This is a genomic window from Streptomyces sp. KL116D, from assembly GCF_030766975.1.
GTDB lineage: Bacteria > Actinomycetota > Actinomycetes > Streptomycetales > Streptomycetaceae > Streptomyces > Streptomyces longispororuber_A.
Genome location: NZ_JASERH010000026.1, coordinates 1 through 57176 on the forward strand (window position 1 = coordinate 1; position 57176 = coordinate 57176).

Sequence of the window (57176 nt, forward strand, 5' to 3'; positions counted from 1 at the left end):
CAGGACCTCGCGCAGGACGTGCCGACGGAGGCCGTTGCGGACGCGGGTGAGACGTCGCAGCACGAGGGCGCCGAGCGGCACCCGGCGGACGACCACACGCCGCCGCAGCCGCACCCGGCCCAGAGCACGCCTCCGCAGGGCACCCCGGCCGGGGGCACCCGCGCCGTGCTGCCGCCGGAGAGCGCGCCGCGACCGGCGGCGGCCGCCCAGCCGCTGCCCGCCGAAGCGCCGCAGAACCCGTCCGGTGACACGCATTCGACCCAGGGCCGCGCCTTCAGCGTGCGGACACTGGGGCAGGGCGTGCCGTTCGGGCGGCAGATCGCCGAGCAACAGCGGTCGCCCGGGCAGCCCGCGGCGCAGCCGCCCGCCCGGCCCGGGGCCACGCCGCCGCAGGGTGTGCCGCAGGCGCCCGAGGGCCAGACGAACGGCGGTTCGGGGCGGCGGCGCAAGCTGTCGACCCGGCAGGAGCCGTCGGAGGCCGCGGCCACGGACACCCCGGCGCAGGGCAGCACCCCGGCCCGCGGCACGACCCCCGCCCGGGGCACCACCCCGGCTCGCGGCACCACCCCGGCCCGCGGCACCACCCCGGCTCGCGGCACCACCCCCTCGCAGGGAACCGCCCGGCCGCATCCGCAGCAGCAGGCCGCGCCGCAGCCGCCGTTGCTGGCGTCGAACGCGTCGGAGGGCAGCGGCCGCTCCTACGCGATCGGGGCACCCGACCAGAACGCCGACGAGGGCCCCGAGCCGCTCGACGGTCCGGGCGGAGCGGTCGAGGTCGCCAACCGGCCCCAGCCGCAGCCGATGGACGACGAACTGCCGCCCGAGCCGCTCGACAACCCGCGCCGGCTGCTCGTCTGGCCCGCGCCGGACGTGACGACGCAGCAGGCGCTGAGCGACCGTGGCTACCGTCCGGTGACCGTGCACTCCCGCGAGGAGGTCGACGCGCAGATCGCGGCGTTCCCGGCCGCGCTGTTCGTGGACCCGCTGACCGGGCCGATCACCCGGACCGCACTGCAGTCCCTGCGGACCGCCGCGGTCGCCGCCGAGGTGCCGGTCCTGGTGACCGCGGGCCTGGGACAGGCGACGCGCGAGGCCGCGTACGGGGCCGACCCGGCCGTGCTGCTGAAGGCGCTCGCCCCGCGGGACAGCGAGCAGCACCCGCCGCGCGTGCTGCTCATCGAGGAGCACGAGGAGATCGCGCTCGCGCTGACCGCGACCCTGGAGCGGCGCGGGATGCAGGTCGCACGGGCCGCGAGCGACGCGGACGCGGTGACCCTCGCGGCGCAGATGCGGCCGAACCTGGTCGTGATGGATCTGCTCCAGGTGCGCCGCCGCCGCGCGGGCATCATCGACTGGCTGCGTGCCAACGGCCAGTTGAACCGCACGCCGCTCGTCGTCTACACCGCCGCCGTCGAGCACGCCGACCTGCCGCGGCTCGCGGCGGGGGAGACGGTGCTGTTCCTGGCGGAGCGCTCGACGAGCGCGGAGGTGCAGGGCCGGATCGTGGATCTGCTCGCGAAGATCGGTACGAACTGATCGGTACGAACTGATCGGTACGAACTGAACGAAGGGGGCGGCCTGTTGAGGCCGCCCCCTGTTTCACGTGAAACCGCCCCGTGGGGCGCCGTGCTCAGAGCTGGGTGACGTCCAGGTCACCGTCCGCGTACTGCTTGCGCAGCACCTTCTTGTCGAACTTGCCGACGCTGGTCTTCGGGACCGCGGGGACGATCGTCCAGCGCTCGGGCAGCTGCCACTTGGCGACCTTCTCGGCGAGGAAGTCGCGCAGCGTCTCGAAGTCGGCGCTCGAACCCTCCTTCAGCACGACGGTGGCGAGCGGGCGCTCGCCCCACTTGTCGTCGGGGACGGCGACGACGGCGGCCTCGGCGACGTCCGGGTGCGACATCAGCGCGTTCTCCAGGTCGACGCTGGAGATCCACTCGCCGCCGGACTTGATGACGTCCTTGGCGCGGTCGGTGAGGGTGAGGAAGCCGTCGGGGCTGATCGTGCCGACGTCGCCGGTCTTCAGCCAGCCGTCCTCGCTGAACTTGTCCTCGGGGCGCAGCGGTTCACCGTCCGCGTCGGCGCCTCCGTAGTACGCGCCCGCGATCCAGTTGCCCCGCACCTCCAGCTCGCCCGCGGACTTGCCGTCCCAGGGCAACTGCTCGCCGCCGGGGCCGGTCAGGCGCGCCTCGACGCCCGCCGGGAAACGGCCCTGCGTGAGCCGGTACGCGAACTCCTCGTCGCTGCCCGGCTCGACGTGGGCCGGCGGGCGGGCGACGGTGCCGAGCGGGGACGTCTCGGTCATGCCCCAGGCGTGGCAGACCCGCATCCCGAGGTCGTCGAACGCCTTCATGAGCGACGGCGGGCAGGCCGAGCCGCCGATGGTGACCTGGGTGAGGGTGGAGACGTCGCGCGGCCTCGCGGTGAGCTCGGCGAGCAGGCCCTGCCAGATGGTGGGGACCGCGGCGGCGTGCGTGGGGCGCTCGGACTCGATCATCGCGGCGAGCGGAGCGGGCTGCAGGAAGCGGTCCGGCATCAGCATGTTCACGCCGGTCATGAACGTGGCGTGCGGCAGGCCCCACGCGTTGACGTGGAACTGCGGCACGACGACGAGCGAGGTGTCGGCGTCCGTCAGACCCATCGACTGCGTCATGTTGACCTGCATGGAGTGCAGGTAGATGGAACGGTGCGAGTAGACGACGCCCTTGGGGTCACCGGTGGTGCCGGAGGTGTAGCACATGGCGGCGGCCTGGCGTTCGTCCAGCTCGGGCCAGTCGTACGTGGTCGGCTTCCCCGCGATGAGGTCCTCGTACTCGTGGACCTGCGGCCGCGCCCCGTCGAGCAGGGAACGGTCGCCGGGCCCGGACACCACGAGGTGCTCGACCGTCTCCAGGCCGGGCAGCAGCGGCGCGAGCAGCGGGAGCAGGGAGCCGTTGACGATGATCACGCGGTCGGCGGCGTGGCGCACGATCCACGTCAGCTGCTCCGCGGGAAGGCGGAGGTTGAGCGTGTGCAGCACGGCGCCCATGGCGGGCGCGGCGAAGTAGGCCTCGACGTGCTCCGCGTTGTTCCACATGAGCGTCGCCACGCGGTCGTCGCCCCGGATGCCGAGGTCGTCGTGGAGCGCGTGCGCGAGCTGGGCCACGCGGGCCCCCGTCTCGGCGAACGTACGGCGGTGCGGATCGCCCTCGCCCGTCCACGTGGTGATCTGCGAAGTGCCGTGCACACGCACCCCGTGATCGAGGATGCGGGTCACGGTCAGCGGTACGTCCTGCATCGTGCTCAGCACGGCGTCCTCCCGGTGGGCGCTACGGAGCAGTAAGGTTCCGCCGATTCTCACCGCATACCGCGTGGTATGTCACTACTCCCGGGAATGATCGATCAACCGGTTCACCCACTTCGTCCCTGGCCGGAGGCCGATCGGCCGCTTGACGGGACGGGTGTGGGGCCCGGCTCAGTCGTGCACGGGCCGCAGTTCCGGGTCCTCGCGCAGCTTGCCGAGCGCCCGCGACACGGCGCTCTTCACGGTGCCGATGGACACCCCCAGCACCTCGGCCGTCTGGGCCTCGCTGAGATCCTCGTAGTACCGCAGCACGACCATCGCCCGCTGCCGCGCGGGCAGCTTCATGATGGCGCGCCACATGGCGTCGTGCAGCGCCTGCTGCTCGGCCGGGTCCCCGGCGGGCAGGGCGGGCGGCTCCGGCAGCTCGTCGCAGACGAACTCGTCGACCTTGCGCTTGCGCCACTGCGAGGTCCGCGTGTTCAGCAGGGCCCTGCGCACATAGCCGTCGAGCGCCCGGTGGTCCTCGATCCGGTCCCACGCGACATACGTCTTCGTGAGCGCGGTCTGCAGCAGGTCCTCCGCATCGCACGGGTTCGCGGTCAGCGACCGGGCGGTACGCAGCAGCACGGGCTGGCGCGCCCGGACGTACGACGCGAAGGACGGGTACGTCCTCGTGGCCGTCCGCGTCGCGGCCTCGGATGCGCCGGTGCAGACAGGCGCCAGGGTTGCGGTCATGACTCCACGCTATGAGCGACCCCCGTCACTACGGATCGGCCGGAGGTCCCGAAGCGGCGTCCGCCTCAGGTTGTAGGCGGGGTGGTAACCCCACCTCCTGAAGGTGGAGGGCGGGATGAGGACCCCTGAGGGTTCATCCCTGAGAGCCGTCCCACGGAGGTGCGCCCGGGGGAGTGCCGCCGGGGTCCCGCCGCCTCCCCACGGCGCCCCCACGGCGTCCCCGGTGTCCCCGCCGGGTGCCTGCCCGATGCCCGCCGGGTCCCCGCCCGATGCCCGCCGCCGGATACCCGGCCGCACACCGCCGGATACCCGGCGCACGCCGCCGGGTATCCGCCGGAAGCCGCACATCGTCAGGTGCCGCACACCGCCGGGTGCCGCACGCACGCCTGCCGTACCCCCACCCCACCAGCCGCTCAGCCGATCCGGGCCACCGGCGCGTGCACCAGGTTCCGGTCGATCACCAGCGTGCGGCCGCCGTGCCGCTCCTTCACGTTCCCCGCGTACTGGTGGATCCGCCGCTCCGGGCGCCAGGCGACCCGTCTCAGCGCGGGCTCCCGGTACAGATGGGGCCGCGTGTGCCAGCGCGCGAACCAGATCACCGCCGGCAGGTCCCGCACCCCCGCCCGCCGGGCCTCCTCCATGTGCCGCACCCCCGACTCCGCACTGCTGTAGAAACCGGGGACGTACCCCCGCCTGTGCACCTCTCTGTCCCATCCCCGCACGAACGCCAACGTCGTCCGCGCACACCCTCCCTTCCGATAGCGGTACGCCTCCATGTCGAGGTAGAGCGGACTGTGCGACCGGATGCCGAGGCGCGCGGCCCGGCGCACCGCGTCCTTCCCCTCCCGCACCCCCTGGCGCCACGGATGGCGTCCGATCCGCACCTCCTTCTTCTGCCGCGCGACGACACAGGGCGACTGCGATCCCACGTACACGGGCAGCACCCGCCAGCCCATCCGGTTCACCGCCCGCGTCCAGGCCCGGTTCAGCCCCTTCTGGTGCGGGCAGGCCCGACCGCGGCCGCCGTAGTAGACGCCGACCGCCTGGTAGGCCGACTTCCGCCAGCGCCGCATGGTGTCCCGGGGCGGCACCATGCAGGTGTCGAACGCCCAGCCACGGAAAGTCCGCACGCTCGCGCCCCACGGCGCGGACCCCGCCCCGGGCGGGGTCCTCGGAGTGACGACGGGCGCGGCCTCGGGAGTCGCGACGGAACCGGACGAGACGGGATCGGCAGCGGCGGGATCGGCAGCGACGGGATCGGCAGCGACGGCCGACGGACGCGCCGCAGCGTCCATCGCCGACGACGGCAGCGCGCCCGCCCCCAGCAGGAGCAGCACAAGTCCCATGATCAGCTTTTGCCGGTGCATGGGCCGAGTGAAGGGTCCTGCGTCGCCCACGGACCGCGGACACGCGCCCCGTTCAGCCGTCCGACCCCAGAATCAGACCCGATGTGGGGACCCCGGTGCCCGCGGTGACCAACGCCGTGGCCGCCCCGGGCATCTGGTTCACCGCGGTGCCCCGCAACTGCCGGACAGCCTCCGCTATCCCGTTCATCCCGTGCAGATACGCCTCCCCCAGCTGTCCCCCGTGGGTGTTGAGCGGCAGCCGCTCCTCGGCGACGAACCCGGCGGCCTCGCCGGGCGCGCAGAACCCGAACTCCTCCAGCTGCATCAGCACGAACGGCGTGAAGTGGTCGTAGAGGATCCCGACGTCTATCTCCTCCGGCCCGATCCCGGCTGTCCGCCACAACTGCCGTGCCACGACGCTCATTTCGGGCAGCCCCGTCAGATCGTCCCGGTAGAAGCTGGTCATCTGCTCCTGCGCCCGGCCCGCCCCCTGGGCCGCCGCCGCGATCACGGCGGGCGGGTGCCGCAGGTCGCGAGCCCGCTCGACGCTCGTGACGACGATCGCCTGCCCGCCGTCCGTCTCCTGGCAGCAGTCGAGCAGCCGCAGCGGCTCGACGATCCAGCGCGACGCCGCGTGGTCGGCGAGAGTGATCGGCTTGCCGTGGAAGTACGCGGCCGGGTTCGTCGCCGCGTACTTGCGGTCCAGCACGGCGACGTGACCGAACGCCTCGGGCGTCAGCCCGTACGCGTGCAGGTACCGCTGCGCGGCCATCGCCACCCAGGATGCGGGGGTGAGCAGTCCGAACGGCAGGTTCCAGCCGAGGGCCGCGCCCTCCGCCGAGGCTTCCCTGTGCTGCACCCCGGAGCCGAACCGCCTGCCCGACCGCTCGTTGAACGCGCGGTAGCAGACCACCACGTCGGCCACCCCGGCGGCCACCGCGAGGGCCGCCTGCTGCACGGTGCCGCAGGCCGCGCCGCCGCCGTAGTGCACCCGGGAGAAGAAGGAGAGCTCCCCCATCCCGGCGGCCTGCGCGACGGTGATCTCCGGGTTGGTGTCCATGGTGAAGGTGACCATGCCGTCGACGTCGGCGGGGGACAGGCCCGCGTCGTCGAGCGCCGCGTGCACCGCCTCCACCGCCAGCTTCAGCTCGCTGCGGCCGGAGTCCTTGGAGAACTCGGTGGCGCCGATGCCGGCGATCGCCGCCCTGCCCCCCAGCCGGTCCTTCGTCCGCACACTCATGACGGGCTCCCCTCCTCGGAGACGGCGGGAACGGCGGGGGCAGCGGCGACGGCGGCGTCTGCGGCGACGGCGGGGACGGCCAAGACAGCCGGGACGGTGACGGTCACCGTGCCGGTGACATGGCTCCCGATCCCGTTCTTCCCGATCACCCTGACCTGCGCCGTGTCACCGTCGTCCCCGGACTCCACCTCGGTCACCTCGCCGGTCAACACCATGGTGTCCCCCGGGTAGTTGGGCGCACCGAGTCGTATCGCGACCCTGCGCAGCACCGCCGTCGGGCCGAAGTGGTCGGTGATGTAGCGGCCCACCAGTCCGTTCGTCGTCAGGATGTTCATGAAGATGTCGGGGGAGCCCTTCTCCCGGGCCAACTCCGCGTCGTGGTGCACGTCCTGGTAGTCGCGGGACGCGATCGCCCCGGCGACGATCAGGGTCCGGGTCACCGGTACCTCCAACGGTGGCAGCACCTCACCCACCTTCATGCCGACTCGCCTCCCTCGTCCGTGCCGACGGCGAGCAACTCGCCCAGTTCTTCGAGGACTTCGCTGCCGCAGCCCAGGTATCCGTCGAGCTGCCGGCCCCACAGGAAGTGCCGGTGCACCGGATGGTCCAGGTCGGCGCCCATGCCGCCGTGCAGGTGCTGACCGGCATGGACGACGCGCTTGCCGCCCTCCGACGCCCACCAGGCCGCAGTCAGCGCATGGCTGCGGTGGCCGAGCCCCGCGTCGCGGCGCCAGGCCGCCTCGTACGCGGTGACCCGGATGGCCTCCACGTCCATATGGGCTTCCGCGGCGCGCAGTTGCACTCCTTGCTTGGCCGCGAGCGGGCGGCCGAACTGCTCCCGCTGGTTCGTGTACTCCACGGCCCTGGCGAGCGATCCCGCGCAGACCCCGGCCTGCAGTCCGGCGAACGCGGTCCTGGCCGCCGCCAGCACCTCGTCGTACGCCTCCGGCCCGCCGATCCGCTCGGCCGGCGTCCCGTCGAGCACGAGGCGCCCCGCGGACCAGGGCGCCGTCAGCTCGACCGGCTCGCACCGGGCGTCGTCCGCCGAAACAATCCACAGGCTGTGGGTAACTTTTCCGGTCCGGCACGTCCCCGCGTCGCCGACCCCGGCGGCGTCGCCCGGCCCCGCGGGCTCCCGCACCGCCACCAGCACGTGGGTCGCGTCCCGCAGCCACGGCACCCACGGCACGGCCCCGCTCAGCCGCGCCCGGCCGGCCCCCGCGTCGGCGGGCGTGATCACGATGCCACCACGCCCCGGGAACGCCCCCGTCGCCACGGCGGAGCCGTCCCGCAACCCGGGGAGCAGTCGCTCCCGCTGCTCGTCCGTGCCGTGCGCCGCCACCGCGAGGAGCCCGAAGACACAGCTCGCCGCGAACGGCACCTGGGCCGTCGTCCTGCCCTGCTCCTCCAGCATCAGCACGAGCCCGAGCAACCCGGTCTCCTCCACGGCCCCGGCGAGCCCCGCGCCACCGAGCGCCTTCCACAACTCGCCGTCCGTGCCGCCGCCGAGAGCGGCCAGCCGCTCCGGCGTGGAGAGGTCGCCGAAGATCCGCGCGGCCAGCTCCCGTGCCGCCTCCTGCTCCGGGGTGGGGGTGAAGTCCATGTCACACCTCACCTCCCTCGACGGCCCGGAACACGGGCAGCTCCAACTCCTCGTCCACCCGCAGGAATTCGAGCCGCACCGGCATCCCGATCCGCACCTTGTCGCAGGGCACCCCCACGACGTTGCTCACGATGCGCACGCCCTCCGCGAGCTCGACCAGACCCACCGCGTACGGCGGATCGAAGGCCGGGAACGGCGGATGGTGCATGACCACGTACGAGAACACGGTGCCCTCGCCGCTCGCCTCGACCGTGTCCCACTCCTGCCCCCCGCACCCGTTGCACCCCGGCAGCCAGGGGAAGCGCAGGGTCCGGCAGCCGCCGCAGCGCTGGAGGAGCAGCCGGTGCTCGGCGACTCCGGCCCAGAATCCGGCGTTGTCCCGGTTCACGACGGGGCGTGGGCGGAGCTTCTTCTTCGCGTCGTCGGGCCGGGCCGGACCACGTGCGGCCGGCGTGTACTTGAGGATCCGGAACCGGTGCGTACCGGCGAGCTCGCCGCCCGCCCGCACGTCCATCCGCGTCGTGACGAAGTGCCCGGTCCCCAGCTTCGTCGTCTTCAGCGGGGACACCGATTCGATGACCGCGTCGAACGTGACGGCGTCCCCCGGCCGCAGCGGGCGCAGGTACTCCTGCTCGCAGTCGGTGGCGACGACCGACGTGTATCCGGCGGCGTCCAGCAGGCCGAGCAGGTCGTCGAAGGCCGCCGAGCGCCCCTCGTTCCCCGACAGGCCCCCCATCGTCCAGGCCTGCAGCATCGTCGGCGGCGCGATGGCGTCCGGGCCCTCGTACGCCGGGTTCGTGTCGCCCATGGCCTCGCACCAGTGCCGGATCATCGCCTCGTTGACCCGGTCCTTGCCCTCGGCCGCGGTGGCCGCCACCCGGCCCTCGAAGGTCCGCAGGTCTTCGTGATCCAGCGCCCCCCGACCGACAGCCTCCGCCGCCTGCCCGCGCTCCCGCCCGGTCGTCCCCACGCTCATCGCCTCCCCCGCTTCATCCCGAGCCGCATCGTGGCCACGATCTCCCGCTGCACCTCGCTGACCCCGCCGCCGAACGTGTTGATCTGCGCCGCCCGGTTCATCCGCTCCAACTCCCCGTCCCCCACGGCGATCTCGCCGTCCCCGGCTCCGAACGCCCCGGGCGATCCGGCCCGCACCCACCCGGCCTCGCCCGCGATCTGCTGACACATTCGATACACCTCGACCGCCGATTCGGTTCCCACGAACTTCACGCCGCTGGCGTCGCCCGGGGCCAGCCGGCCCGCCCCCACATCCCCCACCAAACGCCAGTTGAGCAGGCGCGTAGCCGCCAGCCGGGCATGCGCCTCGGCCAGTCCGGAACGGACCCACGGAGCGTCAATCCGCCGCTCGCCCGTCACCTGATCGGGTGTACGCGCCGCGGCGAGGACCCGGGCGTAGAAGTCCTCGGCCTGCATCCCGATCGCGGCGAGGGCGACCCGCTCGTGGTTGAGCTGGTTGGTGATCAGGCCCCAGCCGCCGTTCTCCTCGCCGACGAGGTTCGAGGCGGGGACGCGGATCCCGTCGTAGTACGTGGCCGTCGTCGTCAGGCCGCCGACGGTCTCGATGGGCGTCCACGAGAAACCGGGGGCGTCGGTCGGCACGAGCACGATCGAGATGCCCTGGTGCTTGGGGGCCTCGGCGTCCGTGCGGCAGGCGAGCCAGATCCAGTCGGCGTTCTGCGCGTTCGACGTGAAGACCTTCTGGCCGTCGATCAGCCAGTCGCCGCCCGCCCCGTCCCGCACGGCCCGCGTCCGCAGCGAGGCCAGGTCGGTGCCCGCCGACGGTTCGCTGTAGCCGATCGCGAAGACCAGGTCGCCGCTGAGGATCCGCGGCAGGAAGTAGGCCTTCTGCTCCTCGGTGCCGTACTTCATCAGCGTCGGGCCGACCGTGTTGAGCGTGACCATGGAGACCGGGGCGCCCGCTCGGTACGCCTCGTCGAAGAACACGAACTGCTCGTCGGGGCCGCGCCCCTGTCCGCCGTACTCCTCGGGCCAGCCGAGCCCGAGCAGCCCCTCGGCCCCGATGCGACGCAGCACCCTGCGCTGGCCGGCGAGGTCGTCGGCGGCGGGCGGGCCGTCCGGCATCAACGTACGGAAGCGTTCGCGCAGTTGGGCACGGAGCGCACGCTGGCGCTCGGTGGGGGCGAGGTGCACGGCGGCGGCCCTCCCGGGGACCTCGTACGAACAAGGGTTTCTGACTGTCCGTCAGATACCGTGCGGAGTCAAGGGATCGGCCGTACCGCGCGGAACGCGAAAACGCCTGCGCGGCGGTGCCGAAGCACCGCCGCGCAGACGGTCACTCACCCCAGGTGGAACCCCCGTCGAACAGGAGCCGGAGGGCTACCAGAGCTCGGTGAAGTTCACCGCGATGTTCTCGTTGGACTGGTCGATCGCCGTGAAGGCGGAGCCGTTCACCTGCGCGGTGTTGCTCTGGTTCGAGGCGCCGTTGCCGACGGCCTGCTGCTGCGTGGTGGACGAGTTGCCGTTGTTGTCGTGGCCGACACCACTGCCGCTGACGGTCGCCACCCCCGCGTTCGATCCGTTGTCCGCGAATGCGCCGTTGTCGGCCATCGCCACCCCGGAGAACAGGGCCGCGGCGAGCGGCAGGGCGGCGACAGCGGCGATGACGCGGGCAGTACGGATGGAAGCCATGTCTATTCCTCCAGAACAGGAAGTACGCACCGGGCACGGACGGAGTCCTCGGCCCGGGAAGTACGGGTTGCTCCAAGGCAGTTGGCCGACCGCCTCGGCGATGTTCACGACGTCGCGAGATCAGAGTTGCCCACCGAATCCCCGGCGAACCACCCCGGAAGCCGCCTTTCCCTCGCAAGCGTGAGGACATGTCGATAAACATGCTTCAGGTCCACAAAACCGCAGCTCAGCCCCGAATGGGGGTCTTCGGGTGATCACGGCCCAGTCCTCCCAAACGATGAAGCGTTTCGGCACATTTTTGGTAAATAGGCGCCCCGTTCGGCCCATCCCCCTTCCCTCTTTCGAACACTCGTACGAAAATGAAGGCATGGCCACCACCGACCGGCACCCAGCACGCCGCACCCCCGCCGTACCCGCCTCCTCCCTCGGGACCCTGGCCCTCGCGCACGCCTTGTCCGCTGCCGAGCGCGGGCTCGCCGTCATCCCGCTGTCCCGCACCAAGCTCCCCGCGCTGCCCTCCCCGCACCGCGACGACCCCCCGTCGGCCCCGCGCTGCCATGGCGAATGCGGACTCCCCGGCCACGGCGTGTACGACGCGACGACCGATCCGCGCCGCATCCGCGCGCTGTTCGCCGCCGCACCCAGGGCGACCGGGTACGGGATCGCGTGCGGCCTGCCGCCGCACCACCTCATCGGCATCGACCTCGACACCAAGTCCGGTACGGACTCCTCCGCCTCGCTGCGCGAGCTGGCCTTACGGCATCTCTTCACGATCCCGGACACGGTGGTCGTGGCCACGCCGAGCGGCGGCCGGCACGTGTGGCTGTCCGGACCGCCGGACGTCGTGGTGCCCAACTCCGCGGGCCGGCTCGCCCCCGGCATCGACATCCGCGGCGCGGGCGGCTACCTGGTGGGACCCGGGTCCCGCACCGAGCACGGCGTCTACAGCACCGTGCCCGGCACCGCGGGCCTCGCGCCCGCCCCCTGCCCCCCGGCGCTCCTGCGGCTGCTCACGCCCCCGCCGCGCGCGCACCACCCCGCCTCCGACCGGCCCGGCCAACACGGCTCGGGGCTCGTGCAGTTCGTCCTCGGCGCCCACGAGGGGCAGCGCAACACCCGCCTCTTCTGGGCGGCCTGCCGCGCCTACGAGAGCGGCATCGGCGAGAGCCTCGCCGACGAGCTGACGGACGCCGCGATCCGCACCGGCCTGACCGAGCGCGAGGCCCGGTCGACGATCGCGTCGGCGGCCCGCATGACGTCGCAGACGTAGCGGACCGCGCCGACCGCGCCTCCTCCGTAGGCAGCCGCTCCCGAGTGGCCACCTACGGAGACGCGGACGCGCGGACGCGACGCACAGACACGCAGACACGCAGACACGCAGACACGCGAACGGCCCCGACCAGAAGGCTGGTCGGGGCCGTTCGACTACGCGGTGGGTGTGGGATTTGAACCCACGGTGACTCGCGCCACGACGGTTTTCAAGACCGTTCCCTTAGGCCGCTCGGGCAACCCACCCCGCGCCACGGAAGCCGTACGGCTGCGATCCGATGCCGCGGGACCAGGGTAGCGGGTTCGGCGGCGGGGTCCGTCAGCTGTCGCCCTTGCGCTCGCCCAGGGTCACGTCGGTCGTGCGCTCCTTGCCGTCGCGGGTGTAGGTGAGCTTCACCGTGTCGCCCGGCTTGTGCGTCCAGATCTGCCCGATCAGCGTCGGGCCGGAGTCGATCACCGTGTCGTCGAGCTTCGTGATGACGTCGCCGGGCTTGAGGCCCGCCTTGGCCGCCGGACCGTTCGGCGTGACGGCCGCGGAGCCGCTCGCGCCCTGCTCGGTGATCTTCGCGCCGCCGGTGCCCTCCTCCAGGGAGACCGAGGCACCGATCACCGGGTAGACGGGCTCGCCGGTCCTGATCAGCTCCTGGGCGACCGTCTTGGCCTGGTTGATCGGGATGGCGAAGCCGAGACCGATCGAGCCTGCCTGGCCCGAGCCGCCCAGGCCACCGCTGGAGGCGGACTGGATGGCCGAGTTGATGCCGATCACGTTCCCGTTGCCGTCGAGGAGCGGGCCGCCGGAGTTGCCCGGGTTGATCGAGGCGTCGGTCTGCAGGGCGCTCATGTACGAGGCCTTGCTGCTGCCCGAGCCGTCGCTGGAGGCGACCGGACGGTCCTTCGCCGAGATGATGCCCGTGGTCACCGTGTTCGACAGGCCGAAGGGCGCGCCGATCGCGATCGTCGAGTCGCCGACGGCGACCTTGTCCGAGTCGCCGAGGGTGAGCGGCTGGAGGTTCTTCGGCGCGTTCTTGAGCTTGATGACGGCGACGTCGTAGCCCTGCGCGTGACCGATCACCTCGGCGTCGTACTTCTTGCCGTTCGAGAACGTCGCCGACAGCTTGCCGCCGTCGACGGCCTCCGCCACCACGTGGTTGTTGGTGAGGATGTGGCCTTCCTTGTCGTACACGAAGCCGGTACCGGTGCCACCCTCCCCGTCGTTGCCCTCGGCCTCGATGGTGACCGTGCTGGGCAGCGCCTTGGCGGCCACGCCCGCGACCGTGCCCGGGTCGCGCTTCAGGTCGGCCGGGTTCGAGGCGGAGACCGTCGTCGAGCCGGTGCCCGAGCCGTCGTTCCGCTCCGCCGCCCAGTAGCCGACGCCGCCGCCGACGATGCCCGCGATCAGCGCGGCCGCGATGATGCCGCCGACCAGACCGCCGCGCCGGCCGCCGGGCTTGGGCTGCGGCTGCTGGTAGGAGGCGCCCCACGACGAACCGCCGCCACCGCCCGACGCGTACGCCGGCACGGCCGGCGGCGCCGGGGGCGGCCACTCGCCGGCCGGAGCGGGCCCCGCGGGCCCGGCGGAACCGGGCGCCCCGTGCTCACCGGGGTGCGCGCCGGGCGCACTCTGGTGCGCGGCCGCCCCTCCGTGGGCCACCGTGTCGTACCCGGTGCCCTGGGGGGCCGACGGCGCGGGCCCGGCCGGAGCCGGTGCGGGAGCAGCGGGAGCGTCCACCGGCACGGGAGGTGCGGACGGTGCCGGGGGGACCGCAGTGCCCTCGTTCTCGGTGCTCACAGCTTTCTCTCCTCGATCCACGGCTGTCGTCGCCGGCTCGGTTGTATGACGCCCGGTCTTCCCCGGGCTGCTTCGATCCGCTTCGATCTCTACAGCGGGCCTCGGGGGGTCCGCGTCACCCGCCGTTCCGGCATGGTCCTGTCACGGTCCGGTTGTGCAGTTGTACGCGGTCAGCTTTTCCCACGCGGCGTCAGGGCACCATAAGACGTTCCTGTGCGTCCGAGGCCATCCTTTATGCCGGGCGAAACGGACGCATCCGCTAGGCCGAACTTTCTCGTCGGCCCGCCCCGCGGTGGCACCATGACGCGGTGACCCACGCACGACAGCAACGCATCCAGGTCATCGCCCACCGCGGTGCCTCACAGGACGCCCCCGAGCACACACTGGCCGCATACAAGAAGGCGATCGAGGACGGTGCCGATGCCCTCGAGTGCGACGTGCGGCTCACGGCGGACGGTCACCTCGTCTGCGTGCACGACCGTCGCGTCAACCGTACGTCGAACGGCCGCGGAGCGGTCTCGGCCCTGGAACTCGCGGATCTCGCCGCCCTCGACTTCGGCTCCTGGAAGGACCGCGAGGAGGGCCCGGACTGGGCGGGCGGCACGGGCGACACGTCGGTGCTGACCCTGGAGCGCCTCCTGGAACTGGTCGCCGACGCGGGCCGCCGGGTCGAGCTGGCCATCGAGACGAAACACCCCACGCGGTGGGCGGGCCAGGTCGAGGAGCGGCTGCTGCTCCTGCTCAAGCGGTTCGGCCTGGACGCCCCAGTACCGGACGAGCCCTCTCCTGTACGGGTGATGAGTTTTTCGGCGCGATCTTTGCTGCGCGTGCAGGAGGCGTCGCCGACGCTGCCGACGGTCTACCTGATGCAGTTCGTCTCGCCGCGCCACCGCGAGGGCCGTCTCCCCAGGGGCGTGCCGATCGCGGGTCCCGGCATCCGGATCGTGCGCAACCACCCGGCGTACATCGAGAAGCTCACGCGCGCGGGTCACCAGGTGCACGTCTGGACGGTGGACGAGCCGGAGGACGTGGACCTCTGCGTCCGCCTCGGCGTCGACGCCATCATCACCAACCGCCCCGCGGCTGTTCTGCGGCAACTCGGCAGGGGTTGAATCCGGTCACCTTTGCCCTGGGCGTCACAGGGAGTGCTCCGGCGCGTTCGGTCCGTATTCGATCGTTACGAGTGCGTCACCGAGCGTGGATTGGCCGGTTTCCGGTCCAGTCCATTGGGGCATTCACACCGTGGCGTGGGGCAAAGGAGGTCTCGGGGGTGGCGTTGGTGGTGGCACAGGAGGTGCCCGCGTCGTCGAGCATGGCCGTACCCCATGGCCCTGCGGGCGTGGGCGAAGCAAGACACCGGATGCGTGCGCAGCTGCGCAGCAGCGGTGTGTCGGAGACGGTCATCGACGATGCGGTTCTGATCCTTTCCGAACTGCTCAGCAATGCCTGCCGGCACGGCAGGCCGCTCGGTGAGGACTTGGCCGGCGACGGGGACGTACGGGCCGCGTGGCGGGTGGACGACCGCGGCTGTCTGACGGTCGAGGTCACGGACGGCGGCGGCCCGACCCGCCCGGTTCCGGCCACACCGTCGGTCACCGCGCACGGCGGCCGCGGGCTCAACATCATCACGGCGCTCGCGGACGACTGGGGCGTGCGGGACGACGCCCGCGGCGAGGTCACCGTCTGGGTGGTCGTGCACAAGGACGTGCACGCGGAGGCCGCCGCGCACCGCCGGGACGACTTCGCCACGCGCATCAGCGCGCCGGCGGTCACGGACCTCGCGGGCCTGGACTTCGCGGACGCCTTCGACGACCTGGGCTGAATCAGGCTCGTGGGCCGCCCACTTGGGCCGAATCCCACCCTTGTCAGTACGAGCGGCTAGGCTCGCGCCCGTACGTACGAGAGCCGTATCCGGGAGACACCCAAGATGGCCAAGAAGCGCCCCCAGCCCAAGGGCAAGTCGCACGTCACCGACGGAGAGGTCCCGGTCGTCGGCGCGCGTGAGCCCTGCCCCTGCGGCAGCGGCCGCCGCTACAAGGCCTGCCACGGCCGGGCCGCCGCGCACGCGGTGACCGAGCTCGTGCAGCGCCCCTTCGAGGGCCTCGCGGGCGAGGGCGACTGGGTCGCTCTGCGTGAGCTCGTGCCCGCCGCGACCGTCGAGCTGCCCCTGAAGGACGGGCTGCCGGAGGGCGTCCCTTCGGTCACCCTCGCCACGGTGCTGCCCATGGCGTGGCCCGCGCTGCGCCGCGAGGACGGCTCGATCCTCCTCGGCCTGCAGAACGACACGCCGTCCGGCGACATCAGCCGCGACCTGGCCGACACCCTGCTGCGCGCCCTGGAGGCCGAGCCGGGCAATCCGGTGCAGGCCCGCCGCGCCCCGGCGGACGGTCCGCGGCTGCAGGACGTGCTCGACCCGAAGGGCACTTTCGAGCCGGTCGTGCACACGGGCTTCGAATTCTGGGTCCCGGACTCGGAGAACGCGTCGGGTGAGGTGGCCGCCTCCCTGGAGCGGGCCAACGCCGCGGCGATCCCGACCGTCAAGCTCTCCGGCGTGGACAGCGCCTACTGGTGCGAGACGCCGGAGAAGAACCACCTGCGGTGGGTCATGCCGCACCCGGAGGAGAAGCTCCTCGACGCGCTCGCGCGGCTGCACGCGGCGGGCGCCTCCTCGCTGGGCGAGGGCACGCGTCTGGTGGGCTCGTTCCGGGCGCACGGTCTGACCGTGCCGGTGTGGGACCTGCCGAGCTCCGTGCGGGCGGCGGACATCGAGAAGCCGGCCGCCGAGTTCGCCGAGCGCCTCACCTCCGCGCTGGCCACGGACGCGCCGCTGACGGCGGACGAGCGCCGCGCGCGCGGGGGCCTCACCAACCGACAGGTGACGCTCAGCTGACCCACAGCGGACCCCGGGCTGACCGACCGGTCAGCCGCTCAGGACGGTGAGAGCCTCTTCGGAATGGGTGACTCCGGTCACAACTCCCAGTAGTTGCAGGTAAATCCATGTCCGAATAGAAGAGATCGAATTTGCTAACTGCCGATCTCTTGTTACCGTTCGAGTAGCCCGGTTGCTGGTGCATCCCCCGTCGCCAGCAACCGGGCCCTTTCATGCCCGCGGCCGGACCGGTTTTCCTCAACCACCGTGCGACGGCGCCGAGTTGCTCCCCGAGCGCAGCAGCAGCGGCGCCTCGGCCCCGGCCGCGTACTCCGCCACCGCCGCGTACCGCGAGAGCTCCTCCCGGGTCCGCTCCCGCGGGGTCTCGCACATCCCCGGCTCGTCCTCGGCGCCCAGCGCGCAGTTGATCTGCACCGTGCGTCCGCCGGGCGCCATCAGGGTCAGGACGGCGCCCATTTCCGCGCCCGTCGCGTTGCGGTAGTAGGTGCGCGCCCATGTCTCACGCCCCTGGGTGAGCACACACGTCTGCGCTTCGATGCCGTCCGGGGAGGCCAGTTGGGGACCGCACTGGGCGGCGGTGGCCAGCCCCAGGCCGAGGCTGTGGAGGAGGGAGGAGCGCCGGGCGCCCGGTGTCGCGGGTTCGTCGTCGACCTTGTCGGCCGCTCCCGCGGGCGCCGACCCGGTCCGCTCGGGGCCTTCGGCCCGCTCCGCCTTCACCGGCGCCGCGGGCCCGTCGTCCACGGGCCCCGCGGAGGCGCCCGCCAGCGGCAGCGCGGCGGTGAGCACCACCACGGCGAGGAGTCCGAACAGGCGGAGGCGCGAGGCGGGCGGCGCGGCAGGCATGCGCCGAAGATATCGGCGCACACCCCTCACGACGGCTCGCCGCGCGCCCGATACCGCTACAACTCGGGCGCGCTCACACCCGTACGAGTGAGGGCGTCCACGACCGCGTCGACCACGGCCTCCACATCGGGCGCCCAGGGCGCCGACGAACCGGGCAGCGGCGCACGCTCCCAGCGGACCTGGCCCGCGCCCGTCGCCGACGGCGGCAGGGCGATGTATCCGCCCTCACCGTGGAAGCGCAGCGAGCCGGGCACGAAGTCCTGCGCGTACAGGAGCTCGCCGAGCTGCTCCATGGAGTACGGCGCCACGAGGATGAACAGTCGCTCCCGGTTCGCGATGACCGGGCCGAGGCGGACGTCGGCGCGCTCGAGTGCGGCGAGCGCGCGGGCGCCGGCGACGGCCGGCAGGCTCACGGCGCAGGGTGCGCGCCCCCCGGAGGACCCGGACGGGGCACCGGTGGCGAGCACGATGGGCGCGCCCGGCCGCTTGGTCCACCACCAGCGGACCATGCGCTCGTCGGTCGTCGCGGCGAGCAGTCCCGGGTCGAAGGGGTGCGCGCCGGGCACCGTGCACTCCGGGTCGGGGCAGGCACAGCGGACGCCGTCACGGCGGCCTCCCGCCTCGAGCCCTATGCCCGGCAGTACCGGCCACTGCCACGCTGTCGCGAACGTGAGGGCCGCGCTGAGCAGGTCAGACTTCCCGTTGTCACGCCTGGACAGGAGCCTGCGTCGCCTTCCGAGGATCTCGCGCATGAGCGCTCGTTCCTTTCCGTTGACCGAAGAGAACGCTGTGGGCCACATCACACCATGTGTCGATCAGTCACTGCGCGTACGTGCTGGAGCGCCCGAGCCCAGCCTGAACCGTCGGCCCGGGGCAGGGTGAACCCCTATAGTCCGGGCGCTTGCTGTGTCCTTTAAAAGCCTGGCGTGGGGTGGCGACGCCTGGCGTTTGCCGTCCCGCGTATTTCTCGCCGCCTCCCCCACGGGAGGATGGGGCACGGTCGTCGATGGTTATGACGCCCGGGTCCGTCACCAGGTTCCGGGTGGATCCCAACTGCCCCTGGTCTTCACCGAGTACGTACCCATCGCGGCCGCTATGACGCTCCGTCGAACAATGCCAGTCGACCGCAATATGCCGCTCCCTCAGTCAGTTTTTGGCCAAGTTGGAACCGCCCGGGACGAACGGGATCAGCATGGGATCGAACGGGAGAACAGAGATCGCATTACCGCAGAAGCCACTTGAGCACCACGGACACCAGGAATCCCAGCAGGACAATGCTGGACATCCCCTCTCCAGTGCGTGTACATGTGGAGACATTGCTGGCGGCGCAGAGCTGATAAGGCTGACATGGGGGTTTGCGATGCTATTGAGCAATATGCACCGGCCGGAAAGCCGGAAGCCATGACAACCCCACGCCTGCCGAAAGTGGCTGGAATCGATTCCCCTCCTGGACAGGTTCCCCCACCCGCACACACCGGCCCCCCCGCCCCCGCGGTGACACAGGTCACCCCCGCCGCCTCGGCCCCCGGAGCGGTGATCCAGGACCGCCTCGCCGGCTGGGTCTCCGACCTCACGACCCTGCACGAACTCACGGAACGGCTGGCCCGCACGGCCGCACTCGAGGACGCACTGCACGAACTGCTGCGCGCCGGAGCCGCCCTGGTGGGCGCCCGGCGCGGACTTGTCGTGCTGGAGCCGGGCGACGGACTGGGGCCTGACACCACCGTCGGGCTCGGCCTGTCCCGCCCCGACCTCGGGCACATCGAGACGGTGCCGCGCGGCGCCACCTCGTACGGCCGGATCCTGGACGGGCTCAGCACCGACCCCGAGTGCCGTGCCGACCTGCTCTCCGAGGACGGGCTCGACCCGCGCCACCGCGAGGTCGCCGCCCGCCTCGGCTACGCGGCGAGCTTCGCGCTGCCGCTCGCCACCGACGCGGCGGGGCGGCTGGGCGCGGCCGTCTGGCTGTACGACGAGCCGGCCGAGCCCGTGGAGCGCCAGCGCCATCTGATCGGCCTGTACGCGCGCTACGCCACCGAGCACCTGGCCCGCCTCCTCGAGACGGAGCGCACGCGCGCGTGGTCGCGCACGCTCGCCGACGAACTGCTCCCGGCGCGGCTGCCCCGCGTCGCCGGCGTGCAGCTCGCCGTGCGGCACCGCTCCGGGCCGCGCGGCGGCGGCGACTGGTACGACGCGCTGCCGCTGCCCGAGGGCGCACTCGGGCTCGCGGTCGGCTCCGTCACCGGCTCCGGCGCGAGCGCGGTCGCCGCGATGGGCCGGTTGCGCGCCTCGCTCCGGGCGTACGCCGTCATGGAGGGGGAGGACCCGGTCGCGGTCCTGTCCGACCTGGAGCTGCTGCTGCGGCTGACCGAGCCCGCGCGCAGCGCCACCGCCCTGTTCGCCTACTGCGAGCCGGCGCAGCGCAAGATCGTGCTCGCGGGCGCCGGGCACGCCCCGCCGCTGGTGATCGGCGAGCGGCGCACGGAGTTCGCGGAGACGACGCTGTCGGCGCCGCTCGGGATGCTCGCCTGCTGGGAGGCGCCGAGCGTGGAGATCGCGCCGGAGCCCGGCGAGACCGTGCTGCTGTACACGGACGGCCTGCTGCACCGCACCGGCGACCCCATGGACCGCGCGTTCACCCGCCTCCACGCGGCCGCCGCGAGCGTCCCGAAGGGCCTGCGCGACGACCCGGGCGCGATCGCGGACCACGTGCTGCACACCGTCCTCCCGGACGGGCTCGACGCGGTGGACAGCGACGAGGACGTGGTCCTGCTCGCGGCCCGGTTCGAGTAGCCGGTCCCGTACTGCCTGTAAGAGCCGCTTTGTAAGAGGTCATCCGGCCCTGGACCCCCTTCCGTACGCTCGTACGATGGAGGGGGTCCACTGCCATTTCAGGCCATATCCAGGCCGTACCCGGGCATTCCGAGGACCCGTCGAGGAGGAACCGTGTCGGAGGAGCTCACCACCCCGGAGACCCCGGAAGAAGAGCCCATCAAGCAGCGCAAGAACGGCCTCTACCCGGGCGTGTCCGACGAGCTCGCCGAGAACATGAAGTCCGGCTGGGCCGACACCGAGCTGCACGACCTGCGGCCGATCGCGCAGGCCGCGGAGACCGCCGCCCGCCGTGCCGCGCTGTCCGCCCGCTTCCCGGGCGAGCGCCTCGTCGTGCCCGCGGGCAACCTCAAGACGCGCTCGAACGACACGGAGTACGCCTTCCGCGCCTCGGTCGAGTACGCGTACCTGACCGGCAACCAGACGGAGGACGGCGTCCTCGTCCTGGAGCCCAGGGGCGACGGCCACGAGGCCACCATCTATCTGCTGCCGCGCTCCGACCGGGAGAACGGCGAGTTCTGGCTCGACGGCCAGGGCGAGCTGTGGGTCGGCCGCCGGCACTCCCTGACCGAGGCCGAGAAGCTGTACGGCATCCCCGCCTCCGACGTCCGCGAGCTCGCCGGCAAGCTGCGCGAGGCCACCGGCCCGGTGCGCGTCGTGCGCGGCTTCGACGCCGGCATCGAGGCCGCCCTGACCGACAAGGTCACCGCGGAGCGCGACGAGGAGCTGCGGGTCTTCCTCTCCGAGGCGCGGATCGTGAAGGACGCCTTCGAGATCGGCGAGCTGCAGAAGGCCGTCGACTCGACGGTGCGCGGCTTCGAGGACGTCGTGAAGGTCCTCGACAAGGCCGAGGCGACCAGCGAGCGCTACATCGAGGGCACGTTCTTCCTCCGCGCGCGCGTGGAGGGCAACGACATCGGCTACGGCTCCATCTGCGCCGCGGGCCCGCACGCCTGCACCCTGCACTGGGTCCGCAACGACGGCCCGGTCCGCTCCGGCGACCTGCTCCTGCTCGACGCGGGCGTGGAGACGCACACGTACTACACCGCCGACGTCACGCGCACGCTGCCGATCAACGGCACGTACAGCGAGATCCAGCGGAAGATCTACGACGCCGTGTACGAGGCCCAGGAGGCCGGCATCGCGGCCGTGCAGCCGGGCGCCAAGTACCGCGACTTCCACGACGCCTCGCAGCGCGTGCTCGCCGAGAAGCTCGTCGAGTGGGGTCTGGTCGAGGGCCCGGTCGAGCGCGTCCTGGAGCTGGGTCTGCAGCGCCGCTGGACCCTGCACGGCACGGGTCACATGCTCGGCATGGACGTCCACGACTGCGCGGCCGCGCGGACCGAGACCTACGTGGACGGCACGCTGGAGCCCGGCGTGGTCCTCACCGTCGAGCCGGGTCTGTACTTCCAGGCCGACGACTTGACGGTCCCGGAGGAGTACCGCGGCATCGGCGTCCGCATCGAGGACGACATCCTCGTCACCGAGGACGGCAACCGGAACCTGTCGGAGGGCCTGCCGCGCCGTGCCGACGAGGTCGAGGCATGGATGGCCCGCCTGAAGGGCTGACCCCCGGGTTCACCGCACGGCAGAGGGCCGCGACGTGCTGTCGCGGCCCTCTGCCGTGTCCGTCGTCCGTCCGTCGCGCCGCGGACGGGTCACACCGCCACCAGCGGCGCGTCCTTCTTCCACTTGAGGATCTTGTCGAAGCTGACCACGGCGCCGCCCCTGCCCGGCCGGTTCACGAAGTGCACGTGATCGGCCAGTTCCTGGATGAGGAAGAGGCCCCTGCCGTTCTCCGCGTAGTCGGGGCCGGGGCGGTCGGGCACCGGGCGGACGGCCGCCGCGGCACGGCCCCGCAGGGCGGGGAAGCCCGGGCCCGAGTCGGCCACTTCGATGCGGCACTTCTCGCCGTCCAGGTAGGCGGTGACCCGATAGGCGCCGGCCGACTCGCTGGCCGACCCCGACCCGCCGTGCTCCACCGCGTTCGCACACGCCTCGCTGAGCGCGACCGACAGGTCGTAGGAGATGTCGGGATCGACACCCGCGGTCTCCATGGTGCCCATGAGGAGGCGTCGGGCGAGCGGCACGCTCGCAGCATCGCGCCGCAGATGGAGGGACCACCAGATGCTCATGTTCCAGCCTCCAGGCCGCGGCTCGACATACCGATACGTATTGCCGCCACCGGCCCCGCGCAATCGCCCAGTTGACGTGATTGCGCCCATACGGCCGATGCGGAGTCCCGTGACGGCGAGGTAAAGGAGATACCGGACCTTGCGGACCTGCCGTATGGAGTGGGTAAGCCCAGTGCGATGATGAGCCCGCCATGTCTGCCCCCCACCAGCGCCAGCGCAGCGCGGCCGATCTTCGGCTGCTGAGGGCCGCGGTGTTCGCCGCGGTCTGTGTCGTGCTGTCCGCGGCGGGGCACGTCCTCGGTTCCACGGCCACCGTTCCGCTGTGGTCGCTGTCGCTCGGCTTCCTCACCGTCTTCTGTGCGGCCGTGCCGCTGGCCGGCCGTGAGCGGTCGCTGCCGGGCATCGCCGCCCTGCTGGGCGCCGGACAGATCGGCCTGCACTGCCTCTTCGGGGTGGGGCAGCACGGTTCCATGGCCATGGACACGGCGCGGCCCTCCGTCGTCGAGCAGGCCGCACGCCTGATGTGCGGGGCGGGTGCCTCGGCGCTCAGCCCGGTGCAGGCGCAGCGGATCCTCGACAACGCGCGCGTGCCGTCCACCGGGGCGCACCACGACATGGCGGGCGCGGCGAGTGCCTCGATGCCGCTACTGCCGTCCCTGCCGATGCTCATCGGTCACCTGCTGGCCGCGGCCGGCGCGGGCTGGCTGCTGCGCCGCGGCGATCTCGCCCTCGGCCGCCTCGTGCGACTCTCGCGGCTGTCGGCGCAGAGCGTCGCGGAAGGCGCGCTCGTCCGGTCCCTGCGCGCGGCCCTCGCTCTCGTCCGCGCCCTGCGGACGGGCCTCACGGGCTCGCCCGAGGACGTGCCGTGGGCGCCGCGCGGCGGGTTCGGACCGCCCCCCGTGCTGCGGGCGGCGGCGCTTCAGCACTCGGTGATCCGGCGCGGGCCGCCCGCCGCCGACGCGTTCCTCCTCGCTGCCTGACACGGCATCCGTACTCCACCGCGTACCGCGCGGGGTGAGGCGTGCCGTGCGGCACGCGCGCGTACCGCTTTCTCGCCGCTACGTAGACGTGTTCTCCGCTCCTCCGTAGACGTGCGTTCTCGCGGTCGCGCCCCTTCACCCTTCGCTGGATCCCGCTGAACGTGGAGTTCTTTCTGCCATGAAGAAGATGTCCCGCGCCGCTCTCGTCGGTGCCGCCGCCGTCTCCTCCGTCGTCCTCGTCTCCGCCCCGGCCTTCGCGCACGTGAGCGTGCAGCCCGAGGGCACCGCCGCCAAGGGCGGTTACGCCGTGGTCGACTTCAAGGTCCCCAACGAGCGCGACGACGCCGCCACGACCAAGCTCGAGGTCAGCTTCCCGACCGACCACCCGCTCGCCTCGGTGATGCCGCAGCCCATCCCGGGCTGGAAGGCCGAGGTCACCAAGTCGAAGCTCGACAAGCCGCTGGAGATGCACGGCGAGAAGATCACCGAGGCCGTCTCCAAGGTCACCTGGACCGCGACCGGTTCGGGCGACGACAAGGGCGTGCGGCCCGGCTACTTCCAGAAGTTCCCGCTGTCCATCGGCCAGCTGCCGACCGACACGGACCAGCTCGTCTTCAAGGCGATCCAGACGTACGACAACAAGGAGGTCGTGCGCTGGATCGAGCCGCAGCAGAAGGGCCAGGAGGAGCCGGAGAACCCGGCGCCCACCCTTGAGCTGTCGGCCGCGGAGGGCGACGAGCACGGTGCCTCCGGCGCCGCCTCCGACGACAAGAAGGAGGCCGCCGCGGCCTCCTCGGACACGTCCGCCGCAGATTCCGGCGGCTCCGACAGCGACACCACCGCCCGCGTCCTCGGCATCGTCGGTATCGCCGTCGGCATCGCCGGTGTGGCGTTCGGCGTTCTCGCGGGCCGTCGGCGTACCAACAGCTGAGCCACCCATGGCGGGTGCCGGGGTCGCGGTGGGCGACCCCGGCATCCGCCGGCCCCCTCACATCTGGGACATTTTTCTATGCGCAAGACCACGAAGCTGAGCAAGAAGACCCTGCTCGCCGCCGCCGGCCTGGTCACGGCGGCCACGTTCGCCCTGTCGGCCTGCGGAAGCGGCAACGACAGCGGCAAGCCCGTCGCCGAGGTGTCCGAGGAGACCGGTTCGCAGAAGGCGGCCACGGTCCTCGACAAGCCCTTCGAGAAGCCCGATCTGGTTCTCACCGACACCCACGGCAAGAAGTTCGACCTGCGCGCGCAGACCGCGGGCAAGCCGACGCTGATCTACTTCGGCTACACGAACTGCCCCGACGTCTGCCCGCTGACGATGAGCAACATCGCCGTCGCCAAGAAGGCCCTGCCCAAGGCCGAGCAGGACAAGCTGCAGGTCGTCTTCGTCACCACCGACCCGGACCGTGACACCCCGGCCGTGCTCGGCAAGTGGCTCAAGGCCCAGGACCCCGACTTCATCGGCCTGACCGGCGACTTCGCCACCATCCAGGGCAGCGCCCGCAAGCTCGGCATCTCCATCGAGCCGACGCAGAAGGACAAGAAGGGCAAGCTCGTGTCGATGCACGGCACGCAGGTCATCGCCTTCTCGCCGAAGACCGACGGCGGATACGTCCTGTACGGCGAGGACGCCACCGTCGACGACTACACCAAGGACCTCCCCAAGCTCGTCCGGGGAGCGAAGCCGTGAGGCGGACGGCCGTCGCACTCGGCGCCACGGCTCTCGCCGCCTCCCTCGCCCTGACGGCCTGCGGCTCGGACTCCGGTTCCGACGGCTCCGCCGGCAAGCCCGAGGTGAAGGTCGAGGACGCCTTCATCCCCGCGCCCGCCTCCGGTGACATGGCGGCCGGCTTCTTCGTCGTGCACAACGGCGGCGGCGCCGACACCCTCACCTCCGTGAGCAGCGACATCGCCGGGCAGGTCACCCTGCACAGCACCAAGGGCGGCGTCATGAAGGAGCAGGACTCCTTCGCCGTCCCCGCCAACGGCGAGCTGGACTTCGAGCGGGGCGGGAACCACCTCATGTTCGAGAACCTGAAGAAGCGGCCGAAGGAGGGCGACAAGGTGTCCGTGCAGCTGCACTTCGCCGAGTCCGGCACCGTCACCGTCGCCTTCCCGGTGAAGGCCGCCACCTACGACCCGACGTCGCACGCGTCTCATTGAGGGGCTGACCGCACGTGAAGACCATCGCTCCCCGCACGTGGCACCTGGTGCTGCTGTTCCTCGCCGTCACCGGAGCGCTCCTGGCCGGCGCCGCTCCCGCGTCCGCGCACGCCGCGCTGACCGGGAGCGACCCCCAGCAGGGAGCGGTGGTCGAGACGGCGCCGGAGAAGGTGTCGCTGAGCTTCTCCGAGGAGATCGCCGTGTCCGGCGGCGCCGTGCGCGTGCTCGACCCCTCGGGCAAGCGCGTCGACGACGGCAAGGTCGGCCGCGCGGGCGGCACGACGTACACGGTGGGCCTCCACTCGGGGCTGCCCGACGGCACGTTCACCGTCGCCTACCAGGTCGTCTCGGCCGACAGCCACCCCGTCTCCGGTGCCTTCACCTTCTCCATCGGCGCCCCCTCCAAGACGGCCGCCGTGGTCGCCGACCAGAACGCCGGGGGCGGTGTCGTCGGCGGCCTCTACGGCTTCGCGCGCTACGTCTCGTACGCGGGCTTCATGCTGCTCGTGGGCGGCGCCGCGTTCGTGCTCGGGTGCTGGCCGCGCGGCGCCGGGATCAAGCCGGTACAGCGGGTCGTGGTCGGGGCGTGGACCGCGCTGACCGCGGCCACCATCGCGATGCTCCTGATGCGCGGCTCGTACACCGGGTCGGGCAAGGTCGCCGACATCTTCGACATGACGCTGCTCGGCCAGGTGCTGCAGACGAAGACCGGTGCCGCGCTGACGTCCCGTCTGCTGCTGCTCGCGGCGGCCGCGCTCTTCATCGCGGTGCTGTTCGGCGCCTATGTGAAGCGGGCCGAGGACGGTGACAAGAAGGAGATCAAGGACCTCACCTTCGGGCTCGCGATCGGCGGCACCGTCGTCGCGGCCGGTCTGGCCGCGACCTGGGCCATGGCGGAGCACGCCTCGACCGGCATCCAGGCCGGCCTCGCGATGCCCGTCGACGTGCTGCACCTGCTCGCGGTCGCGGCCTGGCTCGGTGGCCTGACGACCCTGCTCGTCGCGCTGTACCGGGCGCCCTCCATCGAGGGTTCCGCGGTACGCCGCTTCTCCCGCGTGGCGTTCTGGAGCGTCGCCACCCTGGCGGCGACCGGGCTCTACCAGTCGTGGCGGCAGGTCGGCTCCTGGTCGGCGCTGACCGGCACGCGGTACGGGCAGCTGCTGCTGGTCAAGATCGGTCTGGTGGCCGTGCTCGTCGGCATCGCCTGGATCTCGCGCCGGTGGACGGGCCGGCTCTCCGAGCGGCTGTCCCCCGAGGCCGCCGCCACGACCGTGGTGGAGCAGCGCACGGCGGAGAAGAAGGAGAAGAAGAAGGAGCCGGTCACCGTCGGGGCCGGCGCCAAGACCGAGGACCCCGAGCGGGCCGCCCAGCTCGCCCGGCAGCGTGCCGCGATGGACAGCGCCCGGGAGAAGCGGGTCCGCGACGCCGACCCGCACCGCTTCGGGCTGCGCCGCTCCGTGCTCGCCGAGGCGGGCGTCGCGGTCGTCCTGCTCGCCGTCACCACCGTGCTGACCTCCACCGAGCCGGGCCGTACGGAGGAGGAGGCCAAGTCCGCCACCTCCGCCGCGCAGACGCAGTCGGGGCCGCTCTCCCTGAAGGTGCCGTTCGACACCGGGGGCGAGGACGGCAAGGGCACCGTCCTGCTGGACCTCGACCCGGGCCGCACCGGCGACAACGACATGCACGTCTACGTGGAGCGGCCCAACGGCAAGGCCTTCGACGTTCCCGAGGTGAAGATCGCCTTCACCCTGGAGTCGAAGAAGATCGGCCCGCTCTCCGTCGTGCCCGACCACATCGCCACGGGGCACTGGACCGCGAGCGGCGTCCAGATCCCGGTGGCCGGCGACTGGAAGATCGCGATGACCGTGCGCACCTCCGACATCGACCAAGTGACCGTCACCAAGAACGCGAAGATCGGCTGAACCACCATGGCTGACACCACCAAGGACGCGCCGTCGGGCATCTCCCGGCGGCGGCTGATCGGGACGGCGGGCGCCACCGGCATCGCCCTGGGCGCCGTCGGCGCGGGCGCGGGCTATGCCACGGCGTCCTCGAACTCCCCCGATCAGCAGGCCGCGTTGACGTCGCTGGGCGCGGACGAGGTGATGTTTCACGGGAAACATCAGCCCGGGATCACCACCCCGATGCAGGCCCGCGGCCACCTCGTCGCCTTCGACCTCGCCGCGGGCGCGGGCCGCAAGGAGGCCGCCGCGCTGCTGCGCCGCTGGTCGGCGACGGCCCAGCGGCTGATGGCGGGCGAGCCGGCCGGCTCCGACGACACCGATGTCGCCCGGGACGCCGGCCCGTCCTCCCTCACGGTCACCTTCGGCTTCGGCCACGGCTTCTTCTCCCGTACGGGACTGGAGAAGCAGCGCCCGGCCGCGCTCGACCCGCTGCCGGACTTCTTCTCCGACCACCTCGACAAGGCGCGCAGCAACGGCGACCTGTGGGTGCAGATCGGCGCCGACGACTCCCTGGTCGCCTTCCACGCGCTGCGGGCTCTCCAGAAGGACGCGCGCGGCGCGGCGAAGGTGCGCTGGCAGATGAACGGCTTCAACCGCTCGCCCGGCGCCACCTCCCACCCGATGACCGCCCGCAATCTGATGGGCCAGGTCGACGGGACCAACAACCCCAAGCCGTCGGAGTCGGACTTCGACCGGCGGATCTTCGTGCCGGGCTCGGGCTCGCCCGCGTGGATGGCGAACGGCTCGTACGCCGTCGTGCGCCGGATCCGGATGCTCCTGGACGACTGGGAGAAGCTCGCGACGAAGGCGCAGGAGGACGTCATCGGCCGCAAGAAGTCGACCGGTGCGCCATTGAGCGGCGGCGACGAGACGACCGATCCCGACCTGGAGAAGACCGACGCGAACGGTGACCTCGTCGTCCCGATCAACGCCCACGCCCGGATCAGCCGCCCGGACCAGAACGGCGGGGCCGCGATGCTGCGCCGCCCGTTCTCGTTCCACGACGGCTTCGACGCGGACGGCGTCCCGGACGCGGGGCTGCTCTTCGTGTGCTGGCAGGCGGACCCGCTGCGCGGCTTCGTGCCGGTGCAGCGCAAGCTCGACCGCGGCGACGCGCTCTCGCAGTTCATCCGGCACGAGGCGAGCGGGCTGTTCGCGGTGCCGGGCGGGGCGGCGAAGGGCGGCTACGTGGGGCAGGAGCTGCTGGAGGGCTGAGCCCCCGCCTGCTCCGGTCGCGGTGGCTGGGGGCAGGGGCGGGGCACGGTGGCCGGTGCCGCGTCCGTGAGCCGTGTCCCACAGGGCCCATTAGGGTGACCCCATGCCAGCCAGCTACGCGTATCTCGGTCCCGAGGGCACCTTCACCGAAGTCGCTCTGCGCACGCTCCCGGAGACGGCGACCCGTGAACTCGTCCCGGTGGTGTCCGTGCCCGCGGCGCTCGACGCCGTCCGCAACGGCGAGGCCGAGGCCGCGTTCGTGCCGATCGAGAACTCGGTCGAGGGCGGCATCACCACGACCCTCGACGAGCTGGTCGCGGGCGAGCCGCTGATGATCTACCGCGAAGTGCTGCTGGACATCACGTTCGCCCTGCTGGTCCGGCCGGGCACCGCGCTGAGCGAGATCAAGACGGTCACCGCGCATCCGGCGGCCCAGCCGCAGGTCAGGAACTGGATGAAGGCGCATCTGCCGGACGTGACCTGGGAGTCGTCCGCGTCGAACGCGGACGGTGCGCGGCTCGTCCAGGAGGGCCGGTTCGACGCGGCGTTCGCCGGGGAGTTCGCGGCCGAGCGCTACGGTCTGGTGCCGCTGGTCACCGAGATCCACGACGCGGAGAACGCGCAGACCCGGTTCGTCCTGGTCGGCCGTCCCGCCCGGCCCGCGGCGCCGACCGGCGCGGACAAGACGTCGGTCGTCATCTGGCAGCGCGAGGACCACCCCGGTGCCCTGATGGAGCTCCTCCAGCAGTTCGCGATCCGCGGGGTCAACCTGATGCTGCTGCAGTCCCGGCCCACCGGTAAGGGCATCGGTGACTACTGCTTCGCCATCGACGCGGAGGGCCACATCGCGGACCGCCGGGTGGCCGAGGCGCTGATGGGTCTGAAGCGGGCGTGCCCGAAGGTCCGCTTCCTCGGTTCGTACCCGCGTGCGGGCGTCGCCGTCACGGACGTGCGGCCGCTGCGCACGGGCACGTCCGACGACGAGTTCGTGGCGGCGTCGGACTGGCTGGCGCGCTGCCAGGACGGCCGCTTCTAGCAAGCCGTCGCACCCCGCCGGGCCCGGTTCTCCACCGTCGGGCCCGGTTTCCTGTGGTCTCGGCACCCTGTCCTACCAGCGGATTTTCTTCATCCACAAGAGTTATCCACAGGTGACCTTCTCGACCTGGGGACAAGTCGACAGGAAGGCGTGACATGGTCGACAAATCGCCCTACAGCCCACAAGTCCGTCCACAGCCCCGCACGTCACCCCTCGTCCACCCTTTTCCCTTGATCAACTCTTTGGAGTGAAGGGTTTCCACCCGAAAGTGAGCATGAGTCGGGTTTGGAACGGGAATCCTTCGCCACACATGCGGCTTTCGGAACCATCACTTCCGGTGTCCACAGTTCTTTCTCACAGCCTGTGGATAACTCTTCGAAGCTGTGTACTCCTGTGGACAACGGAGGCCCAAGTCCCGGCTCCCGCAAGGGAGTCGAGTCAAGGCGGCACCTTCCACATGCCCCTTTCCAGGGAAAGGCGGCGATCTTATTGACAGTCGCCCACAGGCCCCGTGTCGATCTTTTCCGGTTGCGTTCCGCCCTTAATTCACATTCCGGCAAATAGGGCATAAAGCAGCGCAACGGATATCGGGTCGAGAGCCGGAACCGCGCACCGGTAGCCTTGAGGGGTGATTGACCTTCGCCTGCTCCGTGAGGACCCCGACCGTGTTCGCGCCTCCCAGCGCGCCCGTGGAGAGGACGTCGCGCTCGTCGACTCCGTCCTGTCCGCCGACGAGCGGCGCAGGTCGTCCGGGCTCCGCTTCGACGAACTCCGTTCCGAGCAGAAGTCGCTCGGCAAGCTGATCCCCAAGGCCTCCCCCGAGGAGCGCCAGGAGCTGCTGAAGAAGACGGGCGAGCTGTCCGCCGCCGTGAAGGCGGCCGAGGCCGAGCAGCGCGAGGCCGAGGAAGAGACCCAGCGCCTGGCGCTCCAGCTCGGCAACATCGTGCACCCCGACGTCCCGCGCGGCGGCGAGGAGGACTTCGTCGTCCTGGAGACGCACGGCACGATCCGCGACTTCGGCGCCGAGGGCTTCGAGCCCAAGGACCACCTGGAGCTCGGCGAGGCGCTCGGCGCCATCGACGTCGAGCGCGGCGCGAAGGTCTCCGGCTCGCGCTTCTACTACCTGACGGGCGTCGGCGCGCTCCTGGAGCTCGCGCTCGTCAACGCGGCGATCGCGCAGGCCACCGAGGCCGGCTTCACGCCGATGCTGACCCCGGCCCTGGTGCGCCCGCGCGCCATGGAGGGCACCGGCTTCCTCGGCCAGGCCGCGGAGAACGTGTACCACCTGGAGAAGGACGACTACTACCTGGTCGGCACCTCCGAGGTCCCGCTCGCCGCGTACCACATGGACGAGATCATCGACGCGGACCAGCTCCCGCTGCGCTACGCCGGTTTCTCGCCCTGCTTCCGCCGCGAGGCGGGCACGTACGGCAAGGACACCCGCGGCATCTTCCGCGTGCACCAGTTCGACAAGGTCGAGATGTTCTCGTACGTCGACCCGGAGGACGCGCAGAACGAGCACCAGCGGCTCCTGGACTGGGAGAAGCAGTGGCTGACCGGCCTGGAGCTGCCCTTCCAGGTGATCGACGTCGCCACCGGTGACCTCGGCTCCTCCGCCTCGCGCAAGTTCGACTGCGAGGCGTGGATCCCGACGCAGGGCAAGTACCGCGAGCTGACCTCGGCGTCGAACTGCGACGGCTTCCAGGCACGCCGCCTGTCGGTCCGGATGCGGGACGGCAAGAAGGTCCAGCCCCTCGCGACGCTGAACGGCACGCTGTGTGCCGTTCCGCGCACGATCGTCGCCATCCTGGAGAATCACCAGCAGGCCGACGGCTCCGTGCACGTGCCGGAGGTGCTGCGTCCGTACCTCGGGGGACGAACCACTCTTGACCCCAAATAAGTGCAGTCTGGAGCCGATCCCCAAGTGAGCCACCCCGCTCCCGTGACACCTGCGTTTCCGTACAAGCTCGTCGCGACCGACCTCGACGGAACGCTGCTGCGTCCCGACGAGACCGTCTCCACGCGCACCCGTGAGGCGCTCACCGCGGCCACCGCGGCGGGCGCCGCGCACATCATCGTGACCGGCAGGGCCGTGCCCTGGACCCGGCACATCCTCGACGACCTCGGGTACGAGGGACTCGCGGTGTGCGGCCAGGGCGCGCAGGTCTATCACGCGGGGGAGCACCGGCTCCTCACGTCCGTGACGCTCGACCGGCAGCTGGCCGGTCTGGCGCTGTCGAAGATCGAGGCGGAGCTCGGCCCGCTGGCGCTGGCCGCGAGCCGGGACGGCCTGGAGGGCGAGGTGATCGTCGGCCCCGGGTACCAGGTGGGCGAGGGGCATCTGCCGGCCGTACCGTTCACGGACGTCTCGGAGCTGTGGGCCGCGCCGCTCAACAAGGTGTACGTGCAGCACCCCCGCATGACGGACGACGAGCTGGCGGCGGTGGCGCGCTCCGTGGCCGGCGATCTGGTCGGCGTCACGATGGCCGGCGAGGGCATCGTGGAGCTGCTCCCGCTCGGCCTCTCCAAGGCCACGGGCCTCTCCCTGGCGGCCCGCCGCCTGGGCGCGAAGGCGGCGGACACGATCGCCTTCGGCGACATGCCCAACGACATCCCGATGTTCGGCTGGGCGTCGTACGGCGTGGCGATGGCCAACGCGCACGCGGAGCTGAAGTCGGTGGCCAGCGAGGTCACGTCGTCGAACGCGGACGACGGGATCGCGGTGGTGCTGGAGCGGTTGCTGGGCTGAGCCCGGCAACGGTGGGCTCAGCCCGTATCAGTGGGCTGAGCTCCGCAACGGCTGCGACGGTGGGCGGAGGATGCGCGGATCGAACGCGCGCGGGGGGTCAGCCCCGACGACGACTCGCTTTCAATCAAGCACAGTGCAAGTCGCTGCCTTACCACTCGGCCAATCCTCCGGGTGGGCGGCCCACGTGCCGCTGAGGGCACGTGCTCGAAGCGGCCGCCCCGGGCAGTACCCCTGGGGCGGGGGCTCCACGGAGTGCAGTGACTACTCCGGAGCCGGCCTGGGGCTGCCCTGTCGGGAGCTGGACGGACTACTGATCATCATCGTCTCGCTCCTCTCCCAGTGGACGGGCGCCGGCGGCATCGGAACCGGTCGGCGCGGTGACACAACTACTGTGCCCCCGCGCCGAGTTCACCGCCACCGAATAAAACGCGGCACGGATCGCGGCTCACTTGCGGCGCCGCCACCTGCGCCGCCGCGCCTTGCTGAAGAACCAGCCCGCGGGTGGCTCGTCCGAGCGCCAGGGCTGCGGATCCGGTCCTCCGTCGGCCCACCGGGCGGTGAGCATACGCGCCCGCGCGGACGGCTCGGCGGTCTCCGCCGAGCGGATGAAGTCGGCGTCCAGGACCACGTCGTCCCAGGTGTCGTCGCCCTGACCGGGCCGGTCCCCCTCGCGGATCGGTTCGGATGCCATCTCGGGTCCTCCTCGGGCGGCACATCGGACAGCGCACCCTCCCCTCAGTGTCCGGACGGGAGGGTGAAGGCAGCGTCAAGATCACGGAGCCGGCGCCGGGACTACTCCTCGCCCGCCAGCTTCAGCGTGCGCAGCTTCTGCCCCGCGTACCAGGTCGCCAGGACGGTCACGGCCACCAGGAACACGGTCGCGAGGGGCAGGCCCACGTCCGAGGTGACGAGGTCGCCGCCGGACACCTTGTGGGCGACCGCGAGGGACCACTGCTGCACGCTGAGGGTGCGCGCCCCGGCGACCAGGGAGCCGAAGAGGGCCTCCCAGACGAGGGCGTAGACCAGGCCGAAGACGACCGCGTGCCGGGTGACCGTGCCGAGCAGCAGGAAGATCGCGGCGTACGCGATGGAGGCCACGAGGGCGGCGATCGTGTACGCGACGGCGATCTGCTGCCCGTTCCCGTTCAGGATCAGGCCCGCGATCAGCGTCGGGACGGCGGAGAACACCATCGTGACGGCGACGGCCACGATGAGCTTGGTGAAGATGATCGTGGGCCGCTTGATCGGCTTCGACAGCAGATAGACGACGGAGCCGTCGTCGATCTCCGGGCCGATCGCGCCGGTGCCCGCGATGACGCCGATGAGCGGCACCATCGTGGCGAGCGCGAAGCCGCCCAGGACGTCGGACGCGGTCTGGTCGTCGGCTCCCGTGAGGCCGCGCACCAGTGCGGCGATCACGACGAGCAGCACCGGCAGCGCGAAGAGGATGAGGGCCCGGCGGCGGCCGAGCAGCGCTCGGTAGGTGAGCCGGGCGACAGTGGGGTCGTACATCAGGGCCTCCTACGCCGTGACTAGGCCGCGACGAGATACGAGAAGACGGACTCGAGGGACTCGTCGGACGGCGAGACCGTGAGCAGGCGGATGCCGTGGGCCTGCGCGACCTTCGGGAGCAGCACCGTGAACCGGCCGAAGTCGACGGCCTGGATGCGCAGCGCGCCCTCCTTCAGGTCGACTTCGATGCCCGCCGTCGACGGGTCCGCGATCAGTGCGGCGGCCAGCGCGCGGTCGTCGCTGGAGCGGACCAGGTAGCGGTGCGGGCGGTCGGTCATCAGCCGGCGGATCTTGCGGAAGTCGCCGCTGGCAGCGTGCCGTCCGGCGACGATCACCTCGATGTGCGAGGCGAGCTGCTCGACCTCTTCGAGGATGTGCGAGGAGAAGAGCACCGTGCGGCCCTCGTCCCCCATGCGGCGCAGCAGGTCCATGAGCTGCATCCGCTGGCGCGGGTCCATCCCGTTGAACGGCTCGTCGAGGAGGAGCACCGACGGGTCGTGGACCAGCGCGGACGCCATCTTCACGCGCTGGCGCATGCCCTTGGAGTACGTCGAGATCTTGCGGTCCTGCGCGTACTCCATCTCGACGGTGGCGAGTGCCTGCTGGGCCGCCTTCTTGCCGAGGCCGTGCAACTCCGCGTTGGCGACGACGAATTCCTGTCCCGTGAGGAAGTCGTACATCGCCTCGCGCTCGGGGACGATGCCGATGTGCCGGTAGATCTGCTCGTTGCGCCAGATCGGCTGCCCGTCGAGGGTCACCGATCCGTTCGACGGGGCCAGGAAGCCGCCCATCATGTTGATCAGCGTGGACTTCCCCGCGCCGTTCGGACCGAGCAGGCCGGTGACACCGGGGCCGATGGTCATCGTGATGTCGTTGACCGCGACGACGTTGCCGAACCAGCGCGATACGTGGTCGATGTTGATCGAGGTCACAGTCCGACCTTCCGGTAGCGGCGCATCAGCAGTCCGTAGGAGCCTGCGATGAGCCCGAGGACGACGAGCAGATAGATCACGCCCTGGCCGGCCGAGGGTCCGTCGGCTCCGGGGAAGGCGGACGTGGCGCCGAGGAAGGCGGTCTGTACGCCGTCGATGAGCGTGATCGGCGAGAAGAGGCCGAGCCAGGTCACCGCGCTGCCGTTGTCCTGCGTGTCCGCGATCGCCTGGACCGTGGAGACCGCCCCGTAGGAGATGGTCAGGACGGCGATGACGGCGGCGATGCCGAAGCCGCGGCGGGGGGTGACGGCGGAGACGACGAGGCCGATCCCGGCGAAAAGCAGCGACAACAGCACCACGGATACCAGTCCTTGGGCGAATCCCTTGGTCTGCTCGGTGAAGTCCAGCTTGGCGAGCAGCGAGCCTACGTAGAGGACGATCAGCGGCGCGGCCGTGAGGATGAACAGGGCCGATGCCATGGCGGCGAACTTCGCGACCACGTAGTCGACGCGCTCGATGGGCCGCGAGAAGTAGAGGGGGATCGACTTGAAGCGCAGGTCGCGGGAGACGGCCTGCGGCGCCTGGGACGCCACGTAGAGGCCGATCACCGCCTGGAGGACGATCGCGTAGCGCGTGTAGTCCAGCGGGAGGTCTTTCGCCTTCGTGGCGACGGCGACCGCGACCATGATCAGGGCCGGTACGCACATCACGACGAAGAGCAGCATCGGCAGCACCTTCGACTTGGCCGAGCGGCCCAGGCCGTACGCGCCGCGCAGGCTCTGCGAGAAGAGCGAGCGGCGGGCGTACGCGCGGCCGAGGCGCGGGCCGTCGTAGTGGCGGTAGCCGATGTTGTGGATCTGGGTGGACGCGCGGTCCGTGGGCATGGGCTCAGTGGTCATCGCGCCCGCCTCCCGTCTGCTGTGCGGTCACGGAGGCGAGCTGCTCCTGCTGCTGCTCGGCCGCCGGGCGGAAGACCTCCGCGATCTGGTGCCTGCGCTGCTCCATGCGGACCAGGCCGAGGCCGAGGTCGGCGACGACGTCGCGCACGATGTCGTACGTCTCCTCGCCCTGTGCGGTGATGAGGACGGTGTGCCCGGCGCCCGGCAGCTCGCCGCCCGTGTGCGTCTCGATGCCGCGCCGCGCGAAGGCGTCGCGCAACGCGCGCGTGCCGTCGGGGTGCTCGTCGGTGTCGGTGACCTCGATCGCGAGCGTCGCCGTGTTCTGCGTGAAGTCCGTGGTGGAGCTGGAGCGCAGCAGCTTGCCGCCGTCGATGACGACGACGTGGTCACAGGTGCGCTCCAGCTCGCCGAGCAGGTGCGAGGTGACCAGGACCGAGATGCCGAAGTCCGTGTGGACGCGGCGGATCAGGCCGAGCATGTCGTCCCGGCCGACCGGGTCGAGCCCGTTCGTCGGCTCGTCCAGGAACACCAGCTGCGGGTCGTGGACCAGCGCCTGGGCCAGCTTCACGCGCTGCTTCATGCCCGTCGAGTAGCCGCCGATGGGGCGGTAGCGCTCCTCGTACAGGCCGACGTGGCGCAGCGTGTCCGCCGTGCGCTCGCGGGCCGCGGTCGGGGGCAGTCCGGACATCCGCGCCATGTGGACGACGAACTCGGTGGCCGAGACGTCGGGCGGCAGACAGTCGTGCTCCGGCATGTACCCGACCCGCTCGCGGATCTCGGCGCCCTTGGTCGCGACGTCGAGGCCGAGCACTTCGGCGCGGCCCTCCGTGGCGGGGGACAGACCCAGCAGGATCTTGATCATGGTGGACTTGCCGGCTCCATTGGCTCCGACGAGTCCGGTCACACCGGGCCCGATGTCCATGGTCAGCCGGTCAAGCGCGGTCACCCGGGGGAACCGCTTGCTCAGGCTTTCGGTCGCGATCACAGTCACGTTTCGACGGTAGTGGCGCAGACCACACCCGGGCGTCAGACCGTGGGGTCGACCTCGTATGAGACCTGAGTATTACGGGTCCCTAGGGGTCCTACCTGAGTAGCCCGTCCCGACCGGGCCCTTCCCTCGTCCCGGTGGCCGCACTGTGCACATCAGGGAGCTTTTCCACAGCTTGCTGCAGGCCCCTTGACGTCGCCGCCAGGCATTGTCACATTCATCAGTGTCAAGTTACGAGCGCGTACGGCGACGGCCCGGTCACGGGCGGCCGTGACCGGGACGGACGGTGGCATGACCTCAGCAGTGGTACGGGAACTCTCCGCGGAGCTGCGGGGGTTCAGGGAAGTGCAGACGCTCGCGTACGCCTGCGCGGAAGCGGTCGCGGCACAGCTCAAGCCCGGGGTGACGGAGCGCGAGGCGGCGCGGATGCAGCGGGAGTGGCTGCGCGAGCGCGGGGTGCGGGACTGGTTCCACCTGCCCTTCGCCTGGTTCGGGGACCGCACGGCGTTCGCGAACTTCCGCATACCGCTGCAGTTCTTCCCGACGAACCGCAGGCTCGAGGCGGGGATGCCGTTCATCCTCGACATGGCTCCGGTCCACAAGGGCTTCACCGCGGACATCGGCTACTCGGGCTGCCTGGGCCTCAACCCCGTGCACGACAAGCTGCTCGCGGACCTGGAGGCCCATCGCGAGCTGATCCTGCGCGAGGTGCGGGAGCGCCGCACGCTGCGCGAGATCTACGAGGACGTCGACCGGCTGATGGTCCGCCAGGGCTATGCGAACCGGCACCGGGCGTACCCCTTCGGCGTCATCGCGCACAAGGTCGACCGGGTCAGGGAGCGGCGGATCAACCCCACGCTGTTCGGCTTCGGCACGCAGTCGCTCAAGGGCCTGGCGAGCGACGCGGTGCACGGACACCGGGACGGCTGGTCGCCGCTGTGGTCGCCGTACAGATTCTCCGACCACCCGCCGCGGCCCGGCCTGTGGGCGGTGGAGCCGCACCTCGGATTCAGGGGCACGGGCGCGAAGTTCGAGGAGATCCTCGTGGTCACGGACTCCACGGACCCCGAGGAGAGCGCCTTCTGGCTGGACGACGATCTGCCGCACGTGCGGCGCTGGGCGGAGGGCATCTGATGACGGACCTGATGAAGATCCATGGCGCGCGCGAGCGCTGGGTGAGCACGGGCGGGGTCGAGCTGTGCGTCGTCGAACTCGGCGACGCGGCGCGGCCGACCGTCGTGCTCGTGCACGGCTACCCGGACTCCAAGGAGGTGTGGTCGGAGGTCGCCACCCGCCTCGCGGACCGCTTCCACGTGGTGCTCTACGACGTGCGCGGGATGGGCCGCTCCACGGCGCCGGCCCCGCTGCGCGGCGGCTACACGCTGGAGAAGCTGACCGACGACTTCCTGGCGGTCATCGACGCCGTGAGCCCCGACCGGCCCGTCCACCTGGTGGGGCACGACTGGGGTTCGGTGCAGTCGTGGGAGTTCGCCACGGTCAAGCGCACCGAGGGCCGCATCGCGTCCTTCACCTCGATGTCGGGCCCGTCCCTCGACCACTTCGGGCACTGGATCAAGCAGCGCATGAAGCGACCCACGCCCCGCAAGGTCGGCCAGCTCCTCGGCCAGGGCGCCAAGTCCTGGTACGTGTACATGCTGCACACGCCCGTCCTGCCCGAGCTGGCCTGGCGCGGCCCGCTCGGCAAGCGCTGGCCGAAGATCCTGGAGCGCGTGGAGCGGGTCCCGGCCGGTGACTACCCGACGCCGTCCCTGCCCTCCGACGCCGCGCACGGCGCGTGGCTCTACCGGGACAACGTGCGGGCGAGGCTGCGCCGCCCCCGGGAGGACGCGTACGCGCACACGCCCGTGCAACTCATCACGCCGCTCGGCGACGCCTTCCTGTCGCCGAAGCTGTACGACCGGCTGGAGCTGTGGGCGCCCCGGCTGACCCGCCGCACGCTGCCCGCCAAGCACTGGGTGGCGCGCACCAGGCCGGACCAACTGGCCGCTTGGATCGGCGAGTTCGTGACGACGAACGAGGACCTGGAGGCGGGCGTGCCCGCGCAGCGCACCGTGGCCGACGGCAAGTACGCGGACCGGTTCGGCGGCCAGCTCGTCCTGGTGACCGGCGCGGGCAGCGGCATCGGCCGGGCCACCGCGTTCGCGTTCGCCGAGGCCGGCGCGCGCGTGATCGCGGTCGACCGGGACGCCGAGAGCGCCGCGCGCACCGCCGAGATGGCCCAGCTCATCGGCGCGCCGAAGGCCTGGGCCGAGACCGTCGACGTGACCGACGAGCAGGCCATGGAGAAGCTCGCCGAGAAGGTCGCCGCCGAGTACGGCGTGCTCGACGTCCTGGTGAACAACGCGGGGATCGGTCTGTCCGGGTCCTTCTTCGACACGACCCCGGAGGACTGGAAGAAGGTCCTCGACGTGAACCTGTGGGGCGTCATCCACGGCTGTCGGCTCTTCGGCAAGCAGATGGCCGAGCGCGGACAGGGCGGCCACATCGTGAACACCGCGTCCGCCGCGGCGTACCAGCCCTCGAAGGCGCTGCCCGCCTACTCCACGTCCAAGGCGGCGGTCCTCATGCTGAGCGAGTGCCTGCGCGCCGAGCTGTCGGACCAGGGCATCGGGGTGTCCGCGATCTGCCCGGGACTGGTGAACACGAACATCACGGCGACGGCCCGGTTCGCCGGGGTCGACGCCGAGGAGGAGAAGCGCCGCCAGAAGAAGTCCTCGCGCCTGTACGGCCTGCGCAACTACCCGCCGGAGAAGGTCGCCGACGCGATCCTGAGCGCCGTCGTGCACGACAAGGCGGTCGTCCCGGTCACCCCGGAGGCGCGCGGCGCCCACCTCATGTCCCGCTTCACGCCCAGGGCGCTGCGGGCGATCGCCCGGATGGAGCCGCCGTTGTGAGCGCGGACGACCGGACGGGCTGCGACGAGGTGACGCTCGGCCTGCTGCCCACCTGGCGCGAGTTGGGTGCGGCCGTCCCCCGCTACCTGCGTCGGTCGTACCATCCCTCGCAGGAGGGTTCGCTGCGCAAGGCGGTCGAGTACCTGGCCGCCTCGCCCGCGGCCCGGGCGGCGGCCGGCGCGGTCGGCCGCTCGGCCGTCGCGTGACAGGACCGGGCCCTTCCACAGCTGTGACCAGGTACGACCAAGGGGCGTGGGTGTGACGGAGCAATCGGTGCAGTCGGCCGCCGAATACCGGATCGAGGACCTGGCCCACCACAGCGGCGCCACGGTCCGCACCATCCGGGCCTACCAGGACCGCGGTCTGCTGCCGCGCCCCGAGCGCCGCGGCCGGGCCAATGTGTACACGGACACGCACCTGTCCCGGCTGCGCCAGATCGCCGACCTGCTCGACCGCGGCTACACCCTGGCGTCGATCAAGGAACTCCTGGAGGCCTGGGACGCGGGGCGGGGCCTCGGCGGCGTACTCGGTCTGGTCGCCGAGGTGGACGGCCCGTGGACGGACGAGCGGGCGGGCCGCATCACCCGGACCGAGCTGGACGAGAGGTTCGGCGGGGACCCCGACGAGGCCGCCGTGCAGGACGCGATCGAGCTGGGCGTGCTGGAGCGGGTACCGGGAAAGTCCGACGAGTTCCTCGTCCCGAGCCCCCAAGAGCTGTCCGTGGCGGTGGAGTTGTACGCGGCGGGAGTTCCGCTGTCCGCAATCTCCGGCCACCTGCGTGAGTTGAGGGGGCAGATCGAGCACATAGCGGCGCGTTTCCTGGAGTTCACGACCGAGCACGTCTTCGCGCGCTATCTCGGCCCGTATCCGCCCACGGACGCGGAAGCCGCCGAGGCGGCCTCGCTCGTACGCCGGCTGCGCCCGCTCGCCCAGCAGTCGGTCGACGCCGAACTGGCGCGGGCCATGCGGCTGTTCGCGACCAAGCACCTGCACCGGCACCTGGCCGAGGGCCCGGTGGCGTCCCCCGTGGACGAGCCGCAGTCCGTCACCGTACCGGCCGCGACAATGCGGGCCGTCCGCACGCTGGTTGGGCCGCAGAACGTCTCGGCGTTCATCGCGGCGGCCGCCGAACGCGAGGTACAGGCAAGGACATTGGATGCATTGACCTCAAACAACCCTAAATCCAGCATAGTTGACCAAATGGGGCCATCCGATTGAGAGTTGTCCACAGGATTGCCAATTCCCCTGTGGATAACCGGACTTGCTTGTGGATCAAACATGCGAGCAAAAATTTCTGAGTGAAATCCACCTGCGCTCCGGACGACTCCCGGGCACCCTGGCGCCATGAATGAGCAACGCACCGTCAAGGTGTCGAAGTACCTCTCGAAGCACCTGCGTCACCAACCGGAGCGGATCGGCCTGACCCTCGACGAGGCCGGCTGGGTGGAGATCGGGGAGCTGCTCGCCGCGGCCGCCGCGCACGGCTTCCGGATCAGCCGGGACGAGCTCGACCACGTCGTCGCCGTCAACGACAAGCGGCGCTTCACGATCGACGGCGCCCGGATCCGCGCCAACCAGGGCCACACGATCGACGTCGACCTCGGCCTCGCCCCCGCGGAGCCGCCCGCGTACCTGTACCACGGCACCGTCGCCCGCCACCTCGACGCGATCCGGGCGGAGGGGCTGCGCCCCATGGCCCGGCACGACGTCCACCTCTCCGCGGACCGCGAGACGGCGACCCGGGTCGGCGCCCGGCGCGGCCGGCCGATCGTGCTGCCGGTCGACGCGGGCGCCATGCACCACGACGGCCACGTCTTCCGGGTGAGCACCAACGGCGTCTGGCTCACCGCCGCCGTACCCCCGCGGTACCTGCGGTTCACCGGCTGACGGCCGTCCCGGGACCGGCCTCCTGCGGCATGATCGGTGGTATGGACCACCCGCACCTGCCCACGACCGAGGCGGCCGTCACCGCCCTGCGCGAGACGGCTCGCGCGTTCCACCTCGAGATCGAGGTGACCCACGACATCGGCGCGGACCAGACCTCCCGCCGCACCACCGCGGGCGTCGGCGTGACCACCGACCCCGACGGTTCGCTGCCGCACGAGGCCTTCGTGGAGCTGGGTGGCTCCCCGCGGATCAGCGTCCGGCTCTTCCCCGAGGACGACGCGCTGATCACGGTCGAGGGAGTCGAGTTCCACGACGTCCCGCGCGACGAGGTGCCCGCGTTCCTCCGGTCCTGCTACGGCGGCCTCGCCTACGTGCACGGTAAGCGTTTCCCGCCCGGCTACCGGCTCGTCGTGCCGCTGCCCGGCGACCGCACGTACAAGGAGTTCCTGCCGATGATCAACCTCACCCGCTGGCTGAGCGGGCGCGTGCGCTGAGCCCTGACCCCGGCCGCCCCCGGCCCGGTCCACCGCCCTCCGAGGCGCCGCGCCACCGCCCCGTGCACCCCCCGGCCACCCCGCGCACACCGCAGGCGGTCCGCATACGCTCACAGGCATGACCGACAAGACCCCGCTCCGCCTGAGCACCGTGATCCTGCCCTACCGCCGCTGGCACGAGGGCGCCCGTGAGGCGTGGGTGCGCGCCGAGGAGCTGGGCTTCCACACGGCGTACACGTACGACCACCTGTCCTGGCGCGTCCCGTTCCGCGACGGCCCGTGGTTCGGCGCGGTCCCGACGCTGACCGCGGCGGCGGGCGTCACCTCGCGGCTGCGCCTGGGCACCCTGGTCACCTCGCCGAACTTCCGGCACCCGGTCACCCTCGCCAAGGAACTGATCTCGCTCGACGACATCTCCGGCGGCCGGATCACGCTGGGCATCGGCGCGGGCGGCACCGGCTTCGACGCGAGCGCCCTCGCGCCCAGCGGCCAGGAGGCATGGACACCGCGCGAACGGGCCGACCGTTTCGCGGAGTTCGTCCCCCTGCTCGACCGGCTGCTCACCGAGGACGAGGTCTCGTACGACGGCACGTTCTACTCGGCGGGCGGCGCCCAGAACATCCCGGGCTGCGTGCAGCGTCCCCGGCTGCCCTTCGCCGTGGCCGCGACCGGCCCGCGCGGGCTGAAGCTCGCCGCGCGCCACGGGCAGGCCTGGGTGACCACGGGCGACCCGAAGCTGTACGAGACGGGCACCCCGGAGGAATCAATTCAGGCCATTCGCGGACAGGTGGAGAAGCTGACCGCGGCCTGCGACGCCATCGGCCGCGACGCCGCCGAGCTCGACCGGATCCTGCTCACCGGATTCACCCCGGAGCGGGGCCGCCCACTGGAGTCGGTCGATGCCTTCGTGGACTTCGCGGGCCGACACCGGGAGCTGGGATTCACCGAGATCGTCCTGCACTGGCCGATCTCCGACACCGCCTTCGAGGCCGACCAGAAGGTCTTCGAGGCCATCGCCACGGACGCGCTCGCCCAGCTCGGCTGACCCGGCCGGCCCGTCAGGCCCGGCCGCGCCACGGGTGCCGGGCCCGGCGGGAACGCCCGCGCGCCGGGCGGGGCACATGCGCCAGGAACGTACTCATCTGCGCGCCCCGCCGCACGCCCGTGCACGCATATGCGCGACCATAGGACGGTGACCTCACCGACTCCTGGGCCCCGGACCCCGGCCCCCTCCGCGCCCCGGCTGATCGCCACGGACCTCGACGGCACCCTGCTGCACGACGACAAAATCGTTTCTCCTCGTACGGTCGCCGCACTCGCCGCCGCCGAGGAGGCCGGTCTCGAGGTCTTCTTCGTGACGGGTCGCCCGGCCCGCTGGATGGACGTCGTCAGCGGCCACGTGCACGGCCACGGACTCGCGATCTGCGGGAACGGCGCGGCCGTCGTCGATCTGCACGAAGGCCCGGGGCGGTACCGCTTCGTCAAGGTCCGGGAGCTGCCGGTGCCGGACGCCCTCGACGTCGTCCGCATCCTGCGCGAGGCGGCGCCCGGCACGTCGTTCGCGGTCGAGCGGACCGGCGGCCTGCACCACGAGCCCACCTACCCGCCGCTGCACCTGGACCCGGGGGAGAGCGTCGCCCCCGCCGAGAAGCTCCTCACCGCGGACCTCCAGGGCCCGGCCGTCGCGGACCAGCCGGTCCTCAAGGTCCTCGCCTACCACCCGGACCTGGACCCCGACGCGTTCCTGACGCTGGCCCGCGCCGCGGTCGGCGACCTGGCGGCCATCACCCGGTCGAGCCCGAGCGCCCTCCTGGAGATCAGCGGCGCGTCCGTCTCCAAGGCGAGCACGCTCGCCCTGTGCTGCGAGGAGCGCGGGATCTCCCCCGCCGAGGTCGTCGCCTTCGGGGACATGCCCAACGACATGGAGATGCTCGCCTGGGCAGGCACCTCCTACGCGATGGGGAACGCGCACCCGGCCGTGCGCACCGTCGCGACCGGCGTGACGGCGACCAACAACGAGGACGGCGTGGCCCGCGTCATCGAGGACATCCTCGCGACCCGCTGAGCGCCCTCCGAGCGCCCGTCGGTCTCCGAGCCCAGCAGTGGTCTCCGAGCCCGCCGGCCGCTCGGGCGCACTCCGGCCACCCGTCGGCCGCTCGGGACGCTCCGGCCGCCCACCAGCCGCTCGGGCGCACTCCGACCACCCGTCAGCCGCTCGGGACGCTCCGGCCGCTCGTCAGTCGCTCGGGCACGCTCCGGCCGCTCGTCAGCCGCTCGGACGCTCTCCGGCCACCCGTCAGTCGCTCGGGCACGCTCCGGCCGCTCGCCAGTCGCTCCGGCGTGCTCCGGCCGCTCGTCAGCCGCTCGGACGCTCTCCGGCCGCTCGGGCGCGCCCCAACTGCCCGTCGGCTGCTCGGCGCCCCTCCGGCCTTCCGCCTCATCCGCCCGTTCCGCTCGGCTGCTCGGCGCCCCTCCGGCCCTCCGGCCCTCCGCCTCATCCGCCCGTTCCGCCCCCTCCGCCCCTCCGGCTGCCCGTCATGCGCCCGGAGGGACGGCTAGAGCCTCACCCCTCGCTCGGCGAACCACTTCACCGGGTCGACGCCCGATCCCAGATACGGCGTGAGCCGCACCTCGAAGTGCAGGTGCGGCCCCGTCGAGTTCCCGGTGGTTCCCGCCTGCCCGAGCCACTGGCCCGCCCGCACCTTCTCCCCCTGGTCGACCGCGGCGGCCGCCAGGTGCGCGTACTGCGTGTAGTAGCCGCCCGGATGCCGCACGACGACCTCGATGCCGAAGCCGCCGCCGCAGGACACGCTCACCACCCGCCCGGCGCCCGCGGCCCGCACCGGGGTGCCGATGCCGACGGCGAAGTCCTGCCCGGTGTGCCGGTGCGCCCAGTGCGCGCCCGCGCTGTCGAAGCCCGCGGACAGCTCGTACGTCTCCACCGGAGGCAGCCACGCGCGCGTGGAGCGGAATTCCGGCTGGTCGAGCCGGACGGCACCGCGGCACTGCCCGGCCGCGACGGACCGGTCCGCCTCGCCCTGCAGCTCCCACTGCGCCGCTTCGAGCTTGCTCTGGATGTCCTGCTTCAGCTTCGCCAGCCGGACGTTGCGCTCCTGCAGGGAGCGCCATTCGGCCGCCGCCTTGCGCTGCCCTTCCGCGAGCTTCCGCTCGGCGCGACGGCTCTTGTCGACGGCGTTGTTGAGGGCCAGGTCGGCCTGCCAGACGGCCCGTTGACCGTGCATCAGCTCTTCGGGGTCCTCGGCGAGCAGCATCTGGGCGGTGAGCGGGACGTCGCCGCCGCTGCGGTACTGGGCGCGCGCGATCCGCCCGAGGTCGTTGTGCAGCACGGCGATCTCGCGCCGCTCCCGGACGAGCAGCTTCTCCATCCGGCGCGCCTTGGCCTTCTGCGCGGCGGCCGCCCTGCGCCCGCCTTCATAGCGCTGCGTCGCCGCTGACGCCTCCTCAAAGAGGCGGGCCACTTCGGCACTTGCCTGCGGACCCTCGGCGCCTTCGGAGAGCGTCGGCGGGCCGCCGAGCGCGACCAGTGCGCACAGCAGCGCCGGGACGACGAGGGAGCTGCGGGAGCGGGGGCGTTGGCGCATGTATCGGATGGTTGCCCGCAGCGCCCGGTCCCTCCTGCGGGACTCGTACGCCCGGGGGAACGCATGCCCCGTACGGCGCAGAAACGTACCGCCGAATCACCTATCAGCGGTGCCGGCCGGTACCCGGCTCAGTACGGCGCCTGCCACACCACGGTCGTGCCGCCCTCACCGTCGGCGATGCCCGGCCCGTACCAACTGTCGCCGCCCAGCGACTCGGCCCGCCGCTTGAGGTTCTTCAGGCCGCTGCGCCGGCCGCCCTCCGGGATGCCCACGCCGTCGTCGGCCACCGTCAGCCGGACGCCCTGCTGCCCGTCCGGCAGGATCACCCCGGCGTCCACGACGACGTCGATGCGGTCGGCGTGCGCGTGCCGGAACGCGTTCGAGAGGGCCTCCCGCAGGGCCGCGATGAGGTTCTTGCCGGTGAGCTCGCCGACGACCGTGTCGACCGGGCCGAGGAACCGGTGCGAGGGCTTGAAGCCGAGCGGGACGGCCGCCATGTTGATCTCGCGCAGCACGCGCGTGCGCAGGCCCGACGGCGCCTCCGCGGGCCCCTGCTGGAGCGCGAAGATCGCCGTGCGGATCTCCTGGATGGTGGTGTCGAGCTCGTCGACGGACTTGCCGATCCCGGCCTGCACCTCGGGCACGACGGACCGGCGCTGGGCGGTCTCCAGCATCATCCCGGTGGCGAAGAGGCGCTGGATGACGAGGTCGTGCAGGTCCCGCGCGATCCGGTCGCGGTCCTCGAAGACGGCGAGCCGCTCCCGGTCGCGCTGCGCCTCGGCCATCATCAGGGCGAGCGCGGCCTGCGCGGCGAACTGGGTGGCGAGGGTGCGCTCCGCCTCGGTGAAGGGCCGGGCCCCGCGCGCGCGGGGCATGACCAGCGTGCCCAGGACGCGGTCGTCGCTCTGCAGGGGCAGCATCATGGAAGGGCCGTAGCCGCGGGCGAGATCGGTCATGACGCGGGGATCGGTGGCCGCGTCGTCGATGAACACGGCTTCCCCCGCGAGGAGTTCGGAGATGATCGCGCTCTCCGGCGGGACGATCACGCCGAGCGCGGCGGAGGGTTCGTCCGAGGCGACGGCGACGATCTCCATGCCGCCCTCCTCGGAAGGCAGCAGCACTATGCCGGCCGCCGACTCGGAGAGCCTGCAGGCCTGTTCCGCGACCACCTGGAGCGCGTCCTCGGCGTCGCCTCCTGAAAGAAGGGCGGTGGTCACGGCGACGGACCCGTCGATCCAGCGCTCCCGCTGCCTGGCCGCTTCGTAGAGGCGCGCGTTGCCGATCGCGATCCCCGCCTCCGTGGCGAGCACCCGGACCATGTTGAGGTCGTAGTCGTTGAACTCGCCGCCGCCGTGCTTCTCCGTGAGGTAGAGGTTTCCGAAGATCTCGCCCTGTACGCGGATGGGGACGCCCAGGAACGACCGCATCGGCGGATGGTGCGCCGGGAACCCGCACGAGCGCGGGTCGTCCGCGAGGTTCGCCAGGCGCACCGGGGTCGGGTCGTGGATGAGCGCGCCCAATAGTCCGCGGTGCCCGTCGGGCAGGTGCCCGATGAGCGCGGCGGTCGTCTCGTCGACGCCGTAGTAGACGAAGTCCGAGAGCCCGTCGCCGTCCTCCGCGACGACACCGATCGCCGCGTACTCGGCGTCCGCCAGCTCGGCCGCGGTCTCGCAGATCCGGTCGAGCGTGGAGTGCAGCTCCAGGCCGGTGCCGACGGACCGCATCGCTTCCAGGAGCTGCGGCACCCGCGCCGTCAGCTCCGTGGACAGCCCTTGGAGGCTGCGCGTGGCCTGGGTCGCGGCCTCCGCGGGGCTCGCGGCGGGCTCTGCGGGGGACGGGGCTCCGGGGTCCGGGGGTGCTGCCATGCCCTTGAGCCTAGTTAGTCCCATTTGGCGAGGAAAGTCGGCGTTCGGTGGTCCAGCGGGCCGGGCTCACCGGACCGCCCCCGAGCCGACCAGAAGTTCCGCCTCGCCCTCCCGGCGCCGCAGCTCCCGCAGCGGGCCGTCCACGGCGGCCAGCTCGGCGTACGCACCGCGCTGCACGACCCGCCCGCCGTCGAGCACGATCACCTCGTCCACGGCGTCCAGACCGGCGAGCCGGTGCGTGATCAGCACCGTCGTCCGCCCCTCGGTCGCGTCCAGCAGGTCCGCGGTGAGCGCGTCCGCCGTCTCCAGGTCGAGGTGCTCGGCGGGCTCGTCGAGCACCAGGACGGGGAAGTCCGCGAGGAGCGCCCGGGCCAGCGCCAGCCGCTGCCGCTGCCCGCCGGACAGCCGCGCGGCGTGCTCGCCCACCAGGGTGTCGAGGCCGTCGGGCAGCGCGTCCGCCCACTCCAGGAGCCGGACGCGGCCGAGTGCGGCCCGCAGCTCGTCCTCGCCCGCGTCCTTCTTGGCGAGCAGCAGGTTCTCCCGGACGGTGCTGTCGAAGAGGTGGGCGTCCTGGGCGCACAGCCCGACCGTGCGCCGGACGTCGTCGCCGTCGAGGGACGCCGCGTCGACGCCGCCGAGCGTGTACGTGCCGGTGTCCGCGTCGAGAAAGCGCAGCAGCACCTGGGCGAGAGTGGTCTTGCCGGATCCCGACGGGCCGACCACGGCGACCCGGCGGCCGCGCTCCAGGGTCAGGTCGACGCCGGTGAGCGCGTCCCGGGCCCGGCCCTCGTACCGGGCGACGAGATCGCGCACGACGAGCGGGAAGGGGTCCTGCGGCGCCTGTGCGGGGCTCTCGGGCTCCCGTACGGGTTCGGGGGCGTCCAGCACCTCGTAGACGCGCTCGGCGCTCTTGTGGACGCGCTGCCGGTACTGCACCGCGAGCGGCAGGCCGAGCACCGCCTCGAAGGCGGCGAGCGGGGTCAGCACGACGACGGCCATCGCCACCCCGTCCAGCTGTCCCGCGCGCACGCCCTGGATCCCGGCGAGCGCGGCGCCCGCCACGGTCAGACCGGTGATCAGCGCGGTGAGCCCGTCGCCGAGCGCGGTCGCGGTGGCGGTGCGCGAGGCGATCCGGGTCAGCACCGAGTCGGCCTCCCCGGCCTCCTTCAGGCGGCGCGGCAGAGCACCGGCGACGGTCAGTTCCGCGGTGCCGGTGAGCAGTTCGGCCGCCCGGGTGGCGAGCACCCCGCGCGCCGGGGCGAGCCGGCGCTCGGCGCGGCGGGACACCGCCCCGGACAGCAGCGGCACCCCGATCCCGGCGAGCAGCAGCCCGGCCGCGAGCACGGCACCGGCCGCGGGCAGCAGCCACGCGGTGAACGCGACCGATCCCGCGCCCACGAGCGCCGCGACCGACGCGGGCAGCAGCCAGCGCAGCCAGTAGTCCTGCAGGGCGTCCACGTCGGCGACGAGCCGGGACAGCAGGTCGCCGCGCCGCGTCGTGCGCAGCCCCGCGGGCGCGAGCCGCTCCAGGCGCCGGTAGACGGCGACCCGGGTGTCGGCCAGCATCCGCAGCACGGCGTCGTGCGAGACGAGCCGCTCCGCGTACCGGAAGCAGGCCCGGCCGATGCCGAACGCGCGCGTGGCCGTGACCGCGACCATCAGGTAGAGCACCGGCGGCTGCTCGGAGGCACGCGAGATCAGCCAGCCGCTGGTCGCCATGAGACCGACGGAGCTGCCGAGCGCGAGCGCCCCGAGCAGCAGCGCGAGCGCGAGCCGGGAGCGGCGCGGGCGGGCCGCGGCGCGCAGCCGGGCGAGGACGTGTCCCCGGCCCCGCGGTGCGTCCTGCGGTCCGTCCTGTGCCGGGCCGTGGACGGCATCGGGGGAGCCGGCCGGCCTCTGCCCGGCCACGCGCGCGTGGTCGCCGGTACCCGCCCGGGCGGGCTCTCCCGCACCGGGCAGCTCCAGCCGCACGACGCGGTCCGCCACGGCCAGCAGCGCCGGCCGGTGCACGACCAGCAGCACGGTCCGCCCCACGGCGAGCCTGCGCACCGCCTCGACGATGCCCGCCTCGGTCTCGCCGTCGAGCGCGGCGGTCGGCTCGTCGAGCAGCACGACGGGCCGGTCGGCGAGGAACGCCCGGGCCAGCGCGAGGCGTTGGCGCTGCCCGGCCGAGAGCCCGGCACCGTCCTCGCCCAGGGCCGTCCGCGCCCCGTCCGGCAGCGCGTCGACGAAGTCCAGGGCCCCGGCCTCCCGCAGCGCGGCCCGCACGGCCGCGTCGTCGGCGTCCGGCCGGGCCAGCCGCACGTTGTCCGCGATCGACCCGGCGTACAGCTGCGGCCGCTGCGGAACCCACGCCACGCGCGCGTGCCACGCCTCCCGCGACACGTCCGCGAGGTCCGCGCCACCGACGAGGACCCGCCCGGCAGTGGGCCGGACGAATCCCAACAGGGCGCTCAGCAGCGTCGACTTGCCCGCTCCGCTGGGTCCGACCAGGGCGACGGTCTCCCCCTCGGCGACCTCGAAGGAGACCTCCGAGAGGGCGTCGTCGTCGCGCCCCTCGTAACGGACGGAGACGCCGTCGAACGCGATGCCGCCGGCCGGCGGAACCTCCCCCGTGCCGGACTCGGGAAGCGGCGTCTCCAGGACGGCGAAGATCTCCTCCGCCGCCGCGAGCCCCTCGGCCGCCGCGTGGTACTGCGCACCGACCTGCCGCAGCGGCAGATACGCCTCGGGTGCGAGGACCAGGATGACGAGCCCCACGTAGAGGTCCATCTCGCCGTGCACGAGCCGCATGCCGATGGTGACGGCGACGAGCGCGACCGACAGGGTGGCCAGCAGCTCCAGGGCGAACGACGAGAGGAAGGCGATCCGCAGCGTGCGGACCGTCGCCCGGCGGTACTCGCCGGTGATCTTGCGGATGGACTCGGCCTGCGCCTTGGCGCGGCCGAACACCTTCAGGGTCGGCAGGCCCGCGACCACGTCCAGGAAGTGCCCCGAGAGCCGGGACAGCAGCCGCCACTGACGGTCCATCCGGGACTGGGTGGCCCAGCCGATGAGGATCATGAAGATCGGGATGAGGGGCAGCGTGCCGACGATGATCGCCGCCGACACCCAGTCCTCGGTGACGACGCGCGCGAGCACCGCCACCGGGACCACCACCGCGAGCCCCAGCTGCGGCAGATAGCGCGAGAAGTAGTCGTCCAGGGCGTCCACACCGCGCGTCGCGAGCGCCACCAGCGAACCGGTCCGCTGACCGCTCGACCAGCCAGGCCCGAGCTGCGCCGCCCGCTCCAGGAGCCGCCCGCGCAGCTCCGACTTGACCGCCGCGCTCGCCCGGTGCGCGGCCAGCTCGGTCAGCCAGGACACGAGCCCGCGCCCGGCCGCCACCACCGCGAGCAGCAGCAGCGGCGTGGTCAGCCGCCCCACGTCGAAACCGTGCTGGAAGGCACCCACCACCACCTCGGCGATGAGCATCGCCTGGGCGATGACCAGGCCCGCCCCGGCGGCGCCGAGGACGACCACCGCGATCAGGAAGAGACGGGTGGCCCGGGCGTACCGGAGCAGACGCTGGTCGATCGGTTTCACGTGAAACACACCCTCACATCAGGTGGGTCGAGCCAAGGGACTCAGTGCGCGGCGTCGGCGATGTGCTTGGTGCCGATCCGCTTGCGGAACACCCAGTAGGTCCACGACTGGTAGAGCAGCACGAGGGGCGTCGCGATGCCCGCGCACCAGGTCATGATCTTCAGGGTGTAGGGGCTCGACGAGGCGTTGGAGACCGTGAGGCTCCAGTCCGGGTTGAGCGACGAGGGCATGACGTCCGGGAACAGCGACAGGAAGAGCATCGCGACGGCCGCCGCGATCGTGATGCCGGACAGCGCGAACGACCAGCCCTCACGGCCCACCTTGATGGCGCCGATCGCCCCGAGGAGCGCGACCGCGGCCACGATCATCGCGATGAGCGACCACTGGTCCCCGTTGTCGGCCTGGGTCCAGATCAGGAAGGCGAGCGCCAGGACAGCGGCCACCAGGCCGAGCCCGAACGCCAGCTTCCGTGCCCGCATCCGGATGTCGCCCACCGTCTTGAGCGAGGCGAACACCGCACCGTGGAAGGTGAACAGCGTCAGGGTGACCAGGCCGCCCAGGATCGCGTACGGGTTGAGCAGGTCCCAGACGTTGCCGACGTACTCGAAGTCCTTGTCGATCTTCACGCCGCGCACGATGTTGCCGAAGGCCACACCCCACAGGAACGCCGGGACCAAGGAGGTCCAGAAGATCGCGCGCTCCCAGTTGGTCTGCCACTTCTCCTCCGGCCGCTTCGCCCGGTACTCGAAGGCGACACCCCGGACGATGAGGCAGACCAGGATGACCAGCAGCGGCAGGTAGAAGCCGGAGAAGAGGGTCGCGTACCACTCGGGGAAGGCGGCGAAGGTCGCGCCGCCGGCCGTCAGCAGCCAGACCTCGTTGCCGTCCCAGACCGGACCGATCGTGTTGATCAGGACGCGCTTCTCCGTGCGGTCACGGGCCAGCAGCTTGGTGAGGATGCCGACCCCGAAGTCGAAGCCCTCCAGGAAGAAGTAGCCGATCCAGAGGACCGCGATGAGTACGAACCAGACGTCGTGAAGTTCCATGACCTGTGCGCTCCCTTCGCCTAGTACGAGAAGGCCATCGGCTTGTCGGCGTCACGGTCTCCGCCGATCTTGGTGGGCGGGTTGAGATCGTCCTCGGTCAGCTCGGGCGGTCCGGCCTTGATGTACTTCACGAGCAGCTTGACCTCGATCACGGCGAGCACCGCGTACAGGAGGGTGAAGACGGTCATCGAGGTGAGGACCTCGCCCTGCGAGACACCGGGGGAGACCGCGTCGCGGGTCTGCAGGACGCCGTAGACGACCCAGGGCTGACGGCCCATCTCGGTGAAGATCCAGCCCCACGAGTTGGCGATCAGCGGGAACCCGAGGGTCCACAGGGCCGCGAGCCAGTAGAGCTTGGTGAACTTGGGGCTGAGCGCCTTGTTCTTGAACAGCACCAGGTTCGGCACTTCGTCGTCACCCACCCTCAGGTGCTGGGGCAGCATGTACTTCTTGCGGGTGAGCCAGAGTCCGACGATCCCGAGGGCGAAGGACGCCATCCCGAAGCCGATCATCCAGCGGAACGCCCAGAAGGTGACCGGGATGATGGGCCGGTAGTCGCCGGGCCCGTACTTCTCCTGCTCGGCCTTGTTGGTGTCGTTGATGCCGGGGACGTACGAGTTGAAGTTGTCGTCGGCGAGGAAGGACAGTATCCCGGGGATCGACAGCTCGACCGTGTTGTGGCCCTTGCTGACGTCGCCGTAGGCGAACACCGAGAAGGGCGCCGAGTTCTGGCCGTCCCACAGGGCCTCGGCGGCAGCCATCTTCATCGGCTGCTGCTTGAACATGACCTTGCCGAGCAGGTCGCCGCTGACCGCCGTGAGCAGACCGGCGACGACGACGGTGACCAGACCGAGCCGCAGCGAGGTCTTCATCACGCCGATGTGCTTCTTGCGCGCCAGGTGGAAGGCCGCGATGCCGACCATGAACGCGCCGCCCGTGAGGAACGAGGCGGTCAGCGTGTGGAACGCCTGGGTGAGCGCCGTGTTCTGGGTCAGTACGTGCCAGAAGTCGGTGAGCTCGGCCCGGCCGTTGGCCTCGTTGTACTTGTAGCCGACCGGGTGCTGCATCCAGGAGTTGGCCGCGAGGATGAAGTACGCGGACAGGACCGTGCCGATCGACACCATCCAGATGCAGGCCAGATGGATCTTCTTCGGCAGCTTGTCCCAGCCGAAGATCCACAGTCCGATGAAGGTGGACTCGAAGAAGAAGGCGATCAGCGCCTCGAAGGCCAGCGGCGCTCCGAAGATGTCACCGACGAAGCGGGAGTAGTCCGACCAGTTCATGCCGAACTGGAACTCCTGCACGATGCCGGTGACGACACCCATCGCGATATTGATCAGGAAGAGCTTTCCCCAGAACTTGGTGGCCCTGAGGTACTTCTCCTTCTCCGTCCGGACCCAGGCGGTCTGCAGCCCGGCGACGAGTGCCGCGAGCGAGATCGTCAGGGGGACGAACAGGAAGTGGTAGACGGTCGTGATGCCGAACTGCCATCGCGCCAGGGTCTCCGGCGCCAGAGCCAGGTCCACTGCGTCTCTCCTTACATCGCTGTGGGCACAGCGGCAGTTTGCCCCTTTAATCCCACAAATCCCGGGAGGAACCGGGACACGCTTGTGAACGCGTTCACATTCACAAGCATTATGTCGTACTGGCTGTCGGCATCCGAAGGGGGGTCCCCTTACTGCGAGGAACACCACACGGACCCGGGGCGCCGCCCCGGCACGTGCGAACGGCCGGCCCGCCGGGGTCACCCCCGCCGGACCGGCCGCCACCAGAAGCGATCCGCAGCCTCCTGGCTCAGAGCTCCTTGCGGAACGCCTCCGCCGCCTGCAGGAAGATGTCGTTGGCCTCGGTCTCGCCGATCGTGGCCCGCATCCCCTCGCCCGCGAACGGCCGCACGACCACACCGGCCTGCTCGCACGCCGCCGCGAAGTCCATGGTCTTCTCCCCCAGCCGCAGCCACACGAAGTTGGCCTGCGTCTCGGGCACGGTCCAGCCCTGCGCCCGCAGCGCGTCGACGACCCGGGTGCGCTCGCCGACCAGCGAGCCGACGCGGCCCAGCAGTTCGTCCTCGGCGCGCAGCGAGGCGACCGCCGCGTCCTGCGCGAGCTGGCTCACGCCGAAGGGGACCGCCGTCTTGCGCAGCGCGGCCGCCACGGGCTCGTGGGCGATGGCGAAGCCCACCCGCAGCCCCGCGAGGCCGTACGCCTTCGAGAAGGTCCGCAGCACCGCCACGTTCGGCCGGTCCCGGTAGATCTCCACGCCGTCCGGCACCTCGGCGTCCCGGATGAACTCCCGGTACGCCTCGTCGAGCACGACCAGCACGTCCGAGGGCACCCGGTCGAGGAACCGCTCCAGCTCGGCCCGGCGCACCACGGTGCCGGTGGGGTTGTTGGGGTTGCAGACGAAGATGAGGCGCGTGCGGTCGGTGATGGCCTCGGCCATCGCGTCCAGGTCGTGCACCTCGCCGTCGGTCAGCGGCACCCGCACCGACGTCGCCCCGCTGATCTGCGTGATGATCGGGTACGCCTCGAAGGACCGCCAGGCGTAGATGACCTCGTCGCCCGGGCCGCTGGTCGCCTGGAGCAGCTGCTGCGCGACGCCGACCGAGCCGGTGCCGGTCGCCAGGTGCGAGACCGGCACCCCGAAGCGGTCCGCCAGCTCGTTCATCAGGCCGGTGCAGGCCATGTCGGGGTAGCGGTTGAACGTCCCGGCCGCGGCCATCGCCTGCTCCATCACCCCGGGCAGCGGCGGATAGGGGTTCTCGTTGGAGGACAGTTTGTACGCCACCGGGCCCCCGGCGGCCGCCGGCTTCCCCGGCTTGTAGGTGGGGATCCCCGCCAGCTCCGCACGCAGCTTGGGGTTCGTCTCGCTCACCGCAGTCCTCCTTGTGGCCACCGTTCCAATACTGCTCACCTTAAGAGGATTCGCCGTCCGCCCCAATGGTCCGGTGCCTTCGGCCCGCGAAGGCGTACGGGGAGGGGGGAGCGCTCCCCTCCCTGGCGCGCGCCGGTGGCTCGCGCCGTGGCGCGCATCACCCGTGAAGGTGAGTTGAGACCTAGTCGCAACATCGCGGACTTGGCAGGCTGACGTGTACCGACAAGTGACGTACTACTGTGAAGACCCCCAACTCCCTCTCATTCCAAGGTCATTGACGATCTATCACCTTGCAGAAACGTGCCTGTCAACCCCGGCATATGCGCCCCCGCCATGCAGCCGCATGAGCCCTACTATCGGCTCGCCATGACAGCAGCAGGGAAGCACCAGGTGAGCCGGGCGGAGACCACCCGCAGGGGCACCCGGCCAGGCCGAGCGGGCATCAGAGATGTTGCCGCCGCCGCCGGGGTCTCGATCACGACTGTCTCCGATGCGCTCAACGGCAAGGGCCGGCTCCCGGACGCCACCCGACGCCATGTCCGCGAGGTCGCCGACCGGTTGGGCTATCGCCCCTCCGCGGCCGCCCGCACGCTCCGTACCGGCAAGTCGGGCCTCATCGGCCTGACCGTGACGACCTACGGGGATGAACCTTTCACCTTCACCGAATTCGCGTACTTCGCGGAGATGGCGAGAGCCGCGACCTCGGCCGCACTCGCCCGCGGGTACGCCCTCGTCATCCTGCCCGCCACCTCACGCCACGACGTGTGGTCGAACGTCGCCCTCGACGGCACCGTCGTCATCGACCCCTCCGACCACGACCCGGTCGTCAGCGAGCTGGTCCGCCAGGGCCTGCCCGTCGTCTCGGACGGACGTCCCGCGGGCACCCTGCCCGTGACCGCCTGGGTGGACAACGACCACGAGGCCGCCGTCCTCGGCATCCTCGACCACCTCGCCGAGGCCGGCGCCCGCCGCATCGGCCTCCTCACCGGCACCACCACCGACACGTACACCCACCTCTCCACCTCCGCGTACCTGCGCTGGTGCGAGCGGATCGGGCAGGAACCGGTCTACGAGTCGTACCCCGCGCACGACCCGTGCGCGGGCGCCGTCGCCGCCGACCGGCTGCTCGCCCGGCCCGACCGCCCCGACGCGGTGTACGGCCTGTTCGACCCGAACGGGACGGACCTGCTCGCCGCCGCCCGCCGGTACGGGCTGCGCGTCCCGGACGACCTGCTGCTCGTGTGCTGCAGCGAGTCGAGCGTCTACGCCAACACCGAGCCGCCCATCACCACCCTCTCGCTCAAGCCGCGCCGCATCGGCACGGCCGTCGTACAGCTCCTGATCGACGCCATCGAAGGCGTCGACTCCGACCAGCCGGTCGAGCAGGTGATACCGACGGAACTCATCGTCCGGACGTCGTCGATGAGGCGCCCGCCCCGCACCACGGTCAGCCCGCCCCGCTCCCCGGGGCAGGGCTGACCGCCCGCGGCCGACCCTCCTGCGCCCGGGAACGGTGAGGAAAAGTCCACACCAATTCGGGAGAAAAGCGTGGTGAACAGCCGCCCGTCACCGATTCACCACCCCTGGTGCATCACACAGCGCGAGCCGCATTCCTATGATGGGCGCACGACACCGCGGGCCGCTGCGACCAGGCAGTCCGATCCGGTGCACAGGCGGCGCAATGGTGGAGGGGTCGATGACTCAGGGGGCCGGTCAGGGACCCGCAGCGCGCACGGAGACGCTGCGCGACTTCCGTGTTCCCGCGTACGTCCATGACGTACCGGCGAACGTGGTGCCCACCGAGCCCGAATCCGGCCCCGCCCCGGACGATGCCGAGGCCTTCC

Annotated in this window: 48 protein-coding genes, 2 tRNA genes and 2 pseudogenes (1 of these 52 running past the window's edge); 26 read left to right on the plus strand and 26 right to left on the minus strand. The window is 71.7% G+C overall.

The features are described 5' to 3' along the window. A pseudogene (locus RBJ77_RS07855) lies at positions 1-1536 on the plus strand (hypothetical protein); the annotation flags it as partial. A gap of 94 nt (positions 1537-1630) precedes the next feature. Here the strand turns inward: RBJ77_RS07855 and RBJ77_RS07860 are convergent. The 9 genes from RBJ77_RS07860 to RBJ77_RS07900 form a co-directional block, all read right to left on the minus strand. After that, positions 1631-3277, minus strand: a complete 1647-nt coding sequence (locus RBJ77_RS07860; protein WP_255981035.1) for a long-chain fatty acid--CoA ligase — start codon at positions 3275-3277, stop codon at positions 1631-1633. 177 nt (positions 3278-3454) lie between these two features. Beyond that, positions 3455-4018 carry a SigE family RNA polymerase sigma factor gene (locus tag RBJ77_RS07865; RefSeq protein ID WP_372344276.1) on the minus strand — a complete coding sequence of 188 codons (564 nt, stop codon included), beginning with the start codon at positions 4016-4018 and terminating at the stop codon, positions 3455-3457. 413 nt (positions 4019-4431) lie between these two features. After that, positions 4432-5385, minus strand: coding sequence for a DUF1906 domain-containing protein (locus RBJ77_RS07870; RefSeq protein WP_372344277.1), 954 nt, complete (start codon positions 5383-5385; stop codon positions 4432-4434). Positions 5386-5437: 52 nt separating this feature from the next. Next, complete coding sequence (locus RBJ77_RS07875) at positions 5438-6604, minus strand: lipid-transfer protein (protein ID WP_372344278.1); 1167 nt, start codon at positions 6602-6604, stop codon at positions 5438-5440. After that, positions 6601-7083, minus strand: a complete 483-nt coding sequence (locus RBJ77_RS07880; protein ID WP_372344279.1) for a MaoC family dehydratase — start codon at positions 7081-7083, stop codon at positions 6601-6603. Before RBJ77_RS07880 ends, RBJ77_RS07875 begins: the two co-directional genes overlap by 4 nt. Further along, entirely contained in the window at positions 7080-8207 is a 1128-nt protein-coding gene (locus RBJ77_RS07885) for an acyl-CoA dehydrogenase family protein (RefSeq protein ID WP_372344280.1), read from the minus strand. The genes RBJ77_RS07880 and RBJ77_RS07885 overlap by 4 nt, the downstream gene beginning before the upstream one ends. Before the next feature lies 1 nt (position 8208). After that, on the minus strand, positions 8209-9183 hold the full coding sequence (locus tag RBJ77_RS07890) for a bifunctional MaoC family dehydratase N-terminal/OB-fold nucleic acid binding domain-containing protein (RefSeq protein WP_372344281.1): 975 nt from the start codon (positions 9181-9183) through the stop codon (positions 8209-8211). Beyond that, positions 9180-10376 carry an acyl-CoA dehydrogenase family protein gene (locus tag RBJ77_RS07895; protein WP_372344282.1) on the minus strand — a complete coding sequence of 399 codons (1197 nt, stop codon included), beginning with the start codon at positions 10374-10376 and terminating at the stop codon, positions 9180-9182. The genes RBJ77_RS07890 and RBJ77_RS07895 overlap by 4 nt, the downstream gene beginning before the upstream one ends. 186 nt (positions 10377-10562) lie before the next feature. Further along, positions 10563-10874, minus strand: a complete 312-nt coding sequence (locus tag RBJ77_RS07900; protein WP_255981033.1) for a hypothetical protein — start codon at positions 10872-10874, stop codon at positions 10563-10565. A 367-nt stretch (positions 10875-11241) separates the two neighbouring features. On the opposite strand from RBJ77_RS07900, the gene RBJ77_RS07905 reads away from it, so the two are divergent. Then, a complete protein-coding gene (locus tag RBJ77_RS07905; protein WP_372344283.1) occupies positions 11242-12144 on the plus strand; it encodes a bifunctional DNA primase/polymerase in 903 nt (300 codons plus the stop codon). A gap of 160 nt (positions 12145-12304) precedes the next feature. Here RBJ77_RS07905 and RBJ77_RS07910 read toward each other — a convergent pair. Beyond that, positions 12305-12389: transfer RNA gene (locus RBJ77_RS07910), tRNA-Ser, on the minus strand. 73 nt (positions 12390-12462) lie between these two features. After that, positions 12463-13932 (minus strand): S1C family serine protease, encoded by a 1470-nt coding sequence (locus RBJ77_RS07915; RefSeq protein WP_372344284.1) that lies wholly within the window; start codon positions 13930-13932, stop codon positions 12463-12465. Between the two features lie 308 nt (positions 13933-14240). Here RBJ77_RS07915 and RBJ77_RS07920 point away from each other — a divergent pair, with 308 nt between their 5' ends. The 3 genes from RBJ77_RS07920 (at position 14241) to RBJ77_RS07930 (ending at position 16822) form a co-directional block, all read left to right on the plus strand. Then, positions 14241-15044, plus strand: coding sequence for a glycerophosphodiester phosphodiesterase (locus tag RBJ77_RS07920; RefSeq protein ID WP_372344285.1), 804 nt, complete (start codon positions 14241-14243; stop codon positions 15042-15044). A 71-nt stretch (positions 15045-15115) separates the two neighbouring features. Further along, complete coding sequence (locus RBJ77_RS07925) at positions 15116-15754, plus strand: ATP-binding protein (protein WP_372344388.1); 639 nt, start codon at positions 15116-15118, stop codon at positions 15752-15754. A 105-nt stretch (positions 15755-15859) separates the two neighbouring features. Then, positions 15860-16822, plus strand: coding sequence for a DUF5926 family protein (locus RBJ77_RS07930; protein WP_372344286.1), 963 nt, complete (start codon positions 15860-15862; stop codon positions 16820-16822). A gap of 237 nt (positions 16823-17059) precedes the next feature. Here RBJ77_RS07930 and RBJ77_RS07935 read toward each other — a convergent pair whose 3' ends face one another. Both RBJ77_RS07935 and RBJ77_RS07940 read right to left on the minus strand, forming a co-directional pair. Then, complete coding sequence (locus RBJ77_RS07935) at positions 17060-17665, minus strand: hypothetical protein (RefSeq protein WP_372344287.1); 606 nt, start codon at positions 17663-17665, stop codon at positions 17060-17062. A 56-nt stretch (positions 17666-17721) separates the two neighbouring features. Then, a complete protein-coding gene (locus tag RBJ77_RS07940) occupies positions 17722-18417 on the minus strand; it encodes a bifunctional DNA primase/polymerase (protein ID WP_372344288.1) in 696 nt (231 codons plus the stop codon). A gap of 649 nt (positions 18418-19066) precedes the next feature. Here RBJ77_RS07940 and RBJ77_RS07945 point away from each other — a divergent pair. Together RBJ77_RS07945 and RBJ77_RS07950 are read left to right on the plus strand one after the other, a co-directional pair. Further along, a complete protein-coding gene (locus tag RBJ77_RS07945) occupies positions 19067-20458 on the plus strand; it encodes a PP2C family protein-serine/threonine phosphatase (RefSeq protein ID WP_372344289.1) in 1392 nt (463 codons plus the stop codon). A gap of 153 nt (positions 20459-20611) precedes the next feature. Next, positions 20612-22066: an aminopeptidase P family protein gene (locus RBJ77_RS07950; protein WP_372344290.1), complete on the plus strand. Its 1455-nt coding sequence runs from the start codon at positions 20612-20614 to the stop codon at positions 22064-22066. 89 nt (positions 22067-22155) lie between these two features. Here RBJ77_RS07950 and RBJ77_RS07955 read toward each other — a convergent pair whose 3' ends face one another. Further along, on the minus strand, positions 22156-22632 hold the full coding sequence (locus tag RBJ77_RS07955; protein WP_372344291.1) for an ATP-binding protein: 477 nt from the start codon (positions 22630-22632) through the stop codon (positions 22156-22158). A 191-nt stretch (positions 22633-22823) separates the two neighbouring features. Here RBJ77_RS07955 and RBJ77_RS07960 point away from each other — a divergent pair, with 191 nt between their 5' ends. From RBJ77_RS07960 to RBJ77_RS08000, 9 genes are all read left to right on the plus strand, one after another. After that, a complete protein-coding gene (locus RBJ77_RS07960) occupies positions 22824-23612 on the plus strand; it encodes a hypothetical protein (RefSeq protein ID WP_372344292.1) in 789 nt (262 codons plus the stop codon). Positions 23613-23790: 178 nt separating this feature from the next. After that, entirely contained in the window at positions 23791-24543 is a 753-nt protein-coding gene (locus tag RBJ77_RS07965; RefSeq protein ID WP_372344293.1) for a YcnI family protein, read from the plus strand. A gap of 78 nt (positions 24544-24621) precedes the next feature. Continuing rightward, a complete protein-coding gene (locus RBJ77_RS07970; protein WP_372344294.1) occupies positions 24622-25296 on the plus strand; it encodes an SCO family protein in 675 nt (224 codons plus the stop codon). Next, on the plus strand, positions 25293-25769 hold the full coding sequence (locus RBJ77_RS07975; protein ID WP_372344295.1) for a copper chaperone PCu(A)C: 477 nt from the start codon (positions 25293-25295) through the stop codon (positions 25767-25769). The genes RBJ77_RS07970 and RBJ77_RS07975 overlap by 4 nt, the downstream gene beginning before the upstream one ends. Before the next feature lie 14 nt (positions 25770-25783). Then, on the plus strand, positions 25784-27691 hold the full coding sequence (locus RBJ77_RS07980) for a copper resistance CopC/CopD family protein (RefSeq protein ID WP_372344296.1): 1908 nt from the start codon (positions 25784-25786) through the stop codon (positions 27689-27691). A 6-nt stretch (positions 27692-27697) separates the two neighbouring features. Then, a complete protein-coding gene (gene efeB, locus RBJ77_RS07985) occupies positions 27698-28948 on the plus strand; it encodes an iron uptake transporter deferrochelatase/peroxidase subunit (protein ID WP_372344297.1) in 1251 nt (416 codons plus the stop codon). Positions 28949-29051: 103 nt separating this feature from the next. After that, a complete protein-coding gene (gene pheA, locus RBJ77_RS07990) occupies positions 29052-29984 on the plus strand; it encodes a prephenate dehydratase (RefSeq protein ID WP_372344298.1) in 933 nt (310 codons plus the stop codon). Between the two features lie 628 nt (positions 29985-30612). Further along, entirely contained in the window at positions 30613-31884 is a 1272-nt protein-coding gene (gene serS, locus RBJ77_RS07995) for a serine--tRNA ligase (RefSeq protein WP_372344299.1), read from the plus strand. A 42-nt stretch (positions 31885-31926) separates the two neighbouring features. Next, the gene (locus RBJ77_RS08000; RefSeq protein WP_372344300.1) at positions 31927-32733 is read left to right on the plus strand and encodes an HAD family hydrolase; all 807 of its coding nucleotides are present in this window, start codon (positions 31927-31929) and stop codon (positions 32731-32733) included. Between the two features lie 64 nt (positions 32734-32797). Here RBJ77_RS08000 and RBJ77_RS08005 read toward each other — a convergent pair. The 6 genes from RBJ77_RS08005 to RBJ77_RS08030 all read right to left on the minus strand — a co-directional run bounded on the left by RBJ77_RS08005 (position 32798) and on the right by RBJ77_RS08030 (position 37061). Next, a tRNA-OTHER gene (locus tag RBJ77_RS08005) sits at positions 32798-32902 on the minus strand. A 276-nt stretch (positions 32903-33178) separates the two neighbouring features. After that, positions 33179-33424, minus strand: a complete 246-nt coding sequence (locus RBJ77_RS08010) for a hypothetical protein (protein ID WP_372344301.1) — start codon at positions 33422-33424, stop codon at positions 33179-33181. A 101-nt stretch (positions 33425-33525) separates the two neighbouring features. Next, on the minus strand, positions 33526-34245 hold the full coding sequence (locus RBJ77_RS08015; RefSeq protein ID WP_255977265.1) for an ABC transporter permease: 720 nt from the start codon (positions 34243-34245) through the stop codon (positions 33526-33528). Between the two features lie 20 nt (positions 34246-34265). Then, positions 34266-35177, minus strand: a complete 912-nt coding sequence (locus RBJ77_RS08020) for an ABC transporter ATP-binding protein (RefSeq protein WP_372344302.1) — start codon at positions 35175-35177, stop codon at positions 34266-34268. Continuing rightward, positions 35174-36076, minus strand: coding sequence for an ABC transporter permease (locus RBJ77_RS08025; protein ID WP_372344303.1), 903 nt, complete (start codon positions 36074-36076; stop codon positions 35174-35176). The genes RBJ77_RS08020 and RBJ77_RS08025 overlap by 4 nt, the downstream gene beginning before the upstream one ends. Continuing rightward, positions 36066-37061, minus strand: a complete 996-nt coding sequence (locus RBJ77_RS08030) for an ABC transporter ATP-binding protein (RefSeq protein WP_372344389.1) — start codon at positions 37059-37061, stop codon at positions 36066-36068. Before RBJ77_RS08030 ends, RBJ77_RS08025 begins: the two co-directional genes overlap by 11 nt. 294 nt (positions 37062-37355) lie before the next feature. Here RBJ77_RS08030 and RBJ77_RS08035 point away from each other — a divergent pair, with 294 nt between their 5' ends. The 8 genes and pseudogenes from RBJ77_RS08035 (at position 37356) to RBJ77_RS08070 (ending at position 44425) form a co-directional block, all read left to right on the plus strand. After that, on the plus strand, positions 37356-38198 hold the full coding sequence (locus RBJ77_RS08035; protein ID WP_372344304.1) for a M24 family metallopeptidase: 843 nt from the start codon (positions 37356-37358) through the stop codon (positions 38196-38198). A gap of 11 nt (positions 38199-38209) precedes the next feature. Next, a complete protein-coding gene (locus RBJ77_RS08040; RefSeq protein WP_372344390.1) occupies positions 38210-39979 on the plus strand; it encodes an SDR family oxidoreductase in 1770 nt (589 codons plus the stop codon). Between the two features lie 29 nt (positions 39980-40008). Next, positions 40009-40185, plus strand: a pseudogene (locus tag RBJ77_RS08045) (metal-dependent hydrolase); the annotation flags it as partial. A 52-nt stretch (positions 40186-40237) separates the two neighbouring features. Further along, entirely contained in the window at positions 40238-41197 is a 960-nt protein-coding gene (locus RBJ77_RS08050; RefSeq protein WP_372344305.1) for a MerR family transcriptional regulator, read from the plus strand. 126 nt (positions 41198-41323) lie between these two features. Then, positions 41324-41866 carry an RNA 2'-phosphotransferase gene (locus RBJ77_RS08055; RefSeq protein WP_372344306.1) on the plus strand — a complete coding sequence of 181 codons (543 nt, stop codon included), beginning with the start codon at positions 41324-41326 and terminating at the stop codon, positions 41864-41866. A 29-nt stretch (positions 41867-41895) separates the two neighbouring features. Further along, positions 41896-42360, plus strand: coding sequence for a hypothetical protein (locus RBJ77_RS08060; RefSeq protein WP_372344307.1), 465 nt, complete (start codon positions 41896-41898; stop codon positions 42358-42360). Positions 42361-42478: 118 nt separating this feature from the next. Then, the gene (locus tag RBJ77_RS08065) at positions 42479-43405 is read left to right on the plus strand and encodes an LLM class flavin-dependent oxidoreductase (RefSeq protein ID WP_255977280.1); all 927 of its coding nucleotides are present in this window, start codon (positions 42479-42481) and stop codon (positions 43403-43405) included. 129 nt (positions 43406-43534) lie between these two features. After that, entirely contained in the window at positions 43535-44425 is an 891-nt protein-coding gene (locus RBJ77_RS08070) for an HAD hydrolase family protein (protein WP_372344308.1), read from the plus strand. Between the two features lie 490 nt (positions 44426-44915). On the opposite strand, the gene RBJ77_RS08075 is transcribed toward RBJ77_RS08070, so the two are convergent. From RBJ77_RS08075 to hisC, 6 genes are all read right to left on the minus strand, one after another. After that, a complete protein-coding gene (locus tag RBJ77_RS08075) occupies positions 44916-45962 on the minus strand; it encodes a M23 family metallopeptidase (RefSeq protein ID WP_372344309.1) in 1047 nt (348 codons plus the stop codon). 128 nt (positions 45963-46090) lie between these two features. Then, positions 46091-47827, minus strand: a complete 1737-nt coding sequence (locus RBJ77_RS08080) for a GAF domain-containing sensor histidine kinase (protein WP_372344310.1) — start codon at positions 47825-47827, stop codon at positions 46091-46093. A 66-nt stretch (positions 47828-47893) separates the two neighbouring features. Next, the gene (gene cydD, locus RBJ77_RS08085; protein WP_372344311.1) at positions 47894-51412 is read right to left on the minus strand and encodes a thiol reductant ABC exporter subunit CydD; all 3519 of its coding nucleotides are present in this window, start codon (positions 51410-51412) and stop codon (positions 47894-47896) included. 41 nt (positions 51413-51453) lie between these two features. Further along, entirely contained in the window at positions 51454-52458 is a 1005-nt protein-coding gene (gene cydB / locus RBJ77_RS08090) for a cytochrome d ubiquinol oxidase subunit II (protein WP_372344312.1), read from the minus strand. Between the two features lie 20 nt (positions 52459-52478). Further along, complete coding sequence (locus tag RBJ77_RS08095; protein WP_372344313.1) at positions 52479-53984, minus strand: cytochrome ubiquinol oxidase subunit I; 1506 nt, start codon at positions 53982-53984, stop codon at positions 52479-52481. Positions 53985-54252: 268 nt separating this feature from the next. Further along, a complete protein-coding gene (gene hisC / locus RBJ77_RS08100) occupies positions 54253-55332 on the minus strand; it encodes a histidinol-phosphate transaminase (protein WP_372344314.1) in 1080 nt (359 codons plus the stop codon). 366 nt (positions 55333-55698) lie between these two features. On the opposite strand from hisC, the gene RBJ77_RS08105 reads away from it, so the two are divergent. Both RBJ77_RS08105 and RBJ77_RS08110 read left to right on the plus strand, forming a co-directional pair. Further along, on the plus strand, positions 55699-56811 hold the full coding sequence (locus RBJ77_RS08105) for a LacI family DNA-binding transcriptional regulator (protein ID WP_255970716.1): 1113 nt from the start codon (positions 55699-55701) through the stop codon (positions 56809-56811). A gap of 217 nt (positions 56812-57028) precedes the next feature. Then, positions 57029-57176, plus strand: the start of a protein-coding gene (locus RBJ77_RS08110; RefSeq protein ID WP_372344315.1) for a metallophosphoesterase. The gene runs 947 nt beyond the window's last position; the window shows 148 of its 1095 coding nt (coding positions 1-148); the start codon lies at positions 57029-57031; its stop codon lies off the right edge, out of view.

Bases quoted from the DNA above. Each gene is read 5' to 3' on its own strand.
- RBJ77_RS07860 (WP_255981035.1), bottom strand. From the start codon at position 3,277: ATGCAGGACGTACCGCTGACCGTGACCCGCATCCTCGATCACGGGGTG.
- RBJ77_RS07865 (WP_372344276.1), bottom strand. From the start codon at position 4,018: ATGACCGCAACCCTGGCGCCTGTCTGCACCGGCGCATCCGAGGCCGCG.
- RBJ77_RS07870 (WP_372344277.1), bottom strand. From the start codon at position 5,385: ATGCACCGGCAAAAGCTGATCATGGGACTTGTGCTGCTCCTGCTGGGG.
- RBJ77_RS07875 (WP_372344278.1), bottom strand. From the start codon at position 6,604: ATGAGTGTGCGGACGAAGGACCGGCTGGGGGGCAGGGCGGCGATCGCC.
- RBJ77_RS07880 (WP_372344279.1), bottom strand. From the start codon at position 7,083: ATGAAGGTGGGTGAGGTGCTGCCACCGTTGGAGGTACCGGTGACCCGG.
- RBJ77_RS07885 (WP_372344280.1), bottom strand. From the start codon at position 8,207: ATGGACTTCACCCCCACCCCGGAGCAGGAGGCGGCACGGGAGCTGGCC.
- RBJ77_RS07890 (WP_372344281.1), bottom strand. From the start codon at position 9,183: ATGAGCGTGGGGACGACCGGGCGGGAGCGCGGGCAGGCGGCGGAGGCT.
- RBJ77_RS07900 (WP_255981033.1), bottom strand. From the start codon at position 10,874: ATGGCTTCCATCCGTACTGCCCGCGTCATCGCCGCTGTCGCCGCCCTG.
- RBJ77_RS07905 (WP_372344283.1), top strand. From the start codon at position 11,242: ATGGCCACCACCGACCGGCACCCAGCACGCCGCACCCCCGCCGTACCC.
- RBJ77_RS07930 (WP_372344286.1), top strand. From the start codon at position 15,860: ATGGCCAAGAAGCGCCCCCAGCCCAAGGGCAAGTCGCACGTCACCGAC.
- RBJ77_RS07935 (WP_372344287.1), bottom strand. From the start codon at position 17,665: ATGCCTGCCGCGCCGCCCGCCTCGCGCCTCCGCCTGTTCGGACTCCTC.
- RBJ77_RS07940 (WP_372344288.1), bottom strand. From the start codon at position 18,417: ATGCGCGAGATCCTCGGAAGGCGACGCAGGCTCCTGTCCAGGCGTGAC.
- RBJ77_RS07945 (WP_372344289.1), top strand. From the start codon at position 19,067: ATGACAACCCCACGCCTGCCGAAAGTGGCTGGAATCGATTCCCCTCCT.
- RBJ77_RS07955 (WP_372344291.1), bottom strand. From the start codon at position 22,632: ATGAGCATCTGGTGGTCCCTCCATCTGCGGCGCGATGCTGCGAGCGTG.
- RBJ77_RS07960 (WP_372344292.1), top strand. From the start codon at position 22,824: ATGTCTGCCCCCCACCAGCGCCAGCGCAGCGCGGCCGATCTTCGGCTG.
- RBJ77_RS07965 (WP_372344293.1), top strand. From the start codon at position 23,791: ATGAAGAAGATGTCCCGCGCCGCTCTCGTCGGTGCCGCCGCCGTCTCC.
- RBJ77_RS07970 (WP_372344294.1), top strand. From the start codon at position 24,622: ATGCGCAAGACCACGAAGCTGAGCAAGAAGACCCTGCTCGCCGCCGCC.
- efeB (WP_372344297.1), top strand. From the start codon at position 27,698: ATGGCTGACACCACCAAGGACGCGCCGTCGGGCATCTCCCGGCGGCGG.
- pheA (WP_372344298.1), top strand. From the start codon at position 29,052: ATGCCAGCCAGCTACGCGTATCTCGGTCCCGAGGGCACCTTCACCGAA.
- RBJ77_RS08010 (WP_372344301.1), bottom strand. From the start codon at position 33,424: ATGGCATCCGAACCGATCCGCGAGGGGGACCGGCCCGGTCAGGGCGAC.
- RBJ77_RS08015 (WP_255977265.1), bottom strand. From the start codon at position 34,245: ATGTACGACCCCACTGTCGCCCGGCTCACCTACCGAGCGCTGCTCGGC.
- RBJ77_RS08025 (WP_372344303.1), bottom strand. From the start codon at position 36,076: ATGACCACTGAGCCCATGCCCACGGACCGCGCGTCCACCCAGATCCAC.
- RBJ77_RS08035 (WP_372344304.1), top strand. From the start codon at position 37,356: ATGACCTCAGCAGTGGTACGGGAACTCTCCGCGGAGCTGCGGGGGTTC.
- RBJ77_RS08040 (WP_372344390.1), top strand. From the start codon at position 38,210: ATGAAGATCCATGGCGCGCGCGAGCGCTGGGTGAGCACGGGCGGGGTC.
- RBJ77_RS08055 (WP_372344306.1), top strand. From the start codon at position 41,324: ATGAATGAGCAACGCACCGTCAAGGTGTCGAAGTACCTCTCGAAGCAC.
- RBJ77_RS08060 (WP_372344307.1), top strand. From the start codon at position 41,896: ATGATCGGTGGTATGGACCACCCGCACCTGCCCACGACCGAGGCGGCC.
- RBJ77_RS08065 (WP_255977280.1), top strand. From the start codon at position 42,479: ATGACCGACAAGACCCCGCTCCGCCTGAGCACCGTGATCCTGCCCTAC.
- RBJ77_RS08070 (WP_372344308.1), top strand. From the start codon at position 43,535: ATGCGCGACCATAGGACGGTGACCTCACCGACTCCTGGGCCCCGGACC.
- RBJ77_RS08075 (WP_372344309.1), bottom strand. From the start codon at position 45,962: ATGCGCCAACGCCCCCGCTCCCGCAGCTCCCTCGTCGTCCCGGCGCTG.
- RBJ77_RS08080 (WP_372344310.1), bottom strand. From the start codon at position 47,827: ATGGCAGCACCCCCGGACCCCGGAGCCCCGTCCCCCGCAGAGCCCGCC.
- cydB (WP_372344312.1), bottom strand. From the start codon at position 52,458: ATGGAACTTCACGACGTCTGGTTCGTACTCATCGCGGTCCTCTGGATC.
- RBJ77_RS08105 (WP_255970716.1), top strand. From the start codon at position 55,699: ATGACAGCAGCAGGGAAGCACCAGGTGAGCCGGGCGGAGACCACCCGC.